Consider the following 56,492-nt stretch of genomic DNA (forward strand, 5'->3'; position numbering starts at 1 on the left):
CCCCTCTCCGCTGTTTGGGTATGTCTCCGCTCTCTCCCTCCCTCCCCCCTCTTGTTTTTTTTTTTTTTTTTTCTCCCCCCCCCCCCCCCCCCCCCCCCCCCCCCCCCCAACCCGGCCACCTGCTCAAGCGGGCGTTCCACGATGACTCCGGTCCACGTCGGCGCAGGCCTTAGTCTTGGCATCGTGACGACGGTGGAGATCGCGGCCGGCGCCCTGCGCGGGTCCGAACAGGACGGGGTCAGGACGTTCCTCGGGGTGCCCTACGCCGAGCCGCCGGTGGGGGAGCTGCGGTTCCGCGCGCCGCGCCCGGCGCGGCCCTGGGCCGGTGAGCGTGACGCGACGAAGTGGGCCGCGCGGGCGCCGCAGCCGGAGCTGACCGGGCGGGGCTTCACCGGTGACGAGGACTGCCTCCATCTGAACGTCTACGCGCCCGCGTCGCCCGGCTCGTACCCCGTGCTGGTGTGGATCCACGGCGGGGGCGGCGTGATGGGCGCGCCGCACCAGTTCGACGCTTCGGCGTACGCGCGCCGGGGCGTGGTCGTCGTGACCGTCGGCTACCGGCTCGGCGTCCTCGGCCTGCTGCACCTGCCCGGCGTCGCCGATTCGAACCTCTCCCTGCGCGACCAGGTCGCCGCGCTGGAGTGGGTGCGCGAGAACGTCAGCGCGTTCGGCGGTGACCCGGGCCGGGTGACGCTCGCCGGGCAGTCCAACGGCGGGCGCACGGTCGGGACGCTGCTCGCCGTGCCCGCCACGCGCGGGCTCGTCCATCAGGCGATCGTGCAGAGCGGCACCGGCGTCGGCTCGGTCGTGCACACCCCGGCCGAAGGCGCGGCGGTCGCTTCGGCGGTGCTGTCCGAACTGGACGTTGCCCCGGGCGACCTCGCGACCCTGCCGGTGAAGCGGATTCTCGAAGCGCAGCAACGGGTTTCGGCGGTGTCCGGCACGAAGGTCACCTACCGCGTGGTCGTCAGGGACGAGCTGCTGCCGGAACGCCCGCTCGACGGCGTCCGCGAGGTTCCGCTGCTCATCGGGACGACGGCCGACGAGGAAGACCTCTTCAGCTGGCTGCAGTCCGGTGGCGCGAAGCTCCTGGGCGTCGGCTCGACGATGCTGGACGACGCCGAGATCGAGAAGGCCGTCGCGGCCTACACCGAGCTGCTCGACTGGCCCGCAGACCAGATCCGCAACCGGGCGCTGACCGCGGGGGACTGGTGGATCCCGGCGATCCGCTTCGCCGAGAAGCAGCCGGACGCCTGGATGTACCGCCTCGACTGGCGGATCGCGCCCCGGGGCCGTGGCCTGGGCGCGCCGCACGGGCTCGACCTGCCGCTGGTGTTCGACGACATCGACAACAGGAACTGGCGGTTCCTGTTCGCCGGCCGCACCCGCCCGACCGAGCGTTTCCAAGCGCTGGCAACGGAGATGTCCGGCGCCTGGGTCCGGTTCGTCACCACCGGCGACCCCGGCTGGCCGCGCTACACCCCGGCCGACCGTGTGACGCGCCTCTTCGACGACGTCTCCACGACCGTGTCCGACCCGGACCGCGAGCAGCGCCTGCTCTGGGACTGAGCCGGGGCGGCGCGAACCGCCCCGGCCCGGTTCCTAAACGGTGATCTTGTCGACGTTCGGGCCGCCGTTGGCGGTCGTCGCGGTCGCCTTGATCTTGTTCGTCCCGGCGGTCAGCGTCACCGGGAGGGTGACCGTCTGCCAGGTGTCCCAGTTCCCCGTGCCGCCGAACGCCACGGCCGACGCCACTTTGGCGCCGTTCACCGTGATGTCCATCGGCCGGTTCACCGTGGTGCCGTTGGCGTAGCGCAGCACGACGTTCGCGCTGCCCGCCGCGGCCGCGTCGACCGAGAACTCCACCGCGCTGCCGGTGGTGTTGTCGTAGTTGACGAACCCGGTGCCGGTGAAGCCGTCGTGGTTCGACTCCGCGACGCCGCTGGTGATCGTCGCGTTCTCGGCCTGGTAGTCGGCCGGCGTGCCCGGGTCCGGGTCACCCGGGCCGGTCGTGCCGTCCGCCGGGATCGTCTTCGACCCGGTGTTCCAACCCGCGACCCGCACGGACGGCTTGGCGCCCTTGAGGTCCGCGGTCCGGTACGTCGCCGTGAGCGTGGCCGACTCGCCCGGCCAGAGGCTGACCTGGTTGTCGGTCCACCGCACCGGCAGCACCGGCGCGCCCGCCGCGCCGAGGACGTGCGCGTCGACGAAGAACGCCGGCACCTTGTTCGCCGAGCCGTTCGTCAGCGTCACCTTGGTCGTCGTGGTGCCGTCGCCGTTGGCCGTCGACGTGGCCGTCGACCCCAGCGACACCTGGGCCAGGCCGTTCAGCCCGGACAGATCGGCGTAGGACGACGTCGGCGTGTAGTACCAGTCGCTCGAGTCCCAGTTCAGCGTGTCGGCCTTGGTGGACAGCCAGTAGACGTTGCGGCTGACCTCCTTGCCCGAGCCGTCGGTCAGGACGAGCTTCGCCAGGTACGTCGTCGACAGGCCGCTCACCGAGCCGATGGTCAGCGCAGTGGTCTTCGCGCCGTCACCGCCGACCGCAACGGCTTTGGACTGGGTGAACTTCTCCGTCCCGTCGAGGTTGTACAGCTTCACGGACGCGGTGAGGTTCGACGCCGCGTCGTGGTTGTGGTTGACCACCACGACGGACTTGGTGTCGTACGAGTACTGGATGTGCAGCGGCTCGTTCGCCTTCTTGGCCCCGAAGTAGGAGCCGTTCTGGTCGAGGTAGGCGTCGAACAGCTGCCAGTGCAGCGACGTCCAGCCGCTGTTGAGCATCCAGTAGATGATCCCGGTCGACGGGTTCGAGCTGTCGCTGAAGTTGCGCGAGTGCGACTCGAACTCGGCGCGGACGTTCTCGTACTGCGCCAGCTGCGCCTTCCGGACGAAGTCGTCGAGGCTCGCCGGCTTGCCGTAGCGGCCGGTGAGCGCGTCGCCGAACAGCTTCAGGTTGGCGAACGTCGAAGACGACGACCGGTGGTACTGCGCGGTCGACGGGCTCTTCCACATCGTGTCGAGCTCGCTCGAGGACATCATCCGCTTGAGCGTGTCCATCGTCGGGATGTCCGGCCCGGCACTGGTTTCGGAGTTGAAGCCCCACGCGCCGCCGAGGTCGCTGTGCGCCTTGTCGTACCAGTAGTTCGGCGGGACGTAGTCGTACGGCCCGTTCATCTTCATGCCGGACGCGCCGAGCTGCGGCGACGACTTCGCCGACGCGGCCGGGACCACCGGGGTGGGCCAGTCCGCGGCGCTGAGCGCGTCGAGGTAGTTCTTCTCGATCGTCGCGTCGGGCGCGAAGTCACTGCCGATCAGGAAGGAGATGACACTCGGGTGGTCGCGCAGCCGCTCGGCCTCCGCGGTCATCGACGCCTTGGCGACCGGGTAGTCGGCCGCGGTCCAGGGGTCACCCTTCTCGCTGCCGTTGACCTGGCCTTCCCACTTGTCGCAGCACTCCCAGCCGGGCAGCGTCAGCACGCCCATCCTGTCGGCGAGGTCGAAGAACTCGTCCGGCTCGATGTGCCCTTCCAGGCGCACGGTGTTGAGGCCGAGGTCCTTGACGTAGGCGAGCTTGTCCGCCGCGTACTGCTCGTTCCAGCGCAGGAACAGGTCGGGGGAGTAACCGCCGCCCTTGATCAGCAGCGGGCGCCCGTTGATCTTGTACGACCGGCCACCGCTGGAGTTGTTGGTTGCCGTCACCTGGCGCACGCCGAAGCTCGAGTGCGAGGTGTCCGACGCCGTGCCGCCGACGCTCGCCGTCAGGTCGAGGTCGTAGAGCGGCTGCCCGCCCATCCCGGCGGGCCACCAGACCTGCGGGTTGTCGATCCCGATGACCGGGAACGTGACGGTCTTCTTCTCCTTGGCGGCCAGGGAAACCGGCTGGCTGATCGGCTTGCCGGCGACCGTGCCGGAGACCGTCGTGGAGACGGCGGCCGCCGAGTCGTTGCGGACGTCGGCCTTCACCGTGAGGTCGGCGTGCGTCGTCCCGGTCAGTTTCGTGACGACGTGGCCGCCGCGCAGCGCCACCGGGCCGCTGCGCCGGACGAGGACGTCCCGCACGATGCCCATGTTCTGGTCCGGCGGGGTCTGGGCCCAGTCGATCCAGCCCATCGACAGGTCCTTGTTCGGGTCGTTCGGGTAGACCTTGAACGCGATGCTGTTGGCGCCGGCCTTCACCTGCGCGGTGATGTCCAGGTCGTGACGTGTGTAGGCGCCGTTGACCTGCGTCTTGTCCGCGATCCGGGTCCCGTTGACCCAGACGTCGGCCTTGGACAGCACACCGCTGAAGTCGAGGTAGGTGCGCTGGGTGGTGTCGGTGACGGTGAGGTCGGTGCGGTACCACCACGGGACCTTGAAGTCCGCGGTCGGCACGTTCTTCATGTTCGTCGAGTAGAACGGGTCGGCGTACTTGCCGTTGGCCAGCAGCCCGGCGTAGACGGTCGAGCGCGGCCCGACCGGGTACCAGCCGGCGGTGTTGAAGCCGGGCTTCGAGACCGCCGAGTCGTCACTGACCTGGGCCGACGTCTGGATCAGGAAGCCGGGCACCGCGGTGGCCGGCGCCGCGGCGGTGACCACCGCTCTCGCCTGCTCCTGGCCGGTCGCCGCCGGGACGGTCGCCCCGACCGTGGCGACGGCGAGCACCGCCGCGCCGAGGAGGGTCCGGGTTCTTCTCTGCCGATAGCTCACTTGCGCGCCTCCTAGGCACCGCGGCGGCGAGGGAAAGGTGGCCATTGTTAGTAAAGTTCCCTAACAATTGCGGACGATAGTAGCGGTCCGGTCACCCGGAGAACAGGGGCGTTTCGGTCAGACCCGGCCCGCTCGCCACACCGCCGCGGCACGCAGGGCCAGCAGGAGCGGCAGTGAGCCGTCCTCCCAGATCCGCTGCGGAAGTGCTTCGCTCAGCGGGACACCGGCGGCCAGCGCCGCGCCGATGGTGGCGAGGTCGACGTCGAAGAGCGTCAGCCCGGCGCTGTAGAGGCGTTCCCCGCTGACCGGACGGCGCGCGGCGACCTCGGTGCTGTCGACGGCCAGTTCGGTCACCCCGAAGAACTCCGGCTTGGCGCCGCGTTCCATCCAGCGCGCGAAGCCGACGAGCTTCGTCTCGCGGATGTCCGCCGGTGCGAGCCCGCTCTCTTCGCGCAGCTCCCGGTCCATCCCGGCGCAGACCGCGGTGTGCAGGGCCCGGCGCGGGCCGCCGTCGGGCGTGCGCAGGTCCTGCGGTTCGAGCGAACCGCTGCCCGACGGCGCGAGCAGCAGCCCGCTCACGGCGTTGAGCGTCGACTGTCGGACGGTGACGAGCTTGCCGTCGGTGGTGAACGCGACGGTGGAGACGCCGACGAGGTCGGCCAGCGTGCTGCTGCCGAGCTCGCGGAGCGCGCCGTCGGTGCCGGTCAGCTCGGTCTTGCGGAGGTCGTACTCCTCGCCGGTGTCCGCGCGGGTGATGCGGAGCGTGCCGAGCTCGTTCGAGCAGACCGCGTCGAAGAACCGGGCCCGGTGCAGCCGGATCGGCGCGGGCCGCGCCCCGGTGGCCGGCAGCGGATCGCCGCGCATGCCGACGATCGGGCCGTTGAACAGCAGCCGGCCGCGCGCCCCAGCGGCAGCACGTGCGGCGCGGTCGCCTTGAGGGCGGGCGGCAGCCGGTAGGGCTCCTCGGCGACGGTGATGGTGTGCCGTCCGGTCCGGAGGTCCCGGTCGATGGCGGCGCTGACGAGCGCGGTCCCGCGGGCGGGCACGGCGAGGTACTCCGAAGGCGGATACGCCGACGGCGGCGGCAGTTCGGCCACCGGGAACGGCGCGGCGATGGTGGTGAAGGCGAACCCCGCCCACCGGCGGCGCAGCACCCGGACGTCCCGGGTGAAGGTGGCGACGCCCAGCCCGAGCGCGACGGCCGAGAGCACGATTCCGACGGCGCTCGGCAGGATGGTGACCACCCCGAGGAGCACCCCCAGCCCGGAGGCGGCGACCGGCCACTCCCGGGCGCCGAGGAAACCGAGGTAGTCGGCCTTGGCCCGGGCGCGGCGCGTCAGTTTTCCCATCGCCGCACTGTTTAGCACGACGGAGGCCGTGTGCGTGGCGGGTTTCAGGCCTCGGCCGCCGGCCAGGACGCCGAGGGGAGCCCCGGCCACGCCGACGATCGCGGTGCGCGTGGCGGGTTCAGGCCTCCGCGTCGAGGTAGACCCAGTGGCCGTCCGCCCGGCGGAAACGGCTGTTCTCCTCGAGGAAGCCGTCCCGGCCCCGGTGGCGGTAGTGCGCGCGGAACTCGACGGTGCCTTCGGTGTGCAGCAGCCCGCCCCCGGTGCGGCCGAGGATCTCCAGCCGCGTCCACTCCTGGCCGGCGTCGAGGCTCAGCCGCCGCGGGCGGGTGTCGGGGTGCCAGGTGCGCAGCAGGTAACCGGCGTCCCCGACGGCGAAGGCGCTGAACCGCGACCGCATCAGCAGTTCGGCCGTGGGAGCCGCGAGGCCGCCTTCGTGGAACCGGCCGCAACAGGCGGCGTAGGACTCGGCGAGGCCGCACGGGCAGGAGGCGGGAGGCACCGGGGCATTGTGCCACGCCTCTTGACCGTCCATTGAGGACTATCCCGCGTTGACCGGCTTCCCCGACTCCCGGGCCTCCTGCGCGCCCCGGACGGCGAGGCGGTCCGCTCGCTCGTTCTCCGGGTGGCCCGCGTGGCCCTTCACCCACAGCCACTCGACCTCGTGGCCGCCGATCGCCGCGTCGAGGCGTTGCCACAGGTCCGCGTTCTTCACCGGTTCGCGCGCCGCCGTCTGCCAGCCGTTGTTCTTCCAGCGGGGGAGCCACTGCGTGATCCCGTTGCGGACGTACGTGCTGTCGGTGAACACCCGCACCTGCGACGGCCGGGTCAGGCTCTCCAAAGCACGGATCGGCGCCGTCAGCTCCATGCGGTTGTTCGTCGTCGGGGTCGCTTCGCCGCCGTAGAGCTCGCGCTCGTGGCGGCCGTAGCGGAGCACCGCTCCCCAGCCGCCCGGTCCGGGGTTCCCGCTGCACGCGCCGTCGGTGTAGATCTCCACGTCCACGCGGAGACCCTACCGGTCGCGACCCTCGCCCCCGGCCGCCACGCCGGGTTACGGTGGAGTTCCGGAGCGGAGCGGGAGGCCTCCGATGCACGCGCACGACGACAAGGCGGACGGGGCACTCCTGGCCTACCTCGCCGGCCCCGACCGCGAGTACCTGCTCGCCCAGGGCACCCGCCGCCGGTTCCGGGCGAACGACGTCGTGCTCATGGAAGGCGACCCCTCCGACCACGTCCACGTGCTCGTGTCCGGCTGGGTGCGCGTCTCCACCATCGTCGAAGACGGCCGAGAGGTCCTCTTCGGGCTGCGCGGCCCCGGCGAGGTGCTGGGCGACCTCGCCGCGGTGACCGGCCGGCCGCGGACGGCGTCGGTCCGCGCGATCGAGCCCTGCACCGTCTTCCAGCTGACCGGCGCCCAGTTCGTGGCCGTCCTGCGCACCCGGCCCGAGATCGCCCTCGCGACGATCAAGACGGTCGCGGCGCGGCTGCGCAACGCCGAGTCGGCGCGGGTCGACTCCGCCGCCTTCGACGTCAGCCGCCGGGTCGCGGCGCTGCTGGTCCGGCTGGCCGAGGAGCACGGCCGGGCCGTGCCCGAAGGGGTCGTGGTCGAGGCGTCGCTGTCGCAGGCCGACATGGCCGCGCAGGTCGGCGCCGCCCGGCGGACCGTCGCGCGGGCGCTGCACATGCTGCGGGAGCGCGGGATCGTCGAGACCGGCCGCCGCCGGATCCTGATCCGGGAGCTGCGTGTCCTGCGCGCGTTCGCCCGTTCTGAGCCAAACGGCACACAAGAGCGGTGACAGCGGGCATCTGACTCTCGCCCTCACCCGGCGATTCTGGAGTCCGGCCGGAAAAGAAAAAGATGCCGACCGGCCGGATTTCCTTTCCCGCGGAGTGCCGCACGATTCCCGTCCCCGGTGAAACCGGGCTCCGCCTCGGCCTGGGTACTGCGATGAGGAGGTGTGTGATGGAGAGCCATTCGATCTGGGCCCTGATCTTCGGGGCCGTCTGACCCGCGGCGCAGCCCGGCCGGCCGACTCGTGGGGGGCCGGCCGGCCGGGCCGTTTCGCGAATGCGTGTCCGTGAAATGTCACCCCACGGGGGAACCGCCGCTGGTAATCTGAACCGTTCTTTCCGCACCGGGCCGGGGAGGGGGTCGGATGACGCCGGAGAACGTCTCCCCGTTCGTGCGCGAGCTGAACGAACTGCGCCGCGGCCGCGGGCTCGACGCGGCCGACCTGCACCTGCGGATCGGCACCTGCCTGAGAGCGGCGTGCGGGATCACCGGCACCGACCAGCCCGCCGACGCGCGGCAGAAGCTGGTGCTGCGGCTCACCGAGCTGTGCGGACGGCTCCCGGCCGACCTGCGGCTGGCCGCGCTCGCCGCGTTCGGCCTGCACGAAGAGGCCGCGGGGGAGTTCCTCGACCGCCGGATCTCGTGGCTGGCCAGCGTCCTCGACCGTGACCCGCGCACCGCCCGGCGCCGCATCGACCTCGCCTTCCGGCGGCTCGACGAGCTGCTCGGCGCGCCGCCGCGCGGCCGCGACCTGCACCCGCTGGCCGGCTGGTACGTCGAGTCGATGAAGGCGATGCTCCGGCTCGACCGCGACCCGCCGGACCTGCAGGAGGAACGCCGGATCGTCGCGGAGGTCGACGAGCTCGACGAGCTGGTCCTGCCGTTCAGCGTGCCGGCCGACCCGGGCAGCGACCCGGTGCCGGACATCACCGCGGACGCGCTCTTCGGCGGCGAGATCGTCGAAGCGCGCCAGGTTTCGGCGAGCCACGCGCAGTTCGTCATGCGGCTGCCGAGCCCGTTGCGGCTCGGCCAGCGCCACGAGTACGGCATCCGGTTCGCGCCGCGGCGCACGGCGCTGCGCCCGTACTACGTCCTGACTCCCTTGCGCCGCTGCGAAGAGTTCTCGATACGGGTCCGGTTCGACCGCACCGGCCCGCCCGCGCGGGTGTGGCGGCTCAACGGCGTGCCGGGCCGCGTGATCGACGACGGCGCCGACTCGGGGGACGCGCTGACGGTCAACCGCGTCGGCGAGGTCCGGCTCGAGTTCCACGAGCTGCATCAGGGGCTCAGCTACGGCCTGCAGTGGTCGTTCGACGCCGACGGGGAGTGAGCGGCCGTGCGCACCGACCCGGTGGCCGCGACCGTCGTCCGGATCGGGATCGTCGCGCCCAGCCGCGGCCGCACGGCCCGCGCGGTGCACCTCGGCGCCACTCTCGACGGGGTGCTGGACGAGGTGTTCGACCAGGTCCCCGTCCCGTACCGCACGCCGACGTGGTTCCGCCGGCCGGAAGGCGACCACACGACGCTGGTCATCCCGCCGACGGTGCCGCCGCGGTGGGTCGCGACCGAGCTGGTCGGGCTGGTGGACGACGCGCTGCGCCGCCGCAACCGCCACCTCAACGACTTCGGCAGGCTGCGGCTGCGGCTGGCCGCCGACCACGGTGACGTCGTGCTGCGGCCGCCGCACTTCGGCGGCGCGGCGGTCGCGCTCTCGACGTGGCTGTGCGACGCCGAGGAGCTGAAGGCGGCGATGACGGCGGCGCCGGAGGCCGATCAGCTGCTGATCGTCTCCGACCGCTTCCACGACACGGTGGCCGACGCGGCGGTGTTCCGGCGGGTGGTCGTGCCCACCGGCGGTGAGCGTGAGCTCGCCTGGCTGCGCACGGGTCCGGATACTGGGACGCGGAATACCGGCGAAGCCGACGGGTTGGCACCGTCGTAGCCGAGCGGAAGGGGCCTGCGATGAGCACGTTCACCGAGGACTGGCAGGACTGGAAGACCGAGCGCGAGGCGGACCTCGCGGCGCCGCACGGCTGGCTGGCGCTGGTGTCCCTGGACTGGCTGACCACCGAGCCCCGCGAGTACCCGGGCATCCCGGGCCGCTGGTGGCAGGACGCGGACGCGGCGTACGTCGACCCGGCCGGCGCTTCGCTGACCCACGACGGTTCGCCGATCACCGGGACCCGCCGCTTCGAGCTGGTCAACAGCGGTGCGGGCACGCGCGTGCTGGCCGGCGACGTCGAGATCGAGGTGGCCCGCCGGTCGGGGTACCTGATCCGCGTGCACGACCCGAAGGCCGAGGTGCTGCGCGCGTTCCACGGCGTCCCGGCGTACGAGCCGTCGCCGTCCTGGGTGCTCGAAGGACGCTTCGAGCCGTTCGACTCGCCGCGGCCCACCACGGTGGGCGCCGTGGTCGAGGGCCTGAGCCACGTCTACACGGCGCCGGGCCTGGTCCACTTCACGCGAGACGGCGCGTCGCACACGCTGACCGCGTTCAACGGCCGGAACGGCGGGCTCAGCATCCTGTTCACCGACGAGACGAGCGGCGTCACGACGTACGCGGCGAACCGGTCGCTCCCGGTCGGCGCGCCGTCCGGCGACGGCGCGGTGACCCTGGACTTCAACCGGGCGCTGAACCTGCCCTGCGCGTTCACGGACTTCGCGACGTGCCCGCTGCCGCCGGCGGGCAACCACCTGCCGTTCGCGGTCGAGGCGGGGGAGAAGATCCCGTACGAGCGCGGCTGACTCCCCCGCCCGCGCTCAGTGGGCGACGTCGATGACCACGCGGTTGGGCGCGGTGAGCGTGAAGACGTTCACCGCGGTCCGCGTCCGCACGCCGAGCCCGACCAGCAGCTGGGACTCGAAGTCCCCGATGACGGCGACGGCCATGACGTTGGCGAGGTTTCGCGTCCGGAACTTCCGCGGCCCGGTGTAGGTGAGGTTGCCGCTCTCGTCGTGCATGACGGCGGCGCCGGCGGAGACGTTGATGAAGTACTCCCCGGTCAGCCACACGATTTCCGTGCTCGGGTCGGCGATGAGCTCGTCCACGAGCTGGTAGCTGACGGCGCCGGGCGCGGGCCCGGCGGACAGGTCGAGCACGATCCGGTCGAACCCGGGGTTGTTCCCGGTCCGGATGGTGGTCAGGGCGGGCGTGGCGGGCACGGCCTGCGCGGGCCCGGCGGCGGCGAGCGTCCCGGCGAGCAGCAGCACGACGGCGAGGAGGGTGCGTCGGACGGGTCTGGACATGGTGGACCTCCTGGTGAACCGGCGGAAGTCCCAGCGCTGGGATGTGCGGGGGACGCCCGGTTCGTCCCCGGGTTGCCCGAAAGGCGGGTTTGCCGCCTCAAGCGTTATCCGGCTGCTCCGAACGGGCCGCCGGTCCCCCGGACGCGAGTTCTTCCAGCAGCAGCGGGACTTCGGCCGGCACGCTGAAGTACGACGCCTTGACGCCGTCGGGGTACCGGGCGACGAAGATCGGCGCGACCCGGGCCGGAACCACGCCGTCTCCCTGCAGTGTCGCGGTCAACCGCCGGACCGGCCGGGTGAACCCGCGCAGCATGCGGTCGTCCGCGTAGTCACCCAGTTCGTAGACCTTTTCGCGGCTGACCCGCCCGTCCTGGTCGGGTGTGGCGAGCCGGAGCGCGGCCGCCTGCACGGGAGCTTCCCGCTCGAGCAGGTCCAGAAGCGCCGACAGCGCGGGCAAGGTCCACAGCTCGGCCGGCGGCTCTTCGTCGGCGTCGGCGACCCTTCCGGCGTCGACCGGGGAAGCCTGGTCGACCTCCACCTCGAGGACGGACGCGCGGGCGAGCAGGTCGGCGGGGCGGAGCAGGAACAGCCGCCGGCCGGTCAGCTTGTGGTATTCAAGCGTCAGTTCGGGGCGCGGGCCGACGAAGTCCGACTGCTGGCGCCACCACCAGTCCTCCTTCTCGTCGCGCGTGACGAGAAGGAGGTCCTTGGCCTTTTCCTTGCCGTAGCGGGTGGCCTGGTACCAGACGAGGTAGTCGCCCGCGCCGCCCTCGGGTGTGTCGTTGTCCTGTTTGCCGGCGTCCTTGTAGCCGGGCGGTTCTTCCCCCTCGATGCGCCGGTTCGCTTCGGCGACGCACTCGAGCCATTCCTCGGCGGGCAGCGGTTCGGTGACGCGGCCGGCGAGAAGCTCCTCCAGCTGTTCCAGGATCTGGTCGCCACCGCGCTCGGCGTCCGCGTCCTGGAGAGCGCGCTGCAGCTCGTCTTTGAGGGTGCCGACGAAGTCGTCGACGCGCGAGGCGAGGTCGGCCGACTCGTCGTCGTCGACCCCGACTGCCTTGGCCCACGCGGTCAGCGCGTCCCGCATCGAGCGTCCGGACTTGGCCAGGGCATCGGTGGCCAGCTTGGTCGCACCGCGGGGGCTGCCCTGCGAGCGTTGCCGGTGCCGCCAGAACTCCCGGAGCGCCTGGTGCGGCACGACCAGGCGGTCGTCGAGGCTCTTGAGGGTGTTGATGAGGTCCTGCGAGGTCTGCGGCCGGAAGCGATAGAGGTCGAGAAGGACGTTGGCATCAACGGCGACAACCGCCTCCCGGAGGGCACCGTCGATTTCCTCCGACGACGCGATCTTGAACCCGGCGAATTCCCCGTCGTACAGCCCGCTCATGGGGCCGACTCTGCTCGACGGGGGATCGGGGGTGGAAGGGGAAGCGGTGTTGTCCACCTGGTTGGAGCAGGTGGGAGTGCGTCTTCGGCCGCGGGTTGTAACGCCGCATCGCGAAGCGCCGACTGACTCGCGAGATCGAGTGCTGCGAACAAGGGCGGTCAGCTGCTGGAATGCGCGCGGTGCGGCCTGACGGTGGGCCTGGGGTGTGCCTGTGCGAGCACCCGTCGCTCTCGTTCGCGCGCGGCAAGGCCGGCTGGCCGCGGTGATCAGGACCGGCACGGCACGACCTCGGTGTCCACCCGGTCCGGCGGCCTGCCGACCCTCGGCCGACGCCGGTGACCCATGATCGGGGCCGCCGGCACCGCAGGCAGCCCCGATCGGAGAAAGTCACCAGCCGCGGTCGCGCCACTCCTTCAGCTTCGAGCGCTCCGCACCCAACGTCGAGTCGTCCCCGTGCCCCGGGTAGAACCACGTCTCGTCCGGCAGCTCGTCGAAGATCCGCGACGACACATCGTCCAGCAACGACGCGAAGTCCTCCGGCGACGTGGTCCGCCCCACCCCACCAGGGAACAGCGAGTCCCCGGTGAACAGATGCGGATGCCCCGCCGGGTCGCGGTACAGCAGCGCGATCGACCCCGGCGTGTGCCCCCTCAAATGGATCACCGAAAGAGTGACCTGCCCCACGGCCAACGTGTCGCCGTGCTCGACCAGGAAGTCCGGCGGGACCGGCAACGGCGGGGCGTCCAGCGGATGGGCCGCCGTGTTGGACCCGTTGGCGCCGGCCACCGCGCCGAGGGCCTGCCAGTGGTCCTGGTGCTGGTGGGTCGTCACGACCGTGCGGAGGGCCGGGCGGTCGGGGCCGTGGCCGATCAGGTCCGAGATGCGCTCCGGGTCGTTCGCCGCGTCGATGAGCAGGGCCTCCTGGGACTCGCGGCACACCAGCAGGTACGTGTTGTTGTCCATCGGGCCGACGGACAGCTTGGTGATGGTCAGCGCGTCCAGGGTGCGCCGGGTGGCGTCGCCGCCCGGGTCGACGTGCCCGGTGTAGGTCTCCACGATGTTCACCGTGCACACGGTAGTCGTTTCGCTCCAACCGGTTCCACCCGCACAAGCGCGCCCGGGCGAGCCCACGTAGGCTCACCGGAGCCCCCGCCAGCCGACCTCAGGACGACCGTGCCCACCTCCCCGACGCCGCGCCGGATCAGCTGGGACCTCCTCCGCGTCGTCGCCGTCCTCGCGGTGATCCTCGGGCACGTCACCCACCAGGGCGCACTCCTGCACCCGGAACTCACGGGGTACCCCGTCCGGGTGACAGCGCAGTTCGGCGCCGCGATCCTGCTGGTGATCTCCGCCTTCTTCGTTTGCGCGAGCCTCCGGAAGGGCAATCCGCGCCGGTGGTTGTGGAACCGGGTCGCCCGCCTCGTGCCCGCCTACTTCGTCGCCGTCCTCGTGACCTACGTCGTGACGCGGTGGGCCGCCATCTCCTTCAGCGGCCTGCCCTACCCGCCGGGTGTGCTCGGGTTTCTCTTCGGCGTGCCGCAGGGGCCGCCCACGACCGCGTCGCCGTGGTACATCCCGACCGGCCTGGACCTGGTCGCCAACCTCGGCATGGTGCAGGAGTGGGGCGTGCGCTCGGCCACGTTCTACTACCTCGACGGCTCCTACTGGACGCTGCCGGTGCAGCTCATGGCCTTCGCCGGCGCGGCCCTGCTGTGGCCACGCTCGTGGCGCACCCACCGGCTGACCGTCGGCCTGCTGTGGGCCCTGATCCTCGTCCCGCTCGCGCTCCGCTTCCTCGTCTTCCCGCCCGGGACGGCGAGCCCGGTCGTCGAGACCTTCTTCTACGGCCTGGGCCTGCACCGGCTGCACGTCTTCGCCATCGGCGTCGCGCTGTGGCTCTGGTCGCGGCGGCGCCTGAAGTCCTGGCACGCCGCGCTGTTCGTCGTCGCCGCCGTCGCGGCGCAGGACCTGCAGGTCTTCCCGTTCCACGTCGCGCTGCCGCAGGACGCCCTGCGCTGGCCGTCCACGATCGGGTTCGCCGTGCTCCTGCTGCTGGTCTGCCTGGCCGCCCGCGGCCCGGACTGGCGGTTCCCCGGGCTGGCGAGGATCGCCCCGGCCGTCACCTGGCTCGCGGGCATCTCGTATGGTCTTTATCTGGTGCACCAGGAACTGGGTTACGTCCTGGCCCGCGCCCTGCTCGACGCCGGCCTGCCCGGCTGGCTGCGGCTCCCCTTGGTCCTCGGCGCCGCCGTGCTGGCGGGCTGGGCGGTCACCGCGGGGGTCGAACGGCCGGTACACCGGTGGCTCACCACCCGCCGGAAGCCGGAAGAACCGCAGGTCAGAGAAGCGGATCCAGTTTCTGTCGGTGGTGGCTCGTAGCATGGAGAGGCCGCCCGTGCAGCCTCCCACCGGGCCGGCTACCGCAGCTGGAGAATGACACTGAAGGGACCCTGGCGTGGCTGATCGCCTCGTTGTTCGCGGCGCCCGCGAGCACAACCTCCGCGGCGTGGATCTCGACCTGCCCCGCGACAGCCTGATCGTTTTCACCGGCCTGTCCGGGTCCGGGAAGTCGAGCCTCGCCTTCGACACCATCTTCGCCGAAGGGCAGCGCCGGTACGTCGAGTCGCTCTCGGCGTACGCCCGCCAGTTCCTGGGGCAGATGGACAAGCCGGACGTCGACTTCATCGAGGGCCTCTCGCCCGCGGTGTCGATCGACCAGAAGTCCACCTCGCGCAACCCGCGCTCGACCGTGGGCACCATCACCGAGGTCTACGACTACCTGCGCCTGCTCTACGCGCGCGCCGGCAAGGCGCACTGCCCGAAGTGCGGCGAGCCGATCAGCAAGCAGACCCCGCAGCAGATCGTCGACCAGGTGCTGGAGATGGACGAGGGCATCCGCTTCCAGGTGCTCGCGCCGGTCGTGCGCGGGCGCAAGGGCGAGTACGTCGACCTGTTCGAGAACCTGCAGCAGCAGGGCTACGCGCGCGTGGTCGTCGACGGGACGGTCCACGCGCTCACCGACCCGCCGAAGCTGAAGAAGCAGGAAAAGCACCAGATCGGCGTGGTCATCGACCGGCTGAGCGTGAAGTCGTCTTCGCGCCAGCGGCTCACCGACTCGGTCGAGACGGCGCTGCGGCTGGCCGACGGCCTGATCGAGCTGGAGTTCGTCGACCTGCCGGAGAACGACCCGCACCGCATCCGCGGCTTCTCCGAGAACCTGGCTTGCCCCAACGGCCACCCGCTGGCCATCGAGGACCTCGAGCCCCGCTCGTTCTCCTTCAACTCGCCCTACGGCGCCTGCCCCGAGTGCACCGGCATCGGCATCCGCAAGGAGGTCGACCCCGAGCTGGTGGTCCCGGACGACGAGCTGTCGCTGGCCGAGGGCGCGATCGCGCCGTGGGCGGGCGGGCAGAGCGCGGACTACTTCGTCCGGCTGCTCGAGTCGCTGTCGGAGACCATCGGCTTCCGGATGGACACGCCGTGGCGGAAGCTGCCCGCGCGCGCCCAGAAGGCGGTGCTGCACGGCGTCGACGAGCAGGTGCACGTCCGGTACAAGAACCGCTACGGCCGCCAGCGTTCGTACTACGCGAACTTCGAAGGCGTCATCCCGTTCCTTGAGCGGCGCCAGGAGCAGACCGAGTCCGAGTACATGCGCGAGCGGTACGAGGGCTACATGCGCGAGGTGCCGTGCCCGGCCTGCCAGGGCACCCGGCTCAAGCCGGAGATCCTCGCCGTCACGCTGGCGCACAAGTCCCGCGGCGACATGTCGATCGCCGAGGTCTGCGCGCTGTCCATCGCGGAGGCGTCGCAGTTCCTCGACGAGCTGGAACTCGGGCAGCGCGAGTCGATGATCGCCGGCGCGGTGCTCAAGGAGATCCAGGCCCGCCTGCGCTTCCTGCTCGACGTCGGCCTGACCTACCTCTCGCTCGACCGCGCGTCCGCGACGCTCTCGGGCGGCGAGGCGCAGCGCATCCGGCTCGCCACCCAGATCGGCTCCGGCCTGGTCGGCGTGCTGTACGTGCTCGACGAGCCGTCGATCGGCCTGCACCAGCGCGACAACCACCGGCTGATCGAGACGCTGACCCGGCTGCGGAACCTGGGCAACACGCTGATCGTCGTCGAGCACGACGAGGACACGATCCGTTCCAGCGACTGGGTGGTCGACATCGGCCCGGGCGCGGGCGAGCACGGCGGCCACATCGTCCACAGTGGACCGTACAAGAAGCTGCTGAAGAGCAAGGACTCGATCACCGGGCAGTACCTGTCCGGACGCCGCAAGATCGACGTCCCGGCGATCCGGCGGCCGATCGACAAGAAGCGGCAGCTGACCGTCGTGGGCGCGCGCGAGCACAACCTGCGCGGCCTGGACGTCTCGTTCCCGCTCGGCGCCCTGGTCTCGGTCACCGGCGTCTCCGGTTCGGGCAAGTCGACTCTGGTCAACGACATCCTCGCGACCGTGCTGGCGAACAAGCTCAACGGCGCCCGCCAGGTGCCCGGCCGGCACACCCGCGTGAACGGCCTCGGCCACGTCGACAAGCTGGTGCGCGTCGACCAGTCGCCGATCGGGCGGACCCCGCGGTCCAACCCGGCCACCTACACCGGCGTCTGGGACCACGTCCGCAAGCTCTTCGCGGCGACGACCGAGGCGAAGGTACGCGGTTACCAGCAGGGCCGGTTCTCGTTCAACGTCAAGGGCGGCCGCTGCGAGGCGTGCGCCGGCGACGGCACGATCAAGATCGAGATGAACTTCCTGCCGGACGTCTACGTCCCGTGCGAGGTCTGCAAGGGCGCGCGGTACAACCGGGAAACCCTGGAAGTGCACTACAAGGGCAAGACCGTCTCGGACGTGCTCGACATGCCGATCGAAGAGGCGGCGGAGTTCTTCGAGCCGATCAAGGCCATCCACCGGCACCTGCAGACGCTGGTGGACGTCGGCCTCGGGTACGTCCGGCTCGGGCAGCCCGCGCCGACGCTGTCCGGCGGTGAGGCGCAGCGCGTGAAGTTGGCCAGCGAGCTGCAGAAGCGTTCGACCGGCAAGACGGTCTACATCCTCGACGAGCCGACGACGGGCCTGCACTTCGAGGACATCAACAAGCTGATCGGCGTGATCAACGGGCTGGTCGACAAGGGCAACTCGGTGATCGTGATCGAGCACAACCTCGACGTGATCAAGACGTCCGACTGGATCATCGACATGGGCCCGGAGGGCGGCAACGGCGGTGGCACGGTGATCGCCGAGGGCACCCCCGAGCACGTCGCGAGTGTCGAAGCCAGCTACACGGGCGAGTTCCTGCGGACGGTCCTGACACCCGAATAAGCGCCTCACCGCTCCTTGCCGGTGGTCTGGTGGACCACCGGCGAGAGCGGCCCGTAGTGCAGCGTCCGGAGCCGGAACGCCGAGTTCTCCTCGCCGGGCAGCAGCGACAGCGCGCACGTCGTCACGTCCGGGTCGGTCACCTCGACCGGGTCGAAGTCCGGCGCGCCCGGCCGCCGGATCTCCAGCAGGAACCCGGCTTCGTCTCTCGAGCGGTCGGCCCAGGTGAACGTCACCGTGCCGCCGGCGGTCACCGCGTGCAGCTCGGTCGAGACCGGGCCGGTGAACGGCTGCTCCCGGTAGTAGAACGGCGTCTCCGGGATCAGGTCCGGGTGGTGGTAGCTCGTCGTGTGGGCGGGCAGGAACCGCAGCGTCGTCCACGGACCGGCGGGGTCGTTCGTGTACTCGACGCGGTGGCCGGCGCCGTCGTCCGGCCACGTCAGCACCACGTCGGTCGGCGACGTCAGCGCAGCGGTGAACGAGGGCGGCGGCGCGGCCGAGGAGCAGCCCGCGGCCAGCAGCGCGAGCAGCACGAGGGGTTTCGCGGACACGGCGGCTCCCGGGACGGCACGGGGCGGCGGTGCGGACGTGATCAGCTTAGGAACCCGCCCGCCCGGCGACAAGGCCGCACCGATCACCGGACCGCGCCAATCCGGCGGCGCGGGGGCACCGAACCGCGGGAACTGCCCTGAACCGTTTCGCGTGACCTTCCGTGTATCCGGTGTCGAGGTCCGCCGGACGGCGGTGCCGCCCTCACCGAGGAGAGAACGTCATGAACCGTATCCGGCAGGCCGTCCTCTGCGCTGCCGCGCTCGCTGTGGTCGCCCCCCTCGCGGCCTGCAGCGAAATGACCACGGACGCGCAGGGACCGGAGCACGGCCAGCCCGGGCACGTGATGCTGGCCGCCGCGACGGTGCCGGGTGTCGGCGCGGTCGTCACCGACGCCGCCGACAAGACGCTGTACCGGTTCGACAAGGACATGTCGCAGCCGCCGACGTCCACCTGCGACGGCGAGTGCGCGGCGGCCTGGCCCCCGGTGCTCGCCGGGGAGGCCCCGCCGATGCTCAAGGGCATCCAGGACACCCAGGTCGGCACGCTGGCCCGCAAGGACGGCAGCAAGCAGCTCACGCTCAACGGCTGGCCGCTGTACGAGTTCGCGGGCGACAAGGCGCCGGGGCAGGTGAACGGCCAGGGGGTCAACGGCACCTGGTTCGCCGTCGCCCCGGACGGCAGCAAGATCACCGCGGCCCAGCCCGCGGCGGGTGGCTCCGGCTACTGAAACCGACGGATTCCGGGCAGGACGAGGAAGGACGGGCAGCCGATGAACACCATGGTCGCGCTGCGCTCGACGCACGCACCGCCGGTGGAGCTGAGGGTTGCACTACTGTCCTCGACGACTCAGAACACCGTCGGGAGGACGAGGGTGGCCATAGGAGGCAGGCGGCCTAAGAAGGCCAAGGGCGAGGACTTGATTCGGCAGCTCTACGCCGAACACGGCCGGAGCCTGCTGGCCTACGCGACGAGGCTGACCGGTGATCGGGCGGCAGCCGAGGACGTGGTCCAGGAGACGCTGGTAAGAGCGTGGAAACACGCGGACGACCTGCAGAACGACGGGAAGGGCTCGGTGCGCGGCTGGTTGCTGACCGTCGCGCGCAACCTGGTCACCGACCGGGCACGCGCCCGGGCGGCGCGGCCACAGGAGGTGGCCGAACCGGCCGAAGGCGTGCCGACACCGGCGGTCGAGCGCGACCACGCCCAGGGCGTGGTCGACTCGATGACGGTGCTCGGCGCGATGGACGGCCTTTCCAACGAGCACCGAGAGGTCCTGGTGGAGATCTACTACCGGGGACGGACGGTGGCCGAAGCGGCGAGAACACTGGGCGTCGCACCGGGTACCGTGAAATCAAGGTCTTACTACGCACTGAGAGCACTGAGAGCAGCGATGATTTCGAGCGGAACGGAGGTGGCGCGATGAACTCGGTCGACGAGAGTCACACGCAGCTCGGCGCGTACGCCCTCGGCGCGCTCGACGCGAGCGAGGCGGCCGACTTCGAGCGGCGGCACCTGCAGACCTGCGCGCAGTGCCGGTTCGACCTGAACGAGCTCGTGGCGTTGCGCGAGTCGCTCGACGAGGTGCCGCCCGAGGCGTTCCTCGACGGGCCGCCCGAGGGCGGGGACCTGCTGCTGCAGAAGACCCTGCGCCGGGTGCGCGACGAAGAGGAGACGGTGGCGCCCGCCCGCTCGACGTCACGCCGGGGCCTGGCCCTGGTCGCGGCCGCGGTGCTGGTGGTGGCCGCCCTCGGCGGCGGGATCCTGGTGGGCCGGCAGACCGGTTCGACCGAGGCGCCGCTCGCGGCTCCGGCCCCCGCGCCGGACTCGCCACCGGGCACGAAGAACATCGAAGGCCGGGATCCGACGACCGGCGTGCAGCTGGCCGCGTCGGTGGCGCCGTTCCAGGGGTGGGTCAAGGTGGACGTCAACGTGAAGGGCGTCAAGGCCGGGGAGAAGTGCCTGCTCCAGGTGGTGACCAAGGACGGTCAAGCGGTGACCGCCGGCAGCTGGCAGGTTTCGGAGAAGTGGGAGAACCAGGGCTTCCGGCTCGACGGGTCCGCCCTGGTGGCGCCCGACGACGTGAAGTCGGTCGACATCGTCACGGTGGACGGCCGGAAGCTGGTCTCGGCCCAGGTGTGACCCGGGGAGTGACAGGGTGACGGGCGCGCGCTACCGGTTCCGCAGCACGTGGCTGCTGCCCGGTGCCGCGCCCGACCGGGTGTTCGGCGCGGTCACCGACCTCGCCGGCTACCCGCGGTGGTGGTCGGACGTCCGCACGGTGCGCCGGGTGGACGACGACACCGCCGAGCTGGTCTGCCGCTCGCGGCTGCCGTTCCGGCTGGTCGTCCGGATGCACCGGGACCACCAGGACGAGCGGGAGGGCCTGATGCGGGTCAGGCTCAGCGGAGACCTCGACGGGGTGCTGGCCGGCGCGGTCCGCGCGGCGGGCGCGGGCACGCTGCTGGAGATCACCCAGGAGGTCCAGGCCCGCAAGGAGCTGCTGCGACGGCTCGACGCGGTGGCCCGGCCGCTCTTCCGCGCGAACCACGCGCTGATGATGCGGCGGGGCCACCGCGGCCTCCGCACCTACCTCGCCTGACCCCGGCTAGCCGGCGACGCGGACCGCCGGCTCAGCCACTCGCCGGGGCCGGCGGGTCAGGACGAGCGCTCCCAGCGCCACCGCGGCGAGCAGGAAACCCGCGCTGACGCCGTACGCCAGCCGGAACCCCGAAGCCAGCGCCTCGCGGTGGTCCACCGTGGACAGGCTCGCCGTCCGGGACGCCGCCACCGAAGCGAGCACCGCCGTCCCCAGTGCCGCGCCGACCTGCTGGGTCGTGGTGATCAGGCCGGACGCCACCCCCGCGTCGCCGTCCGCGACGCCGGACATCGCCAGCCCCATCATCGCCGGGATGGCCACGCCCGCGCCGAGGCCCATCACCAGCAGCGCCGGCATGACGTCGGTGAAGTAGGCGCCGCCGGCCCGCGTGAGCAGGAGCAGGCCCAGAATCACCAGGCCCAGGCCGGACAGCAGCACCGTCCGCGGCCCGAACCGCGCCGAGAGCCGGGCCGCGAAGCCCAGCGACGCCACCGCGATCACCACCGGCACCGGCAGGAACGCGACGCCGGTGCGCAGCGCGTCGAGGCCGAGCACCTGCTGCAGGTACAACGCCGTGACGAACTGGAACCCCATCATCCCCGCGACCATCAGGACCATCACCAGGTTCGCGCCGGTCACCGCGCGGATCCGGAACACCCGCAGCGGCAGCAGCGGCGTGCGTGCCTTCGCCTGCCGCACCACGAACGCGCCCAGCAGGACGGCGGCCGCGGCCAGCGCGCTCCAGGTGGTGGACGAGATCGCGTACACGCCCAGCATCACCGCGGCGGTGACCAGGACCGCGCCGAGCACGTCCAGGCCCGCCCGCAGCCCGGCGCCGCGGTCCGGTTCGACGACCCGCACGGCCAGCACGAGCGCCACCACGCCGATCGGCAGGTTGACGTAGAACGTCCAGTGCCAGCTCAGCGCCTGCGTCAGCGCGCCGCCCGCGATGAGCCCGATGGACGCGCCCGCGGCCTGCGTGAAGCTGTAGACGCCGATCGCGCGAGCCCGGGCGTGGGGCTCGGGGTACATCGTGACGATCATGCCCAGCACCACGGCCGAAGCGAGCGCGCCGCCGACACCCTGCGCGAAGCGCGACACGACGAGCACCCCCGCGCCCGAGGCCAGCCCCGCGACGAGGGACGCGACGGTGAACAGGCCGAGCCCGCCGAGGAAGACCCGGCGGCGGCCGAGCAGGTCGCCGAGCCGGCCGGAGATCAGGAGCAGGCCGCCGAAGGCGACCAGGTAGGCGGTGACGACCCAGGCGAGCCCGGCGGCCGTGAAGCCGAGGTCGGCCTGGATCGCGGGCAGCGCCACCGCGACGATGCTGCTGTCGAGCACGACCATCAGCGACGCGGCGCACAGCACCGCCAACGCGAGGCCGCGGGATCGGGCGGGATGGTTCTCGGCCATGTCGGGGCCCCTCCAGTTGAGCGTTCCCCCTGGTTGTCGCCAGGGCACTTCTTGTAACAGTGCCCATCATGTGTGACTATGGGGACGCCGTGAAGGAGGCACTTTCATGTCCCAGGGGAACATCGATGTACCTGTCCAGGTCACCGAGATCGACCCGGAGAAACTCGACGTCTGCACGGTGCTCGAGGTCATCAACCGGATCAGCGGCAAGTGGGCGATCGGCATCCTCCTGGAGGCCATCCGCGGCCCGGTGCGCTTCACCGAGCTGGAACGCGCGGTCGAGGGGATCAGCCGCCGGATGCTGACGCTGACGCTGCGCAACCTCGAGCGCGACGGCCTCCTGGAGCGCACGATCTACCCGACGGTCCCGCCGCGCGTGGAGTACGAGGCCACGCCGATGGCGAAGGAGCTGTACCAGTCGCTGAGCGGCCTGCTCGGCTGGGCGGAGCGGCACCGCGAGGACATCTCCGCCGCCCGCGTCGTCTACGACGGTCACGCCGCCTGCTGAAGCGGGCATGGAAACGGGCCGCTGCGCGAGGTCGGGGAGACTCGCGCAACGGCCCGCGTGGCTCGTGCTCAGCGGGGGCGTGAGCACGAACGCTTGGGATTACTACCGGGCAGGTTCCTTCGGGACGTCGTCCAGGTCGTCGGTCCCGGCCGCGTGGCTGTGGTCGTCGAGCATCGTGGCTTCGTCGAACGGTTCCTGGCCGGCGAAGACGCGTTGTGCCTTCTCCCGGTCGAACTCCTTCACCCAGTTTCCGATGAGGACGGTCGCGACCGCGTTGCCGGCGAAGTTCGTCAGCGCGCGGGCCTCCGACATGAACCGGTCGATGCCGAGGATGAACCCGACGCCGTTGACCAGCTCCGGCCGGTGCGACTGCAGCCCGGAAGCCAGCGTCGCGATGCCCGAGCCGCTGACGCCGGCCGCGCCCTTCGACGCGATGATCATGAACACCAGCAGGCCGATCTGCGAACCGATCGAGAGCGGCTCGTCCTGCGCCGCGGCGATGAACAACGTCGCCATGGTCAGGTAGATCGCGGTGCCGTCCAGGTTGAACGAGTAGCCGGTCGGCACGGTGATGCCGACGACCGACTTGCCGACGCCGACGTGCTCCATCTTCGCGATCAGCCGCGGCAGCGCCGACTCCGACGACGAGGTCGAGAGGATCAGCAGGAACTCACGGCCGAGATAGCGCAGCAGCTGCAGGATGTTGACGCGCGCGCCGAGCCACAGCACGATCCCGAGGATCACGAACACGAACACGATGCAGGTGGCGTAGAAGCCGAGCATGATCACGGCCAGGCTCTTCAACGCGGCCCAGCCGGTCGCGCCGACCACCGCGGCGATGGCGCCGAACGCGCCGATCGGGGCGGCCCACATGATCATGGCCAGCACCCGGAAGACAAGCCGCTGGATGTGCTCGATGCCGCGCAGGATCGGGGCGCCCTTCGGGCCCAGCTTCTGCAGCGCAAACCCGACGAGCAGCGCGACCAGCAGCGCCTGCAGGACCTCGCCTTCGGTGAAGGCCGAGACGAACGTCTTCGGGATGATGCCGAGCAGGAAGTCGACCGGGCCTTCGGCGCCGGTGGCGGACTTCTGGACGCTCTTCACGTCCGCCGGGTTCAGGTGCAGCCCGGTGCCGGGGTGCAGCAGGTTGCCGACGACCAGACCGATCGCGAGGGCGAAGGTCGACATGATGATGAAGTAGAACAGCGCCATCACGCCCACCTTGCCGACCTTGGCCGCTTTCGCGACCGAGCCGACGCCGATGACGATGGTGCAGAAGATGATCGGCGTGATCATCATCTTGATCAGGTTGACGAAGCCGTCGCCGAGGGGCTTGAGGCCCTTGGCGAAGCCCGGGAAGAGGAAGCCCACTCCGATCCCGAGCGCGACCGCGACGATCACGGCCAGGTACAGGTAGTGGGTCTTGTCCCGCTTGCGCGGGGTCTCCTCGGTGGTCGGTGGGGTCGGCACCGTTGCCTCCAGCTCAGGGGTGTTCCAGGTTGCGGCACACTGTAGGCCCACGCGGGTGATCCGGCTCACTTGTGTTCATTGAGTTCGCGCGATGATCGCACCGTCCCGTTCGGACACCCGGGCGCCGGTGTGCTGGTATGAGGAGGTGTCCCCGACGTCGTCTCGCTGGAGCCTGGCGCGCCAGCTGCTCGTGCTGCAGCTGGTGGTGCTCTGCGTGCTCGCCGGCGCCGGGATCACGTTCGCCTACCTCGATGCGTCGCGCGCGGTCGACCAGAACGCCAAGGACCAGGTGCGCGCCGTCGCCTCCACGGTGGCCGACGCGCCGTCCGTGCTCGCCGCGGTGGGCGCACCGGACCCCAGCTCGACGCTGCAGCCGTTCGCCGTCGAGGTGCAGCACGACACCGGCGTCGACTTCATCACGATCATGAGCCCGGCCGGGATCCGCTACACGCACCCGAACCCGGCGCTGATCGGCCAGCACTACATCGGCAACATCGCCCAGGCGCAACGCGGGCAGGAGCTCACCGAGACCTACACCGGCTCCCTCGGCCCGTCGATCCGCACGGTGGTGCCGGTGTTCGGGCCGGGGCAGCGGGTGGTCGCGCTGGTCGCCGTCGGGATCACCGTCGCGGCGATCTCGGCCGAGCTGCGCGAACGGCTCTGGCCGCTGTTCGGCGTCGCCGGCGCGGTGCTCCTGGTCGGGGCGCTGGGCGGCTGGCTGATCAGCGCCCGGCTGCGGCGCCAGACCCGCGGGGTCGCGCCGGACGAGCTGAGCAACCTCTTCGAGTACCACGAAGCGGTCCTGCATTCGGTGCGCGAGGGCGTGCTGCTCGTCGGCCGGGACGGCCGGATCGGGCTCTGCAACGACGGTGCGCGCGCCCTCCTCGGCCTCGACGCCGACCCGGTCGGGCGTGAGCTGGCGTCACTGGGCCTGCCGGACGAGCTGGCGCGCGCGTTCACCTCGGCCGAGAACCGGGCCGAGGAGCTGCACCTGACCGACGCCCGCGTGCTGCTGGTCAGCACCACCGCCGTCCGCTCGGGCGGCCGGTCGCAGGGCACCGTCGTCGTCCTGCGCGACCACACGGAACTGCAGACGCTGACCGGGGAGCTGACCACCGCGCGCGGGCTCGCGGAGGCCCTGCGGTCGCAGGCGCACGAGGCCGCGAACCGGCTGCACACCGTCGTTTCCCTGGTGGAGATCGGAAAACCCGAGCAGGCGGTCGAGTTCGCGACGGCGGAGCTCGCGCTCGCCCAGGAGCTGACCGACCGCGTGGTCGGCGCGGTCGCCGAGCCGGTGCTCGCCGCGCTGCTGCTGGGAAAGGCGGCCGAGGCGAGCGAACGCGGGGTCGAGCTCACCGTCACGCCGGACACGGTGATCGACGACGTCTCGCTCGGCGTCGCGGCCCGCGACCTGGTGACCATCCTCGGCAACCTCATCGACAACGGCATCGACGCGGCGGTGCGCGGCGTCGGCAAACCGGCGGTCGTCGTCACCGCGCGCTCCGGTCCAGGGGAGCTGCTGCTGCGGGTGGGCGACACCGGGCCCGGCGTCCCCGACGACGCCGACGTCTTCCGCCGCGGCTGGTCGACGAAGGCCGAGGACGGCCACGGGCTCGGCCTCGCGCTCGTCGGGCAGGCGGTGCGCCGCTACGGCGGTACGGTCGACATCGAGCGGGACGGCGGCGCGGTGTTCACCGTGCGGCTCCCGCGGCGGGAGGCGGACCGGTGATCCGGGTGCTGGTGGTGGAGGACGAGCCGGTGGCCGCCGAGGCGCACCGCGTCTACGTCGAACGGCTCCCGGGGTTCTCGGTGGCGGGCGTGGTCCACTCGGGCGGAGACGCGCTGCGGTTCTGCGAACGCGAGCCGGTCGACCTGGTGCTGCTGGACTTCTACCTCCCGGACACGCACGGCCTGGCGGTGTGCCGGTCGCTGCGCGCGGCCGGGCTGCCGATCGACGTCATCGCGGTGACGTCGGCGCGCGACCTCGGGCTGGTGAAGGCCGCGGTCTCGGTGGGCGTGGTGCAGTACCTGCTCAAGCCGTTCACCTTCGCCACCCTGCGCGAAAAACTGGAGCGCTATCGCGAGTTCCGCGACGCGTCCGGCGAGGTGACGGGCCAGGCCGAGATCGACCGCGCCCTCGGCGCGCTGCGCACGACTGAGCAGCCGCCGCTGCCGAAAGGGATGAGCGTCCAGACCCTGGAGGCCATCCGCGACGCCCTGTCGGGAGCGACGGAAGGCCTGTCAGCCGGCGCGGCGGCGAGCGCGATCGGCGCGTCCCGCGTGACGGCGCGGCGGTATCTGGAGTACCTGGCGGACAACGGGATGGCCCACCGCGAGCCGCACTACGGCCAGGTCGGGCGGCCCGAGGTCTGGTACCGGCTGACTCGCGTATAACGCCCTATACGTCACGCCTCCGACTTCCGGCGGTTCCGGCCGGCAAACCAGTGCGGTAGACCGGGACCCAGCCGAGGAAGGGGAGAGCCGCCATGCGGAACTGGGCCGGGCTTGTCGCCGCGCTTCTCTTGAGCGTTGCCGTCGCCGTACCCGCGCACGCCGAGGAGCCCGCTGCCGCCGTCACCGACGTCCAGGTGAGCGGGCCGGCCGCGCAGCGGTTCAACCTCGTGGTGCTCGGGGACGGGTACACCGCCGCCGAGCAGCCGAAGTTCTTCGCCGACGTCCAGCGGCACGTGAACACCCTCTGGTCGCTCGAGCCGTTCAAGTCCTACCGCAGCTACTTCAACGTCTACGCCGTGTCGATCGCCTCGCCGGAGTCCGGTGTGGACTGTGACCCGGACCTGGCGTCACCGCGGAAGGACACCCCGCTGAACATGGGTTTCTGGGGCGGCTGCACCGCACAGAGCGTCCAGCGGCTCCTGACCGTCGACGACACCGCCGCGCAGAAGTACGCCGACCTCGTGCCCGGCACCACCCGCGCGAACCGCCAGATCCTCGCCCTCGCCAACAGCGCCACGTACGGCGGCGCGGGCGGCACCTACGCGACGGCGTCCGGCGGCAACGCGCTGTCCGCGCTGATCTCGCCCCACGAGCTGGGCCATTCGCTCGGCGGCCTCGACGACGAATACGACTACTACGCGCGCAACGTCCCCGGCGGCGCCTACGAAGGCGGCGAGCCCGACTCGATCCACCACACCCTCCTGACCGAACGGCAGATGCGCGACCAGCACGCGAAGTGGTGGCGCTGGCTGGGCGAGCCGAGCGAGTCCGGCGGCCGGATCGGCCGGTTCGAAGGCGGGCTCTACACCCAGACGGGCGTTTGGCGGCCGAGTCAGCACTCGATGATGAAGACGCTCGGGTACGCGTTCGACCAGGTCGGGCGTGAACGGATGACCCAGCGCATCGCCGGGAAGGTGCCGCTCGTCAGCGGCGGCACGCCGGCCGGGACGATCGGCGCCGACCGCGTTGTGTGGGTGCGGACCATGCACCCTGTCAGCCACCGCCTCGACGTCAGCTGGACCTTGGACGGCGTCCCGCAGCGCGGCTCCGAGGCGCTCGACCTCCGGCAGGCGCACGTCAAGCCGGGCAAGCACACGCTGACCGCGAAGGTGACCGACCCGACGCCGTTCGTCCGCGACCCGGCCGCGCGGCCGACGGCGACCCGCACCTGGACCGTCGACACCTCGGTGGTCACACCGCCGGCCGGGGGACCGGCAGTGGTGGCGTCGACGCCGACCTCGCTGCCGGTCGGCGCCGGCAACGTCGTCTACGTCGAGACCGGCGAGCCGACCGGCTCGATCCCCACGGTGTCCTGGAAGCTCGACGGCCGGCCCGCCGGTCGCGGGGCCGACTTCACCGTCGACGCGGCCCGCGGGGCGCACACGCTCACGGCCACCACGGGCGGCACCACCCTCACGTGGACGGTGGACGCGTCCGGGCCGACCACCACGGCCGAGCTGCCGCCCGCGAAGGACAACGTCTTCCACGGCTCCTTCACCATGCGGCTGACTCCGTCCGACGGGATGCCGGAGTTCCGCGTCGACGGCGACGGCTGGCACAAGTATTACGGCTGGCCGACGGACGCGACCGCGCCCTACCTGTTCACCGCGCGGGGCACGGAGATCGACGGCCTGGCCTACGGCAACCTCGGTTCCGGTGGGCTGACGGTGTCCCCGTTCGCGACCCGGACGCCGGGGTACGGCCGTCACCGGATCGAGTACCGGTCGATCGACGCGGCCGGCAACGTCGGCCCGACGAAGGCGTTCGAGGTGACGCTGCGGCCCTGATCAGCGCGGCCGGCCCGGCACCCCCGGCCGGGTCTGCCACGGGTGCGGGCCGTCGAGGGGGCGGTACTCGACGCCGAGCGCGTCGAGGCGCGGCAGGTGGTGGTCGCGCAGCCGGGGCAGGAACTCGGTGTAGTCCCGCGCCCCGCTGCTCCACGCCACCTCGGCGAACGCCGACAACCGCGGGAAGGCCATGTAGTCCACGCGCCGGACGGTGTCCAGATGCTCGCTCCACACCTGCGCCTGCACCCCGCGCAGCCGCGGCCCGGCCAGCGCCGGTTCGTAGCCGTAGACGTCTTCGAGGGTGTGGACCCAGCCGACCGGGATCGGCTCGTCCGGGTGGTCGGACTGGCGGTGGTCGAGGTAGACGTGCTGCTCCGGGCACATGACCACGTCGTGCCCGGCTTCGGCGGCCTGCTGCCCGGCCGTCTCGTTCTGCCAGGAGCCGATCACCATCGGGGGGAGGCCGCCGATGTCGAGGACCTCGTCCCAGCCCATCGGCGTGCGGCCGCGCGCCACCAGGTGCTCGGCGAGCTGCCGGACGAACTTGCGGTGCTCGTCGGTCGCGCCCGGCGTCTCGTCGCCGCCCAGGGCGATCACCGGCGACGGGAAGATCTCCAGCAGGTGGTCGAAGACCCGGCGGAAGAAGTCCAAAGTGGACTCGGTCGGGTCCAGCAGCGAAGTGCTGATGCCCCAGGCGATCCAGATCTCGTACGCCTCTTCGGTGCCCAGCTCGGGGTAGGCCGCCAGGGCCGCCCGCGCGTGGCCGGGGATGTCGATCTCCGGCACCACCGTGATGGCCCGCGACGCCGCGTACGCGACGATCTCCCGCAGGTCGTCCCCGGTGTAGAACCCGCCGTGCGGCCGGCCGTCCTGCGGGCCCCCGCTGCCGGTCATCGACGACGGCCGCCAGCCGCCCACCGACGTCAGGCGGGGGAGGCCCGGGACCTCGAACCGCCAGCCCTGGTCGTCGGTGAGGTGCAGGTTGAGCACGTTCAGCTTGTGCGCGGCCAGCAAGTCGACGAACCGCAGCACCTCGGCCTTGGTCCGGAAGTGCCGGGCGACGTCGAGCAGGCAGCCGCGCCAGCCGAAGCGCGGATGGTCCTCGACCACACCGCAGGGCACCGACAGTCCACTCCGGATGGACGCGGCGCGGAACGCGTCGGGGCCGGCGAGCTGGCGCAAGGTCTGGCGTCCGTAGACCTCTCCGGCGGGGTCGCCGCAGAACAGCACCACGCCGGACTCGGAGATCTCCAGCCGGTAGCCCTCCGCGGGCAGGTCCGCCGTTCGGACGTCCACAGTGGACGGCCACGGGCAGGTCCCCGGCGCCGGGGACACCGAAACCGGACGGGGGAGCAGGGTGTCGAAAGACATGTCAGCCCTTCACGGCGCCGGCCATGCCGGACACCAGCCGTCGTTGCACGAGGACGAAGAACACGAGAACCGGGATCGTCATCAGGGTCGAGGACGCCATCACCGCACCCCAGTCGGTGTCCTCCGGCTTGAAGAACACCAGGATCGCCTGCGGCAGCGTCTGGTTCTCGGTCTTGGAGATGATGAACGTCTTGGCGAAGAGGAAGTCGTTCCAGGCGTGGATGAACGCGAGCACGCTCACCGCGACCAGCCCGGGCGCCACCAGCGGGAACAGGATCTGCCAGGTGAACCGCATCCGGGACGCGCCGTCGAGCTTCGCGGCCTCTTCCAGCTCCACCGGCACCGCGGCGACGAACCCGCGCAGCATCCAGATCGCGAACGGCAGGCTGAACGCCAGGTGCACCAGCACCAGCGACCCCAGCTCGTTCAGCCCGAACGCCGGTGCGACCCCGCCGATCTGGCGCATCAGGAAGAACAGCGGGATGGTCAGCGCCTCCACCGGCACCATCTGGGCGACCAGGATCATCACCAGCAGCACGGTCCGGCCCTTGAACGAGAACCGCGTCAGCGCGACCGCCGAGAGGAACGACAGCAGCAGCGAAAGCACTACGACGACCAGCGCCACCACGAGGCTGTTCACGAAGAACCGCCCGAAGCCGGACACCGTCAGCACGCGGGAGAAGCTTTCGAACGACGGGTTGAACGTCCACGGTTTCGGGTTCGCCGACTGGATCTCGCCGGGCGGTTTCACCGCGGAGAGCAGCATCCAGTACAGCGGGAACGCGACGATCCCGGCGATGACCACGGTGATGATCTCGGCGACCAGCCGGCCGGGACGGCGGACGCGGCGCGCGGTCATCACAGCCATGCCGCGCTCCGGCGCTGCGACCGGACGTACAGCCCGGTGACGGACAGCAGCAACAGCGTCATGACGACTCCGATCGCCGAGCCGAGGCCGTATTCCTGCCCGGCGAATGCCTGTTGGTAGGCGTAGACGTTGAGCACGAGGTTGCGCCCGGCCACGCCGCCGCCGTTGGTCATCACGTAGATCTGGGTGAACACCTTGAAGTCCCAGATGATCGACTGGACGGTCGCGATCATCAGCAGCGGCCGCACCATCGGCAGCACGATCGATCCCGTCGTCCGCCACACCGACGCGCCGTCGAGCGACGCGGCTTCGAGCACCTCGTCGGGCACACCCTTGATCCCGGCGTACATCGTGACCAGCACGAACGGGAACGAGCACCAGATCACCTCGGCGGCGACCAGCCCGAACGCGCCGAGCGTGCCGAAGGTCCAGGAGTGGTGCTCGAACGGCAGCCCGAGGCCCGAGAGCACCTCGTTGACCAGGCCGAAGTCGGTGTCGAAGAGGAACAGCCAGACGTAGGAGCCCGCGATCGCCGGCGTCGACCACGCACCCAGCGCGGCGAGGAACAGCAGCGTCCGGGGGAGCGAGCGCACCCGGCTGGCCAGCACCGCGAGCCCGGTGCCGACGACGAGCGAGCCGGCGACGCAGGCCGCGGCGAACCCGACCGTCTTGCCCAGCACCGTCCAGAACTGCACCTGCGAGAGCAGGTCGGCGTAGTTCGCGAAGCCGAGGAACACCAGCGGCGCGTTGCCCGAAGCCTGCGGCTGGCCGTAGTCGTAGAACGAGATCAGGACCAGCTGGTAGATCGGGTAGGCCAGCATCGCGGCGAGCAGGACGCCCGCCGGGGCGAGGTAGAGCGCGGCGGCCCGGCCGTCCCCCTTCCGCCGCGGCCGCCGGGCGGGCGCCGTGACGGAAGGGGCCTCCTGGACGGTCACCACTACCCGAAGGCCTTGTCCATCGCCGCGGCCGCCTCGGTGAGCGCCGCCGACGGGTCCTTGCCGCCGGTCGCGATCTGCTGGACGGCCGTCGGCAGCACGTTCTGGCTGTCGATCTTCGACCACGCCGGCGTCGCCGGGACGAACTTGGTGCCCGACTTCAGGGTGTCGACGAACGGCTTGAGCGACGGGTCGTTCGTGGCGAGCTTCTGCTGCACCCCGGCCAGCGTCGGCAGGTTACCCATCGCGGTGTACATCTTCTCCTGGTACTTCGGGCCGCCGAGCAGCTTGATGAAGTCCAGCGCGAGGCCGCGGTGCTTGCTCGCGCCGAAGACCCCGAGCAGGTTGCCGCCGGCGAACGCGGGGGCGACGCTGCCCGCCGTCGTGCCCGGCAGCGGCACGATGGCGTACTTGCCCTTGACCGCGCCCTGTTCGACGGCCTTGCGGTTGAAGTCACCGCCGATGGTCATCCCGGCCTTGCCGCCGGCGAACGCCGTGACGCTCTGGGTGCCGGTGAGGTTCGCGCACTGCGCGGGCGGGCAGATGTCGTCCTTGAGCAGGTTCGCGTACTGCGTCACGCCGGACTTGGCCTGCTCGCCGGTCACCGCCGACTTCCACTTGCCGTCGCTCTCCTGCGCGAGCTCACCGCCGTTGGCCCAGAGGAACGGCAGCATCGCGTAGGTGTACTTGCCGCCGACGGCGATGCCGTAGAGGTCCGGCTTGGCGGCGCGGATCTTGCGCGCGTCGTCGGTCAGCTCGGCCAGCGTCGACGGCGGCTTGAGGCCGAGCTCGGTGAAGAGGTCGGTGCGGTAGTACAACGCGCGGATGCCGGTGTACCAGGGCAGGCCGTAGGTCTTGCCGCCGGACTTGGCGGTGTCCAGCACGGTCGGGATGAGGTCCTTGCCCTCGGTCCACGACGCGAGGTCGCCGGTCAGGTCGGCCAGCGCGCCGGTGGCCGCGTAGCTGGAGACGTCGGTGTTGCCGAACTCGGCGACGTCGGGTGCGTTGGCCGGGTCGTTGAAGGCGCCGGAGAACTTGTCGGCGCGCCCTTCGACCGGCACCCACTGGACGTCGACCTCGACACCCTGGTGGGCGGCCTTGAACTCGGTGATCGCCTCCTTGACCGCGGCCTCCTTCGGCGCGCGGTTGGCTTCGTCGAACAGCCAGACGCGAACGGTGCCGGTCTTTTCGTCCCCGCCGGCGCCCGCGGGCGCGGACTGGGTGGGCGCGCAGCCGGCCAGCAGGGCCAGCCCGGCGACGACGGGCAAGGTGCGGCGCAGTCTCATGAGGATCCTCCAGTGCGGCCTGGGGTCAGGCGAAGTGGACCGAGTTGACGTCGGGGACCGCCAGGCTGCCGGCGACCGCGCCGGGCAGGCCGGTGGCCGGGTCGCGCGGCAGCCAGGTGACGGTGCCGGAGCGCTGGTTCGAGACGTAGAACCAGTTCTCCGCCGGGTCGAGGGCCACGTGCCGCGGCCAGTTGCCGCCACTGGACACAGTGGACACCAGCTTCAGCGTCGCGCCGGCGACGGAGAACGTCGCCAGCGTGTTGGGCCCGCGGACGGTGGCGTAGGCGAACTTCCCGTCCTTGGACAGGGTGATCTCACCGGGGAACAGGTCGCCGGTGCTGCCCGGCGGCACGGCCGGGACGACCGAAAGCGCCTTCAGCGTGCCGGTGGCCGCGTCCCAGCTCGTCACCGTCACCTCCGGCCGCAGCTCCTGCAGCACGTAGGCGTACTTCCCGGTGCTGTCGAACGCGAGGTGCCGCGGCCCGGCGCCGGCCGGCAGCTTCAGCTGCTGGTGCAGCGCCAGCTTCCCGGTCGTGACGTCGAGGGAGTAGACGTACACCGAGTCGGCGCCGAGGTCGACCGACAGCACCCAGCGCCCGGTCGGGTCGTTGACGACCTGGTGCGCGTGAGCCTGCCCGGAGTCGGCTTTGTGCGTCACCAGGTCGGTGGCCGCGCCGAGCTTGCCGCCGGCGAGGATCGGCAGCACGACGACACTGCCCGAGCTGTAGTTCGCGGCCAGCACGTACTTCTGGCTCGAGTGCACGCTCAGGTGCGTCGGCGCGCCGCCCTGGGACGAAACCTTGTTGAGCAGCTTCGGGTTCGAGGCGTCGGTGATGTTCAGCGCCGAGACGAAGCCGTTCGGGTCGCCTTCGTTGGTGACGTAGAGAGTCTTGCCGTCGGCACTGCGGTCGAACCACGACGTGTCGGTGATGCCCGGCACCGTGCGGACCGGGCCCAGCGTGGCGCCCGACCGGCTCGAGACGTCGAGGCCGTGGCCGCTCGCCCCGCTGGTGTAACTGCCGATGTACACGGTTCCTCCGGCGATGCAGCCCTGCGCGGTGGTGGCCGCGGCGGCGACCTGCGCGCCGAGGACGGTCGCGGCACCCGCCCCCGCGGCGGCGCCGAGGAACGTGCGACGGGAAAGTCCGGTCATCATTGTCTCCCAACGGTTCGGGCGGCGGCTTCGCTCCAGTATGGTCTAGACCACGGCCATGAGCAATGCCGAAACCCCGAATCCCGAAAGGGAAAGCACGGTTTCCAGCGCCGTCCAGGACTTCAGCGTCTGCACCACGCTCAGGTTGAAGTACCGCGAAACGATCCAGAAACCACCGTCGTTGACGTGCGAGGCGATGATCGACCCGGCGGAGATCGCCATGACGAGCAGGGCCAGCTGCACCTGCGAATACCCGAGCTGCGCCACGGTCGGCGCGATGATCCCGCTCGTGGTCACGATCGCGACCGTCGCCGAACCCTGCGCGATCCGCATGCCGCAGCTGATCACGTACGCCGCGAGCAGCACCGGCAGCCCGGCGTCGTGCAGCGAGTCGGCGACGGCCTTGCCGATGCCGGTGGCCGAAAGCACCGCGCCGAAGAACGCGCCCGCGCCGACGACCAGCAGGATCATCGCGACCGGCCGCAGCGACTTCGCGGCCAGCTCGTTGAGGTCCTTGCCGGTGAACCCGCGCCGCAGCCCGAGCAGCCAGGACGCCAGCAGCACGGCGACCGTGAGCGCGACCGCCGGCGTGCCGACGAACGCGGCGACCCCCGACAGCTTGGACCCCTTCGGCAGCCAGATGCTGCCGAACGTGCCGGCGAGGATCAGCACCAGCGGCACCGCGATGATCGAGCCGACCAGCGCCAGCGACGGCACGTCCGCCTCTTCTTCGCCTTCCTCCTCGGCGACGATCATCTCCTGGGGCACGTCGACGTTGATGCGCTTGCCGATCCAGGTCGCGTACAGCACGCCGCCGACGAGGAACGCCGGGACACCGCAGGCCAGGCCCATCAGGATGATCCAGCCGAGCTCCACGTGCAGCAGGCCGGCCGCGGCCACCGGACCGGGGTGCGGGGGCAGGAAGGCGTGCGTGATCGACAGGCCCGCGATCAGCGGCATCGCGTAGAGCACCAGCGAGCGGCCGCCCTGCTTCGCCGCGACGTACACGAGCGGCGCCAGGACGAAGATGCCGATGTCGAAGAAGACCGGGATGCCGAAGATGAACCCGGCGACACCCATGGCCAGCGGCGCCCGCTTCTCCCCGAACCCCCGCAGCAGCGCGCCGGTGAGCACCTTCGCGCCGCCGGAGCGTTCCAGGATCGACCCGAGCAGCGTGCCCAGGCCGATGATCGCCGTGATGTGCCCGAGGATGCTGCCGAACCCCTTTTCCAGCAAGGAGTCCGACGACTTCTGCGCGGTGCCGACGATCGTGCCGACCGGCAGGCCCGCCGCCAGCGCCGTCAGCAGGCCCACGACGATCAGCGCGATGAACGGCTCGATCTTGAGCTTGACGATCAATAGCAGCAGGACGGCGATCGAGACGGCGGCGAGCGTCAGCAGGCCGCCGGTCGTGTGTTGCAGCCAGTGGATCATCGGGCTCTCCCGGGATTGCGCAGGGAACGGCCGGCGAGGGCGCCGGTGGGACGGCCGTCGTCGAGGGCGGCGACGCCGTTGACGAAGACGTGCGTGATGCCCGCGGCGGCCTGCCGCGGGTCGTCGAAGGTGGCCGTGTCGGCGACCGCGTCCGGGTCGAACAGCACCAGGTCCGCGGCGTAGCCGGCGCGGACGAGCCCGCGGTCGGTCAGCCGCAGCCGCCGTGCGGCCCGCCCGGTGAGGTGGGCGACGCATTCGGCGAGGTCCAGCACGCCCAGTTCGCGGACGTACCGGGCGAGGTAACGCGGGAACGTGCCCCAGGCGCGCGGGTGCGGCCGGGCGCCGACGAGCAGGCCGTCGCTGCCACCGGTGTGCGTGCGGTGGCGCATGATCGCCTGGACGTTCTCCTCGTGCCCGACGTGCATCAGGCACGACGTGCCGAGCTTTTCGTCCAGCAGCGTGTCGAAGTACAGTGCCGCCGGTTCGAGGCCGGCGGCGCGCGCCGAACCGGCGACACTGTGCCCCACCAGGTGGGCGTTGTGGTCGTGGCGGACACCGTTGATCTCGATGGCGTCCCAGTCGATCGGGACGCCGTGGGCGCCGTCCGAACCGGACTCTTCGATCTCCGCGCGGATCCGCTCGCGTTCGTCCACATCGGACAGCCGGGCGAGCGTGGCGTCGAGCCCGCCTTCGGTGGCCCAGCTGGGCAGCAGCGCGGAGAGGTAGGTCGCGCCCGGCAGGTAGGGGTAGGTGTCGAGGGAGACGTCGCAGCCGTCGTCGAGCGCGTCGTCGAGCAGCTTGAGCAGCTCGGGCGCTTTTCCTTTGTTGACCGAGAAGTTCATCGTCGCGTGCGCCAGGTGCAGCGGGCAGCCGGAGCGCCGGGAGACGTCGATCATCTCGGCGAACGCCTCCAGCGCGCCCTTGCCGTAGCTGCGGTGGTGCGGGCTGTAGAACCCGCCGCCCTCGCCGACGACGCGGCACAGCTCGACCAGCTCGCCGGTCTCGGCGTACATGCCCGGGGTGTAGGTGAGCCCGGACGACATGCCCATCGCGCCCTCGGCCAGGCCGGTCGCGACGAGCTCCTTCATGCGGTTCAGCTCGGCCTCGGTCGCCGGCCGATCGTCCCAGCCGACCGCGAGCATCCGGACCGTGCCCTGCGGCACGAGGTAGGCGGCGTTGACCGCGATGCCCCGGTCGAGCCGGTCGAGGTACTCACCGACCGAGCGCCAGTTCCAGTCGAAGCCGGCCGGGTCGTCGTTCCAGCCCGCGAGCTGCTGCCGCAGGGCTTCGAGGACGGTGTCGTCGACCGGGGCGTAGGACAGCCCGTCCTGGCCGAGCACCTCGGTCGTGACCCCCTGGGTGATCTTGGCCGGGTGGTCCGGGTTGGCCAGCAGCTGCAGGTCGGAGTGCGAGTGCATGTCGATGAACCCGGGCGCGAGCACCAGGCCGTCGGCGTCGATGTTGTGCCTCCCGGCCAGCGAACCGGCCTCGGCGACACTCGCGATCTTCTCGCCGGTGATGCCGACGTCGTGGCGCGTGAGCGCGTCGCCGGTGCCGTCGGCGACCAGCGCGCCGCGCAGGACGACGTCCATCAGAACCACGTCCGGACGAGGCCGGCGACGGTTTCGCCGTCCGCGGCCGTCACCGGGAGCAGCGGCCACTTGTCGAACACCGTGCACGGGTGCGAAAGCCCGAGGCCGATCCAGTCGCCGACCTCGACCGGTGAGCCCGGGGGCAGCGTGAGGAAGGCGTGCTGGTCGTTCATCTTCGCGACGACGTGGCCTTCGAGCGACTCGGCCGGGCCGCTGGGGGTGCGGCGCAGCTGTGGTTCGGGCATGCCCTCGTCGAAGGACGCGTCCCGCTTGCCGAGGGTCAGCAGGGCCAGCTCGTCCGACGGCTTCGACGTCACCTGCGCCCAGGCCCGCAGCGCCGGCCGGAACGACTCGACGCCGGTGATGCGCGGGTGGTCGCCGAGCGGGGAGATCTCGCGGTAGAAGCCGTCGTCGTGGGTGACGTACGCGCCGCTGCGCAGGACCGGGAGCACGTCGAGGCCGTCCGGCCACGGCTTCGTCAGCTCGTTGGCGACCTGGTCGAAGTACGCGCTGCCGCCGGCGGTGACGATGATCTGGCCTTCGAGGAGTCCCTTGTCCGCGAAGGTGATCGCGAGGTCTCGCAGACCGTCCACATAGGAGCTGATCTTCGCGAGCGCGGCTTCGTCGGTGTCGTGGGAGAGTGCGCCTTCGTACCCGCCCGTGCCACGCAGCCGCAGCACCGGGCTGGCGTGGACCGCTTCCGCCACGGCCAGCGCGGTCGCGGTGTCGCGCACTCCGGTGCGGCCGCCGTCGGCGCCCAGCTCGAGCAGGACGTCCACCGGCCGCTCGGTGCCTTCGAGCGCTTCGGTCATCAGCTCGACACCGCGCACGGAGTCGACCCAGCAGACGAACTCGAACGCCGGGTCGGCCGCGAGCTCGGCGGCCAGCCACTTCAGCCCGCTCGGGTCGAGCAGCTGGTTGGCCAGCAGGATCCGGGAGACGCCGAACGCGCGGTAGATCCGGAGGTGGCCGGCGTTCGCGCAGGTGATGCCCCACGCGCCGTGCTCGATCTGGCGCGCGAACAGCTGCGGTGCCATGGTCGTCTTGCCGTGCGGGGCGAGCACCACACCCCGGGCGGCGCACCACGCGGCCATCGTCCGCAGGTTGTGCTCGAGCGCTTCTTCGTCGAGGACGACGAAGGGGGCGAAGAAGCCGTCGGTGAAGAGGTTGAGCCGGCGGTCCGCGGCTTCGGCGAGCGTGAGGCCGGTCAGCGCGGGCGCGGCCGAGCGGAACCGCCAGTCGATCCGCTCCTCCTGGAGGGCGGCGAGCGCGGCGGCGTTGATCGAGCAGGCGGCGGGTGTGTTCATCGACGGCGACCTCTGTTGCGTATGTTGCAACGACTGTTGCGCATTTTGAGTGCCATAGGTGTAGCATCCGGGTCGGCACAGGTCAACGGGGTGCAGGACAGGGGAGACGGAAAGTGACAAGCGGGCCCGAAGTGCTCTGTGTCGGCGAGACGATGGCGCTGTTCGTGCCCGCCGAACCCGGCCCGCCGGACGAGGTGCGGCAGTGGACGCGCACGATCGGCGGCGCCGAGTCGAACGTGGCCTGCCACCTGCCGGCGCTCGGCGTGCCGAGCGGCTGGGTGAGCGCGGTCGGCGACGATCCGTTCGGCCGGGCGATGCTGCGGGAGATCGCTGCCGCCGGGGTCGACGTCGGCGCGTGTTACTTCGATCCGGCCCGCCCGACCGGGCTCTACGTCAAGGAAAGCGGCGCCGGCGGCAGTCCGGTGCGCTACTACCGGGCCGGCTCGGCGGCGTCCGGCATGGGCCCGTCGCTGCTGGACCGGCTCGACCTCGACGGCGTGCGCGTGCTGCACCTGTCCGGCATCACGCCCGCGCTCTCGGACAGCTGCCTCGCGCTGGTGCGCGCGCTGCTGGACCTGCCCCGCGGCGACCGGCTGATCTCGTTCGACGTCAACCTGCGGCCCGCGCTCTGGGCCGGGCGCGACCCGCGGCTGCTCGCCGAGCTGGCCGGGCAGGCGGACATCGTGCTGACCGGTGACGACGAAGCGCAGCAGGTGTGGGGGACCGGCGACCCGGTCGCGCTGCGGGCGCTGCTGCCCGGCCCGCGCACGCTGGTCGTCAAGCACGGCGAACGCGGGGCCACCCTGGTCGAAGGCGAACCGCTGTTCGCGCCCGCGCTGCGCGTCGACGTCGTCGAGCCGGTCGGCGCCGGGGACGCCTTCGCCGCCGGGTTCCTCGCCGCCACCCTGCGCGGCGCGTCGCCCCTGGAACGGCTGCGGCGAGGGCACCTGCAGGCGGCCGCGACCCTCCTCACCCACGACGACGTCGGGGTGCCGCTCCCGCGCACCGTCGTGGACAGCCTCTTGCACGCGGACGCCGACGAGTGGGGTTCGGCGCGGTTGACCGGCGAAGGGGTGGTGCGGACGTGAGCCAGAGCTTGGACCGTGCGCTGACCCTGCTGAGCTCGATCGCCAAGGACGCCCGCACGCTCGACGACCTCGCCGACGAGATCGGCGTGCACAAGTCGACGGTGCTGCGGCTGCTGCGCACCCTCGAGCAGCACCACTTCGTCCGCCGCGAAGGCACCCGCCACTACCGCCTCGGCAGCGCGATGTTCGACCTCGCCAACCAGGCCCTCGACTCGCTCGACGTCCGGCGCAGCTCCCAGCCCGCGCTGGCCGCGCTCAACGCGCGCACCGGACACACTGTGCACCTGGCCAGCTACGAGGACGGCGAAGTCGTCTACATCGACAAGTACGAGGGCCGCCACTCGGTGCGGATGTACTCCCGCATCGGCAAGCGCGCGCCGCTGCACTGCACGGCGGTGGGGAAGGTCCTGGTCGCGGCCATGCCCGCGGCGCGGCGCGAGGAGATCGCGCACTCGATCGACTACCCGGTGCTGACCCCGAACACGATCACCTCGGCCGAGGCCTACCTCGCCGAGCTGGAGCGGGTCTCCCAGAGCGGCTACGCCGTCGACAACGCCGAGCACGAGGACTTCATCCACTGCATCGCCGCGCCGGTGCGCGGGGCGGACGGCGAGGTGCTGGCCGCCGCGTCGATGTCGGTGCCGAAGGTGCTGCTCGACTACGAAGGCCTGCTGGCGCTGGTGCCCGAGCTGCGGGCCGCCACCACGGAAGCTTCCGTCCACAGTGGATGGACGGAGAACGGAAAGGGGCACTGATGAGCAAGACGGCAGTTTCCACCGAGAACGCGCCGAAGCCGCCGGCGAAGTTCTCGCAGGCCGTCCGCAAGGGGAACCTGCTGCAGGTCGCCGGTCAGGTCGGGTTCGACCCGGCCACGAACGAGATCGTCGGCGACGACGTCGTGGGCCAGACCCGGCAGACGTTCAAGAACATCGAAGCCGTGCTGGCTGAGGCGGGCTCGAGCCTCGCCGACGCGATCATGGTGCGGGTGTACCTGACCGACACCGCGCACTTCGCGCCGTTCAACGAGGTCTACGACGAGCTGATCGGCGACGCGCCGCACGCCGCGCGCACGACGGTGTACGTCGGCCTGCCGGGCGAGCTGCTCGTCGAGATCGACGTGCTCTGCGTGCTGGACTGAGGCTTTCCCCGGGGCCGGGCCACGGCCCCGGGGCACTCAGCCGAGGACGCTCGTATAGCCGTTCAGCGCGGGCTGCCCGCCGAGGTGGGCGTACAGGACGGTCGAGTCGCGCGGGATCTCGCCGCTGGAGACCAGGTCGATCAGCGCCGCCATCGACTTGCCCTCGTACACCGGGTCGGTGATCATCGCCTCCAGCCGGGCGCAGGTCTCGATGGCCTCGATGGTGAGCTTGTCGGGGATGCCGTAGATCCCGGCGTGGTACCGGTCGTCCAGCTCGACCTCTGGGATCGGCCCGGCGCCGATCAGCTCCGCGGTGGTGCGCGCGATCCGCGTCACCTGGGCGCGGGTCGCGTCCGGCTTGGCCGAGGCGTCGATGCCGAGGATGCGCCGCGGGCGGCCGAGCGCCGCGCCCGCCACCATGCCCGCCTGCGTGCTGCCGGTGACCGAGCAGACGACCACCGTGTCGAAGAAGACGCCGAGCTCTTCCTCCTGCTTCTCGAGCTCGACGATCCAGTTCGCGAACCCGAGCCCGCCGAGCGGGTGGTCGGAGGCGCCGGCCGGGATGGCGTACGGCTTGCCCTCGCCCGCTTCGAGCTCGGCGACGGTGTCTTCCCAGGCCTTCTTGAAGCCGATGCTGAACCCCGCGTTGACGAGCCGGACGTCCGCGCCCAGTATCCGCGAGAGCTGGATGTTGCCGGCCTTCAGGTACAGCGGGTCGTGCCAGTCGACCCAGCTTTCCTGCACCAGCACCGCCTTCAGTCCCGCGCGCGCCGCGGCCGCCGCGACCTGCCGCGTGTGGTTGGACTGCACGCCGCCGATCGAGACGAGCGTGTCCGCGCCGCTCGCCAGCGCGTCGGCCACGAGGTACTCGAGCTTGCGGGTCTTGTTGCCCCCGAACGCGAGCCCGGAGTTCATGTCCTCGCGCTTGGCCCAGATCTTCGCGCCGCCGAGGTGCTCGGTGAGCCGCTCCAGCGGGTGCACCGGCGACGGGCCGATCAGCAGCGGGTAACGCGGGAAGTCGGCGATGGTCATCGGTCCTCCAGGAGGTCGGTCCAGATGGTCGAGATCACCGAGACGGCCGTGTCGGTGTCCTGTGCTTCGAGCGCGTCGATCAGCTTCGTGTGGCGCTCGACCGAGCTCCAGGCCAGCGCCGAGCCGAACCGCGCGTGCTCCAGGCGGCGCAGCAGCGGCGTGTAGCGGTCCAAGGTCGCGATCACGGCGGCGTTGCCGGCCAGCCGGACCGGGACGGCGTGCAGCTCGTCGTCCGCCGCCTCCGCGGCCACCGTGTCGCGGGCTTCGATCGCCGCGGCGAAACGCTCGTTGGCCGCGCGCATCACGGCGATGTCGGCGGGCCGGCAGCGGGCGACGGCCTGCCGGACCGCGAACTCGTGCAGCACCCGCACGATCTGCCGGGCGTCTTCGACGTCGGGGGAGAGCACGTCCGACACCCGGGTGTAGCTCTGCGGCTTCGACTCGACGAGCCCGTCGTCCGTCAGCCGGAGAAGAGCCTGCCGGACCGGCGCCCGGGAGAGCCCGAGCTGCTCGGCGAGGTCGGCGTCCCGCAGCGGCGCGCCGGGCGGCAGCGTGCCGTCGACGATCGCGTGCCGGATGCGTTCGTACGCCTCGTCGCGCAGCAGCGGGCGGGTGACCTTTGAGAGACTCACATCTAACATGTTAGTTGACCACCGGGTCGCCCGGCCAGAAGCCGGGCGAGTGAACCATCAATAAACGGGACCGGTGTACTTTTCACCGGGGCCCTGGCCGGGCGCGTCGGGCACGGCCGAGGCCTCGCGGAACGCCTTCTGGAGCGACTGCAGGCCGTCGCGCAACGGGCCGGCGTGCAGGCCCAGGTATTCGGCGGACGCCGTGACCAGCCCGGCGAGCGCGGTGATCAGGCGGCGCGCTTCGTCGAGGTCGCGGTGCGGGGACGTCTCCGGGTCGGCGTCGGCGAGACCGAGCCGTTCGGCGCCGGCCGACAGCAGCATCACGGCCGCGCGGCTGATCACCTCCACGCTGGGGATGTCCTCCAGGTGGCGGGCTTCGGGGGAATAGGGGGGCTGTTCGGAGGGTTGATCTGACACGTCTGGTACCCTTCCACGAGCGACCAGCCCCCGAGGAATCGGGGGCGGCAAGTGGAGCCCCGCTCCCACCCGCGTCACCGTACAGGTGTCCGGGTCCGGTCTCGCCCGGACGGCAAGTCCAGGGTGAAGCGCCCGGCCTCGCAGCCGGATGCGATCGGAAACAGAGTGGGCCCCGCGCACCGAACGGTGTCGGGGCCTTCGCTATGTGGGCACCAGGTCGAAACGAGAACAGGAAACATTCCTCGGACCAAGGAGGCCCCATCAGCTCCGAGACACGCATCAACGACCGAATCCGGGTGCCGGAGGTCCGACTCGTCGGCCCCGCCGGCGAACAGGTCGGCATCGTCCGGATCGAGGATGCGCTGCGCCTGGCGCAGGAGAACGATCTCGACCTCGTCGAGGTCGCGCCGCAGGCCCGCCCGCCGGTGTGCAAGCTCATGGACTTCGGCAAGTTCAAGTACGAGAGCGCGCAGAAGGCCCGTGAGTCGCGGCGCAACCAGCAGCTGACCGTCATCAAGGAACAGAAGCTGCGCCCGAAGATCGACCAGCACGACTACGAGACCAAGAAGGGTCACGTGTCGCGCTTCCTGGCGGCGGGCAACAAGGTCAAGGTCACGATCATGTTCCGCGGTCGCGAGCAGTCCCGGCCGGAGCTCGGCTACCGGCTGCTGCAGAAGCTCGCCGAAGACGTCACGGAGCTCGGCTTCGTCGAGTCGTCGGCCAAGCAGGACGGCCGCAACATGATCATGGTGCTGGCCCCGCACAAGAACGTGAAGCCGAAGGCGAAGGCCGAGGCGGCCCCCGAGCCGACCCCCGACGCGTAGGCGCCGACCAGCACAGTCAGCGGCTCACCGGTTCTCCGGTGAGCCGCCGCACGAAAGAGGACTGAAATGCCGAAGATGAAGACCCACAGCGGGACGTCCAAGCGGATCCGCGTCACGGGCACGGGCAAGCTGCGCCGTCAGAAGGCCGGCCGTCGGCACCTGATGGAGAAGAAGTCGAACCGCCTCACCCGCCGGCTCGAGGGCACCACCGAGCTGGCGAAGACCGAGGCCGGCCGCGTCAAGCGCCTGCTCGGCATCTGATCCCGCAGAACTTGCTGTAACCACCCGGGGCGTTCCCCTTCGCCCCCCGAGATCGACAGGATGGACCCGTGGCACGCGTCAAGCGGGCGGTCAACGCCCAGAAGAAGCGTCGCGCAACTCTCGAACTGGCCAGCGGCTACCGCGGCCAGCGTTCGCGGCTGTACCGCAAGGCCAAGGAGCAGACGCTTCACTCGCTCAACTACGCCTACCGGGACCGCCGTGCCCGCAAGGGTGACTTCCGCCAGCTGTGGATCACCCGCATCAACGCGGCCGCCCGCGCGAACGGCGTGACCTACAACCGGTTCATCCAGGGCATCAAGGCCGCGGGTGTCGAGGTCGACCGCAAGATCCTCGCGGACCTCGCCGTCAACGACGCCGCCGCCTTCACCGCGCTGGCCGAGCTCGCCAAGGCCAACGTCAACACCGAAGCGAAGTCGGCCTGACCGGCAGTTTTCCCCGGCCCGGGGTGGATCCGTTCACCGAACGGACCCCCCGGGTCGTTGCTGCGCGCAAGCTGACGCGGCGCGCGGAGCGTGACAAGACCGGCCGGTTCCTGGCCGAGGGCGCGAACGCCGTCGAGGCGGCGCTCGAGTACGGCACGGTGCACGAGCTGTTCGTCACCGCCCGCGCGGCGGACCAGCACGCGGAGCTGGTGGACGCCGCCCGTGCGGCCGGCGTCGCCGTCTCACCGATCACCGACCGCGCCGCCGAGGGGCTGTCGGAAACCGTGACCCCCCAAGGCATCGTGGCCGTCTGCGCGCTGCTGGACCGGCCGCTCGAAGCGGCCGTGCCCCCCGGCGCCCGGCTCGTGGTGGTGCTCGTGGACGTCGCCGACCCCGGCAACGCGGGCACGGTGATCCGCGTCGCCGACGCGGCGGGCGCCGACGCCGTGGTCCTGGCGGGCGACACCGTCGACCCGCACAACGGCAAGTGCGTCCGCGCGGCCGCCGGCAGCCTGTTCCACCTGCCCGTCACGCGGGTCCGCGACGTCCCGGCCGCGCTGACGGCGTGTTCGGCCGCCGGCCTCCGCACCCTCGCGGCCCACGGGTACGCCGACGCCGAACTCGATCGGGTGGATCTCACCACGCCGACCGCGTGGGTGTTCGGCAACGAGGCCCACGGGCTGCCGTCCGACGTCCTCGAGCGGACCGACCTCGCGGTCCGGATCCCTCTGTACGGCAAGGCGGAGAGCCTGAACCTCGCCACCGCCGCGGCCGTCTGCGTCTACACGAGCGCGATGGCGGCGCGCCGCTGACCGGCCGCTAAGCTGCCCGGGTATCCACTGTGGTCACCTGGGGGAAATCATGGGCAGGCTCGCCCTTTCGTTCAAGCTGTTCGCCGCCTCGTTCCGGGTGCTGCGCGCCCACAAGGGCCTGACGTGGTTCCCGGTGCTCGCCGGGATCGCCGGCCTGCTGGTCGCCGCGGCGTTCCTGACGCCGGCGTTCTTCACCGTCGACCTCGCGGGCGAGCACTTCCGGCCCAGCGTCGGCACGTACGTGCTGCTGGCGGCCTTCTACCTCGTCTCGGCCTTCGTCACGATCTTCTTCAACGCCGCGCTGATCTCCCAGGCCGACGTGGCCCTGCGCGGCGACGGCGGCATCCCGGGCGTCGGCGCGGGCCTGGCCGCGGCGGGCCGGCGCTGGCCGGTGCTGCTCGGCTGGGCCGGCCTCACCGCGACGGTCAGTGTCGTGCTGCGCACGATCGAGGAGCGGCTCGGCTTCCTCGGCAGCATCATCAGCGGCTTGGTCGGCCTGGCCTGGCGCGTCACGACGTTCCTGGTGCTGCCCGTCGTCATGCTGGAGGGCTCGGGCGTGAAGGTGAGCGTCAAGCGCTCGGTCGAGCTGTTCCGCCGCGCCTGGGGCGAGAACGTCGCCGGCACCGCGGGCATCGGCCTGGTCGGCTTCCTCCTCACCATGGCCGGTTACGTCGTGCTCCTCGGGGCCGGTTTCCTGCTCGGCGGCACGGCCACCGTCTTCGTCGCGGTCGGGCTGGCGATCGTCTGGACCCTGCTGGTGGCGGTCTTCACCACGACGCTGTCCGGCATCTACCAGACGGCGCTGTACCGCTACGCCGCCGAAGGCGTGGTCCCCGGCGAATTCGCGTCCGTCGACTTCGCCGACGCGTTCCGCGAGCGCTGAGCGCGGTCCGGGGCGACCAAGGGCACGCCGACCGGATCCCATAGACTTTTCCTGCCTTTGACCTCTCGTGCCCCGCGTGTCCGGCGGAGCGCGAACGACCAGTCCCAGCGGACGCCGAGGAGTTATGTCCGGAGCCAAGGAGAAGGAAGCCCAGGGCGGCGCGGTTCTCGCCCCCGAGACGCTGCAGGAGGCGGTCAAGGCCGCCGAAGCGGCGTTCGCCGCCGCGACCGGGCTCGAGGCGCTGGCCGAGGTCAAGCCGGCTCACCTCGGCGACCACTCGCCGCTGCTGCTGGCCCGCCGGGAGATCGGCGTCCTGCCCAAGCAGGAGAAGGCCGAGGCGGGCAAGCGCGTCAACGAGGCTCGCCAGGCCGTCCAGTCGGCGTTCGACACCCGCCGCGCCGAGCTCCAGGTGGAGCGCGACGAGCGGGTGCTGCGTGAAGAGGCCGTCGACGTCACGCTGCCGTGGGACCGCGTCCCGCGGGGCGCCCGGCACCCGATCAGCACCATCTCCGAGCGCGTCGCCGACGCCTTCGTCGCCATGGGCTACGAGATCGCCGAGGGCCCGGAGCTCGAAGCCGAGTGGTTCAACTTCGACGCGCTGAACTTCGGCAAGGACCACCCGGCCCGCCAGCTGCAGGACACCTTCTACGTCGGCGAAGAGGACTCGGGCCTGGTGCTGCGCACGCACACCTCGCCGGTCCAGGCCCGCACGCTGCTGCACCGCGACCTGCCGGTGTACGTCGTGTGCCCGGGGCGGACCTACCGCACCGACGAGCTCGACTCGACGCACACCCCGGTGTTCACCCAGGTCGAAGGCCTCGCGGTGGACAAGGGCATCACGATGGCGCACCTCAAGGGCACGCTCGACGCCTTCGCCCGCGCGATGTTCGGCGAGAACTCCAAGACCCGCCTGCGCCCGCACTTCTTCCCGTTCACCGAGCCGTCGGCCGAGGTCGACGTCTGGTTCGAGGAGAAGAAGGGCGGCCCCGGCTGGGTCGAGTGGGGCGGCTGCGGCATGGTCAACCCGAACGTGCTGCGTGCCTGCGGCGTCGACCCCGAGGTGTACTCGGGCTTCGCGTTCGGCATGGGCATCGAGCGCACCCTGCAGTTCCGCAACGGGATCCCGGACATGCGCGACATGGTGGAAGGCGACGTCCGTTTCACCCTTCCCTTCGGAACGGAGGCGTAGTGCGAGTCCCAGTCAGCTGGCTGACCGAGCACCTCGACATCGGCGACGAGGTCACGCCGCAGGACCTGGCCGACGCGTTCGTCCGGATCGGCATCGAGGTCGACGACCTGAGCGAGCTCGGCCCGGTGACCGGCCCGCTGGTCGTCGGCAGGGTGGCCGAAATCGAGGAGCTGACCGAGTTCAAGAAGCCGGTCCGGTTCTGCCGCGTCGACGTCGGCGAGACGGCCGACGAGGACACCGAAGACGCCGATGACGCCGACGACGAGGACGAGGACGACGAGTCCGGCGAGTTCGACGAGGGCCCGCACGGCATCAAGACCCGCGGCATCATCTGCGGCGCGCGCAACTTCACCGAGGGTGATCTGGTGGTCGTCGCGCTGCCCGGCGCGGTGCTGCCCGGCGACTTCGCCATCGCCTCCCGCAAGACCTACGGCCGGATCAGCGACGGCATGATCTGCTCGGCGCGCGAGCTCGGCCTCGGCGAGGACCACACCGGCATCCTCGTGCTGCCGCCGGGCACCGCGAGCCCGGGTGACGACGGCCAGGCGCTGCTCGGCCTGAACGACACGGTGATCGAGCTCGCGCCGACCCCGGACCGCGGGTACGCGCTGTCGATCCGCGGCCTGGCGCGCGAGCTGTCGAACGCCCTCGACGTGCCCTTCGGCGACCCGGCGCTGCTGGAGGTCCCGGCGGCCGAGGGTGACGCGTGGCCGGTCCACGTCGAAGACCCCGAAGGCTGCCCGCGGTTCGTGCTGCGCCGGGTCACCGGCCTGGACTCGACCGCGCCGGCCCCGTGGTGGATGCGCCGGCGGCTGATGCTGGCCGGCATCCGCTCGATCTCCCTGGCCGTCGACGTCACGAACTACGTGATGCTCGAGCTGGGCCACCCGCTGCACGCGTTCGCGACCAAGGCCATCCAGGGCGACCTGGTGGTGCGCCGGGCGAAGGCGGGCGAGAAGCTGACCACGCTGGACGACGTCGAGCGCACGCTCGACCCGGACGACGTGGTCATCGCCGACGACAGCGGGGTCATCTCGCTGGCCGGCACGATGGGCGGCGCGAGCACCGAGATCACGCCGGAGAGCACCGACGTGCTGCTTGAGGCGGCGCACTGGAACCCGGCCGCGATCAGCCGCACCGCGCGGCGGCACAAGCTGTTCTCCGAGGCCGCCAAGCGGTTCGAGCGGTTCACCGACCCGCAGCTGTGCGCGGCCGCGGTCGAGCTGGCCGCCCGGCTGCTGCGCCAGTACGGCGACGCGTCGATCCGGCCCGGCCGCACCGACGAGGGGTCGGTCGAGCCGAACCCGGCGGTCGAGATGCCGATCAACCTGCCTGACAAGGTCGCGGGCGTGAGCTACCAGCGCGGTGTCACCGTGCGCCGGCTGAGCCAGATCGGCTGCAAGGTCTCGGTCAGCACGGGCGACGACGGCACCGGCCTGGTCACGGCGATCCCGCCGAGCTGGCGCGGTGACCTGCGCCAGCCCGCCGACCTCGTCGAAGAGGTGCTGCGGCTCGAGGGCTACGACAGCATCCCGTCGACGCTGCCCGCCGCCCCGGCCGGCCGCGGCCTGACCGACAGTCAGCGGCGCGTCCGCGGGGTCGCCCGCGCCCTCGCCGAGGCGGGGTACGTCGAGGTGCGGCCGTTCCCGTTCATCGACAACGCGGTGTGGGACGCCTTCGGGCTGCCGGCGGACGACGTCCGCCGCAACACGGTCGTGGTCCGCAACCCGCTGGAGGCCGACCGCAACCGGCTGGCCACCACGCTGCTGCCCGGCCTGCTGGACACGCTGCAGCGCAACGTTTCGCGCGGGATGAAGGACGTCTCGCTGTTCCACATCGGCCAGGTGGTGCTGCCCGCGCCGAACCCGCTGAAGGTGCCGGACCTCGGCGTCGAGCACCGGCCGTCGGACGAGGAGCTGGCGCTGCTGGAGGCCGCGGTGCCGATGCAGCCGCTGCACGTCGCCGTGGTGCTCGCCGGCCAGCGTCACCGCGCCGGCTGGTGGGGCCAGGGCGAGCCGGCGAACTGGGCGGACGCGGTGCAGGCCGCCCGGACGGTCGCCGAGGCCGCCGGGATCAAGCTGACGGTGCAGTCGGCCGACCTGCCGCCGTTCCACCCGGGCCGCTGCGCCCAGCTGCGGGTCGGTGACTGGCCGGTGGGCCACGCGGGTGAGCTGCACCCGAAGGTGGTCGAGGCGCTCGGCCTGCCGCCGCGGACGGTGGCGATGGAGCTGGACCTCGACGCGATCCCGCTTCCGGACTCCCGCCCGGCGCCGAGCGTGTCGGGCTACCCGCCGGTGCTCCTGGACGTCGCCCTGGTGGCGGCGGCGGACGTGCCGTCGGCGGACCTCGCGGCGGTGCTGCGCACGGGAGCGGGCGAGCTCCTGGAGGACATCACGCTGTTCGACGTCTACGACGGCGAGCAGGTCGGCGAGGGCAAGCGGTCCCTGGCGTACAAGCTCCGCTTCCGCGCCGCGGACCGGACCCTGACGGTGGACGAAGCGACAAAGGCCCGCGACGCTGCAATCGCCGCGGCCGGCGAGCACTTCAAAGCAACCCTCCGCGCCTAACCCCACCACGGCGAGGGGCCCCACGGCCCCTCGCCGCTGGCTCCACCGCCCGTGATGCCCCTCCAGTCACGCCTGATGCCCCTCCAGACACGCGTGTCGCCCCTTCAATCACGTGTGTCGACCCTCCAGTCACGCGAGTCGTCCGTCTAGACACGCGTGTCGTCCATCCAGGTACGCGTGTCGTCCCTCCCCACACACGCGTTGACCGCCGACTTTTCACCCGATGTGCTTAAGCGCCTCCCGCCGCGACAACCCCGACAGTCCCGGGTGATCGTCCACGAACGACCGCACCCAGTCCGGCGCCGTCTTCGCGTACTCGCGCAACGCCCAGCCGATTCCCTTGCGCAGGAAGAACTCCGTCTCGCCGATCGCCGGTTCGATCGTCCGGGTGAGCAGGTCGGTGTCCGTCTCCTCCTTGGCCCCGACCTGGCAGATGATCGCCGTTCGGCGGCGCCACAGATCGGCGTCCGCCGCCCAGCCCAGCATGGTCGGCGTGACCCGGGCGCGGTCGGCGCGCAGGATCGGCCCGATCCGCCGGATCGCGAGCTCGTCCACGTAATCCCACCACGCCCCGCCGACGATCATCTCCTCGTACATCGGGATCAGCTCCCGGTCCTGCCACGGCCGATACGCCCGATGCCCGGAAAGATCAATCGCCGCGTAGCGCTCTTCGCGGAATTCGGCCGACCGCCACAACTCCAGGACGGTTGCTGAATATGTCACTCGATCGGGCAGTATCCGGTCGATCAGCACCCGCTTGAGAAGCACGCTCCGCTCAGGTTTCGCCACTCCTCGGAAGGGCATGGACGACTTCATGTACGCCCGCATCGCGGGCGCCTTCACCGGGTCGGCCAGCTCGGCCAACCCGGTGCGGATGGCCTTGACCAGCTGTTCGTCTGCGCTCATCGCCCCTCCCGTCGCGCTCCGGCGACCGGAGCGTACTGCCGGCCACCGACTGTTCCGGCGTTCGCCGACACCCGCAGGTTCCGACGAAAGACGGATGGCGGAACCCGTGGCGGTCGACGAGATTGTCCAGGGTTGCCGGTAGTTTCGTCGAAATACGGCGAACTCTGTCGAATGCGGACGAAAAGGACGACTGTGAAAAGAATCGTTGCCGCCATCGCCGCCGCGGGGCTCGCGGCCGGGCTGATGGCCGCCGCGCCCGCCGCCTCGGCGGACCCCGGGGTGCAGTTCAGCCCCGCGCCGATCGCCTGGGGGCCCTGCGACTCGGCGAGCCTGAAGGCCGCCGGAGCCGAATGCGGCTTCCTCGAGGTGCCGATGGACTACGCGAAGCCGGGCGGGACGAAGGTCTCCGTCGCGGTGTCGCGGATCAAGCACAAGACCGCGCAGTCCCAGGGGATCATGCTCGTGAACCCGGGTGGCCCCGGCGGTTCCGGTCTCGGCCTCTCGGTGCTCGGCAAGTACGTGCCGAACCACGCGGGGGACAACTACGACTGGATCGGCTTCGACCCGCGGGGCGTCGGGTCCAGCAAGCCGTCGATCAGCTGCGACGGGAACTACTTCAGCTACAACCGGCCGGCGTACGTGCCGACCACGCCGAAGCTGGAGAAGATCTGGCTCGACCGCTCGAAGGGTTACGCGCAGGCGTGCCGCAAGAACGGCGCGATCCTCGACCACCTCAAGACGACCGACGTCGCGCAGGACATGGACAGCCTGCGCAAGGCGCTGGGCGAGAAGCAGATCAACTACTACGGCTTCTCCTACGGCACCTACCTCGGCCAGGTGTACAGCACGCTGTACCCGAAGAACGTCCGCCGGATGGTGCTGGACGGCAACGTCGACCCGCGGAAGGTCTGGTACCAGGCCAACCTCGACCAGGACGTCGCGTTCGACAAGAACATCAAGATCTACTTCGACTGGCTGGCGTCCTACGACAACGTCTACCACCTCGGCAAGACCGGCGCCGCCGTCGAGAAGCTCTGGTACGACACGCAGCGCAAGCTCGCCAAGAACCCGGCGGGCGGCGTCATCGGCGGTGACGAGTGGACCGACGTCTTCCTGCAGGCCGGCTACTACGTCTTCGGCTGGGTCGACATGGCCAAGGCCTTCGACGGTTACGTCCACAAGGGTGACTGGCAGACGCTGAAGGCGCTCTACGACGACTCGAACCCGCCCGGCGACGACAACGGGTTCGCCGTCTACCTCGGGGTGCAGTGCACCGACGTGCAGTGGCCGACCAACTGGAACCAGTGGCGGATCGACAACTGGATCACCCACTTCAAGGCCCCGTTCGAGACCTGGGGCAACGCCTGGTTCAACGCGCCGTGCGTGTTCTGGCCGGCGAAGGCGGGCAAGCCGGTGGACATCGACGGCCGCAAGGTGGCCGGCGCGCTGCTGATCAGCGAGGAGCTCGACGCCGCGACGCCGTACGCGGGCAGCCTCGAGGTGCGCAAGCGGTTCCCGAACTCGAGCCTGATCAGCGCGCCGGGCGGCACGACGCACGCCGGTTCGCTGTCCGGGGTGTCCTGTGTGGACGACAAGATCGCCGACTACCTGGCCACCGGCAAGCTGCCGAAGCGCCAGCCCGGCAACCACTCGGACGCGCAGTGCAGCCCGGTTCCGCCGCCGGTGCCCGACGGCGCCGCCGCGCAGAAGTCGGACAGCTCGGCGAAGGCCGCGACGGAGAAGCAGAGCACGCTGGCCCAGCTGTTGCACTTCTGAGCCGGTTCTTTTAGCCACGGTGCCCCGGTCCCGGACCGGGGCACCGTTGTGTGCGGAGAGAAACCGGCCGCGAGCAGGGCGTGGCCGAAAATTGTCGGGGGTGCGCGCTAGCTTCGTGGCATGTCGATCATCGAAGAGCGCCGGACCGAGGTCCGGGCCCAGGAGAACACCTACCGGATCGTGGTCTCGACCAGGACGGAAGACGACCGCGCCGAACCGAACACGAGGGTGATGATCACCCTGGAAGCCGGCGGCCCCGGCGGCGAAGCGGTCGCCGAGGGCAGCCTCGACCTGGACGTCGCGGTGGCGGCCACGGTCGCCGACCTGGTCACGGACGGCCTGCTGTCCGCCACCGGCGGCGGCCGGGCGCCGCGGCGAAGATCCGCGGGGCGGCCCGCCCAGCAGGGCCGCCCGTGGAACGAGGAGATGGACGCGGACCTGGAGACCCGCTGGATAGCGGGCGAGAGCGTGGCAGCGATCGCGACGCACTTCGAGCGCACCCCGGGTGGCATCCGCGCCCGGCTGCCCCGCGTGGGCTGCGACCCGGAGAACCCGGGTTGTTACCTCCCGGTGCCGCCGAGCAGGCGCACGGACCTGGACGAAGCCGAACCGAGCTGACCATCGCCGGTGGGCCGGTCCGTGCCGGGCCGGCCCACCGCCACCAGGGGAGGTGTCAAGTGCGCCTGCAAGCAGTAGTTCGGTTCTCGATTAGTGAAGTCCTTTTCCTGCAACGGGTATGCGGTCACCGCCGCCGGTCACTTCCGCGGTCTCGCTTTCGCGGTAGTGCGGGTTGGCGTCCACTCCGCTCGCTCCAGAGTTTCCGCGCCCGCCAAGGCGCAACCGGCTGGCCGCTGCCCCGCGGCCGGTCAGCAGCGCAGTCTCGCTTTCGCGGTGGTGCGGGTTGGCGTCTGCCCACCCCGCTCCCGCGTTTCCGTGCCCGCACAAGCGCAACCGACCGGCCGCTGTCCGGCAGCCGGTCACTCCCGCAGTCCCGCCCCCTCGGCAGCGCGAGCCGCGAGCACCTTCAACCGCTCCACCAGCTCCGGCGGCTCCTCCACCCGAAACCCACACCCCAGCCCCAGCAACCGGAAAGCCAGCCAGTCCAAGGTGTCCCCGCGACTCCGCCACCGGCACCGGCCGTCGCCGAGGTCGGTGAGCTCGTCGGCTGCCGCCCCGAGGCGGGGGCCCACCCGGGCCGCCGGTTCCGCCAGGACCGCCACCGCGCGGTACGTCGGGGCCAGGTCGTAGAGCCGTTCGACGACGTACGCCGCCAGGTCCGTCGCCGGTGGCTTCCGTGGCACGACACGGCCGCCGGTTGCCTGGGCGTCGCGGACCCGGTCGGCGCGGAACACCCGCCAGTCCGCCCGGTCGAGGTCGTACGCCACCAGATACCAGCGGCGGCCGGCCGCCACCAGCCGGAGGGGCTCGGCTCGGCGGCGGGTCTCGGTGCCGTCGTTCGCGCGGTAGCGGAACCGGACCGTCTCGTGGTTGGTGATCGCGCCGGCGAACGTCGTCAGCTGGGCCGGGTCGACGACCGGGCCGGCGGCCGGCACCGTGACCGTCGCCGTGCCGATCGTGCCCACCCGGCGGCGCAGCCGGGCCGGCAGCACCTGCTCCAGCTTGGCCAGCGCCCGCACCGACGCCTCCTCGATCCCGGACACGGTCTGCCCCGCGGCGGTCCGCAGCCCGACCGCGATCGCGACGGCTTCGTCGTCGTCGAGCACCAGCGGCGGCATCGCCGTGCCCGCGACCAGCCGGTACCCGCCCGCGACACCGCGGCTGGCCTCCACCGGGTAGCCCAGCTCACGCAGCCGGTCGACGTCGCGGCGGATCGTGCGCGGGCTGACGCCCAGCCGGTCGGCCAGTTCGCTGCCCGGCCACTCTCGAGGCGTCTGGAGCAGCGAAAGCAGGCCGAGCAGCCGCGCCGGGGTGTCCGTCATGGCGTCCAGCATCCCAAGGTGGCGGGTACCACTTCCCGGGAATCCTGTTTGTTTAGCCTTGCAAGGGCGTGCATAATCATGCGTATGACGGTGAACATCGCGGTGGCCGGAGCCAGCGGGTACGCGGGCGGCGAGCTCCTGCGCCTGCTCCTGGCCCATCCCGAGGTCGAAATCGGCACGCTCACGGCCGCCAGCAGCGCCGGCACCCGGCTCGGCGGCCACCAGCCCCACCTCGTCCCGCTCGCCGACCGCGTCCTCGCCGAGACGACACCGGAGACCCTCGCCGGCCACGACGTCGTGTTCCTGGCCCTGCCCCACGGGCACTCGGCCGAGATCGCGGCGCAGCTGGGCCCGGACGTCCTGGTCGTCGACCTCGGCGCTGACCACCGCCTCGCCGACGCCGGCGACTGGCGGCGCTGGTACGGCGGCGACCACGCCGGCCAGTGGCCGTACGGCCTGCCCGAGCTGCCCGGCGCCCGCGAGAAGCTCGTCGGCGCCAAGCGCGTCGCCGTGCCCGGCTGCTTCCCGACCGGCGGCTCGCTGGCCCTCGCGCCCGCCTTCTCCGCCGGCCTGATCACCCCGGACGTCACGGTCGTCGCGGTCACCGGCACCTCCGGCGCGGGCAAGAGCCTCAAGCCGAACCTGCTCGGCTCCGAGGTCATGGGCTCCGCGAGCGCGTACGGCGTCGGCGGCGCCCACCGCCACACCCCGGAGTTCGCGCAGAACCTCTCGGCCGTCGCGGGGGAGAAGGTCACCGTGTCCTTCACCCCGGTGCTCGCGCCGATGCCGCGCGGCATCCTCACCACGGCGAGCGCCCCGCTGAAGGACGACGTCGACGAGGCCGCCGCCCGCGCCGCGTATGAGAAGGCGTACGACGCCGAGCCGTTCGTCCAGCTGCTGCCCGCGGGCGCCTGGCCGACGACGTCGGCGACGCTCGGCTCGAACAACGTCCAGCTGCAGGTCACCGTCGACACCGACGCGCGCCGGCTGGTCGTCGTCGCGGCGATCGACAACCTGACCAAGGGCACCGCCGGCGGCGCCGTCCAGTCGATGAACCTGGCCCTCGGCTTCCCCGAGACCACCGGCCTTTCGACCGTAGGAGTGGCACCGTGACCGTCACCGGCCCCCAGGGCTTCCGCGCCGCCGGCGTCGCCGCCGGGATCAAGGCCTCCGGCGCGCTCGACCTCACGCTGGTCGTCAACGACGGCCCGCTGGACGTCGCGGCGGGCGTCTTCACCCGCAACGTCATCAAGGCCGCGCCCGTCCTGTGGTCGCAGGAGGTGCTCAAGCAGCAGCGCCTCAAGGCCGTCGTCCTCAACTCGGGCGGCGCCAACGCGGCCACCGGGCCGGGCGGCTTCCAGGACACCCACGCCACGGCCGAGAAGGTCGCCGAAGCCCTGGAGGCGGGCGCGATCGAGGTCGCCGTCTGCTCCACCGGGCTGATCGGCGAACGGCTGCCGATGGCCGCGGTCCTGTCCGGAGTGGACAGTGCGGTCAAGGCCCTCGACACCGGTGCCGAGGCGAGCCTGAACGCCGCCACCGGCGTGATGACCACCGACAGCAAACCCAAGCAGGCCTTCGCGAAGCACACCGCCGGCTGGAGCGTCGGCGGATTCGCCAAGGGCGCGGGCATGCTCGCGCCGAACCTCGCCACCATGCTGTCGGTGCTGACCACCGATGCCGTGGTGGACAAGGAAACCCTCGACCGCGCCCTGCGCGCGGCCACCCACGTCACCTTCGACCGGCTCGACGTCGACGGCGGCACGTCCACCAACGACACCGTCCTGGTCCTGGCCTCCGGCGCGAGCGGGGTCGAACCCACCGAGGCGGAGCTCACCGAACTGCTCACCACCGTCAGCCACGACCTGGTGCTGCAGCTGCGCGCGGACTCCGAGGGCGCGACGAAGGACGTCGACGTCACCGTGCAGGGCGCGGCGTCCGAGGCCGACGCGATCGCGGTCGCGCGCACCATCGCCGAGGACAACCTGGTCAAGACGGCGCTGTTCGGCTCCGACCCGAACTGGGGCCGGATCGCGATGGCGCTCGGCCGGGTCCCGGCCCGCATCGACCCGGATACGGTGTCGATCGCG

General features: G+C 71.4%; 52 protein-coding genes (1 of these 52 running past the window's edge). 29 read left to right on the plus strand and 23 right to left on the minus strand.

Annotated features, from left to right (window positions below):
- Positions 1–183 precede the first annotated feature (183 nt).
- Positions 184–1,569, plus strand: a complete 1,386-nt coding sequence (locus tag ACZ63E_RS08775; protein ID WP_465335441.1) for a carboxylesterase/lipase family protein — start codon at positions 184–186, stop codon at positions 1,567–1,569.
- Positions 1,570–1,602: 33 nt separating this feature from the next.
- Here ACZ63E_RS08775 and ACZ63E_RS08780 read toward each other — a convergent pair whose 3' ends face one another.
- The 4 genes from ACZ63E_RS08780 to rnhA all read right to left on the minus strand — a co-directional run bounded on the left by ACZ63E_RS08780 (position 1,603) and on the right by rnhA (position 7,038).
- The gene (locus ACZ63E_RS08780) at positions 1,603–4,689 is read right to left on the minus strand and encodes a glycosyl hydrolase 2 galactose-binding domain-containing protein (RefSeq protein WP_465335442.1); all 3,087 of its coding nucleotides are present in this window, start codon (positions 4,687–4,689) and stop codon (positions 1,603–1,605) included.
- Between the two features lie 117 nt (positions 4,690–4,806).
- Positions 4,807–5,553 carry a hypothetical protein gene (locus ACZ63E_RS08785; protein WP_465335443.1) on the minus strand — a complete coding sequence of 249 codons (747 nt, stop codon included), beginning with the start codon at positions 5,551–5,553 and terminating at the stop codon, positions 4,807–4,809.
- Positions 5,554–6,156: 603 nt separating this feature from the next.
- The gene (locus tag ACZ63E_RS08790; RefSeq protein WP_465335444.1) at positions 6,157–6,537 is read right to left on the minus strand and encodes a YchJ family protein; all 381 of its coding nucleotides are present in this window, start codon (positions 6,535–6,537) and stop codon (positions 6,157–6,159) included.
- Positions 6,538–6,576: 39 nt separating this feature from the next.
- Complete coding sequence (gene rnhA, locus ACZ63E_RS08795) at positions 6,577–7,038, minus strand: ribonuclease HI (protein WP_465335445.1); 462 nt, start codon at positions 7,036–7,038, stop codon at positions 6,577–6,579.
- An 85-nt stretch (positions 7,039–7,123) separates the two neighbouring features.
- Between rnhA and ACZ63E_RS08800 the strand changes: the two genes are divergently transcribed.
- The 4 genes from ACZ63E_RS08800 (at position 7,124) to ACZ63E_RS08815 (ending at position 10,572) form a co-directional block, all read left to right on the plus strand.
- Complete coding sequence (locus ACZ63E_RS08800; RefSeq protein ID WP_465335446.1) at positions 7,124–7,831, plus strand: Crp/Fnr family transcriptional regulator; 708 nt, start codon at positions 7,124–7,126, stop codon at positions 7,829–7,831.
- A gap of 360 nt (positions 7,832–8,191) precedes the next feature.
- The gene (locus ACZ63E_RS08805) at positions 8,192–9,157 is read left to right on the plus strand and encodes a hypothetical protein (protein ID WP_465335447.1); all 966 of its coding nucleotides are present in this window, start codon (positions 8,192–8,194) and stop codon (positions 9,155–9,157) included.
- Between the two features lie 6 nt (positions 9,158–9,163).
- Positions 9,164–9,769, plus strand: a complete 606-nt coding sequence (locus tag ACZ63E_RS08810) for a hypothetical protein (RefSeq protein WP_465335448.1) — start codon at positions 9,164–9,166, stop codon at positions 9,767–9,769.
- Between the two features lie 20 nt (positions 9,770–9,789).
- On the plus strand, positions 9,790–10,572 hold the full coding sequence (locus ACZ63E_RS08815) for a DUF1684 domain-containing protein (RefSeq protein ID WP_465335449.1): 783 nt from the start codon (positions 9,790–9,792) through the stop codon (positions 10,570–10,572).
- Positions 10,573–10,587: 15 nt separating this feature from the next.
- Here the strand turns inward: ACZ63E_RS08815 and ACZ63E_RS08820 are convergent, their stop codons facing one another.
- The 3 genes from ACZ63E_RS08820 to ACZ63E_RS08830 form a co-directional block, all read right to left on the minus strand.
- Complete coding sequence (locus ACZ63E_RS08820; RefSeq protein ID WP_465335450.1) at positions 10,588–11,073, minus strand: AMIN-like domain-containing (lipo)protein; 486 nt, start codon at positions 11,071–11,073, stop codon at positions 10,588–10,590.
- Positions 11,074–11,170: 97 nt separating this feature from the next.
- A complete protein-coding gene (locus tag ACZ63E_RS08825) occupies positions 11,171–12,454 on the minus strand; it encodes a PIN-like domain-containing protein (protein ID WP_465335451.1) in 1,284 nt (427 codons plus the stop codon).
- Positions 12,455–12,841: 387 nt separating this feature from the next.
- A complete protein-coding gene (locus ACZ63E_RS08830; RefSeq protein WP_465310155.1) occupies positions 12,842–13,519 on the minus strand; it encodes an MBL fold metallo-hydrolase in 678 nt (225 codons plus the stop codon).
- 108 nt (positions 13,520–13,627) lie between these two features.
- Here ACZ63E_RS08830 and ACZ63E_RS08835 point away from each other — a divergent pair, with 108 nt between their 5' ends.
- Both ACZ63E_RS08835 and uvrA read left to right on the plus strand, forming a co-directional pair.
- On the plus strand, positions 13,628–14,833 hold the full coding sequence (locus ACZ63E_RS08835; RefSeq protein ID WP_465335452.1) for an acyltransferase family protein: 1,206 nt from the start codon (positions 13,628–13,630) through the stop codon (positions 14,831–14,833).
- Positions 14,834–14,909: 76 nt separating this feature from the next.
- A complete protein-coding gene (uvrA, locus tag ACZ63E_RS08840) occupies positions 14,910–17,771 on the plus strand; it encodes an excinuclease ABC subunit UvrA (protein WP_465335453.1) in 2,862 nt (953 codons plus the stop codon).
- 5 nt (positions 17,772–17,776) lie between these two features.
- Here uvrA and ACZ63E_RS08845 read toward each other — a convergent pair whose 3' ends face one another.
- Complete coding sequence (locus tag ACZ63E_RS08845) at positions 17,777–18,319, minus strand: fibronectin type III domain-containing protein (protein ID WP_465335454.1); 543 nt, start codon at positions 18,317–18,319, stop codon at positions 17,777–17,779.
- A 221-nt stretch (positions 18,320–18,540) separates the two neighbouring features.
- Between ACZ63E_RS08845 and ACZ63E_RS08850 the strand changes: the two genes are divergently transcribed.
- From ACZ63E_RS08850 to ACZ63E_RS08865, 4 genes are all read left to right on the plus strand, one after another.
- The gene (locus ACZ63E_RS08850) at positions 18,541–19,047 is read left to right on the plus strand and encodes a COG4315 family predicted lipoprotein (RefSeq protein WP_465335455.1); all 507 of its coding nucleotides are present in this window, start codon (positions 18,541–18,543) and stop codon (positions 19,045–19,047) included.
- Positions 19,048–19,191: 144 nt separating this feature from the next.
- Complete coding sequence (locus tag ACZ63E_RS08855) at positions 19,192–19,743, plus strand: sigma-70 family RNA polymerase sigma factor (protein ID WP_026469270.1); 552 nt, start codon at positions 19,192–19,194, stop codon at positions 19,741–19,743.
- Positions 19,740–20,459, plus strand: a complete 720-nt coding sequence (locus ACZ63E_RS08860) for an anti-sigma factor (RefSeq protein ID WP_465335456.1) — start codon at positions 19,740–19,742, stop codon at positions 20,457–20,459. Before ACZ63E_RS08855 ends, ACZ63E_RS08860 begins: the two co-directional genes overlap by 4 nt.
- Positions 20,460–20,475: 16 nt before the next feature.
- Complete coding sequence (locus ACZ63E_RS08865) at positions 20,476–20,919, plus strand: SRPBCC family protein (RefSeq protein ID WP_465335457.1); 444 nt, start codon at positions 20,476–20,478, stop codon at positions 20,917–20,919.
- 6 nt (positions 20,920–20,925) lie between these two features.
- Here the strand turns inward: ACZ63E_RS08865 and ACZ63E_RS08870 are convergent, their stop codons facing one another.
- The gene (locus ACZ63E_RS08870; protein WP_465335458.1) at positions 20,926–22,329 is read right to left on the minus strand and encodes an MFS transporter; all 1,404 of its coding nucleotides are present in this window, start codon (positions 22,327–22,329) and stop codon (positions 20,926–20,928) included.
- A 106-nt stretch (positions 22,330–22,435) separates the two neighbouring features.
- Here ACZ63E_RS08870 and ACZ63E_RS08875 point away from each other — a divergent pair, with 106 nt between their 5' ends.
- A complete protein-coding gene (locus ACZ63E_RS08875; protein ID WP_465335459.1) occupies positions 22,436–22,837 on the plus strand; it encodes a winged helix-turn-helix transcriptional regulator in 402 nt (133 codons plus the stop codon).
- Between the two features lie 102 nt (positions 22,838–22,939).
- On the opposite strand, the gene ACZ63E_RS08880 is transcribed toward ACZ63E_RS08875, so the two are convergent.
- The gene (locus ACZ63E_RS08880; RefSeq protein ID WP_465335460.1) at positions 22,940–24,307 is read right to left on the minus strand and encodes a cation:dicarboxylate symporter family transporter; all 1,368 of its coding nucleotides are present in this window, start codon (positions 24,305–24,307) and stop codon (positions 22,940–22,942) included.
- A 91-nt stretch (positions 24,308–24,398) separates the two neighbouring features.
- On the opposite strand from ACZ63E_RS08880, the gene ACZ63E_RS08885 reads away from it, so the two are divergent.
- The 3 genes from ACZ63E_RS08885 to ACZ63E_RS08895 all read left to right on the plus strand — a co-directional run bounded on the left by ACZ63E_RS08885 (position 24,399) and on the right by ACZ63E_RS08895 (position 28,548).
- Entirely contained in the window at positions 24,399–26,036 is a 1,638-nt protein-coding gene (locus tag ACZ63E_RS08885; RefSeq protein WP_465335461.1) for an ATP-binding protein, read from the plus strand.
- Complete coding sequence (locus ACZ63E_RS08890; protein ID WP_465310166.1) at positions 26,033–26,701, plus strand: response regulator; 669 nt, start codon at positions 26,033–26,035, stop codon at positions 26,699–26,701. Before ACZ63E_RS08885 ends, ACZ63E_RS08890 begins: the two co-directional genes overlap by 4 nt.
- A gap of 92 nt (positions 26,702–26,793) precedes the next feature.
- Entirely contained in the window at positions 26,794–28,548 is a 1,755-nt protein-coding gene (locus tag ACZ63E_RS08895) for a M64 family metallopeptidase (protein ID WP_465335462.1), read from the plus strand.
- Here the strand turns inward: ACZ63E_RS08895 and ACZ63E_RS08900 are convergent, their stop codons facing one another.
- From ACZ63E_RS08900 to ACZ63E_RS08935, 8 genes are read right to left on the minus strand one after another with little or no spacing between them, the layout of a single operon-like run.
- Positions 28,549–29,919, minus strand: a complete 1,371-nt coding sequence (locus ACZ63E_RS08900) for a beta-N-acetylhexosaminidase (RefSeq protein ID WP_465335463.1) — start codon at positions 29,917–29,919, stop codon at positions 28,549–28,551. It lies immediately after the preceding gene.
- A gap of 1 nt (position 29,920) precedes the next feature.
- Positions 29,921–30,787, minus strand: coding sequence for a carbohydrate ABC transporter permease (locus ACZ63E_RS08905; RefSeq protein WP_465335464.1), 867 nt, complete (start codon positions 30,785–30,787; stop codon positions 29,921–29,923).
- Entirely contained in the window at positions 30,778–31,725 is a 948-nt protein-coding gene (locus ACZ63E_RS08910) for a carbohydrate ABC transporter permease (RefSeq protein ID WP_465335465.1), read from the minus strand. Before ACZ63E_RS08910 ends, ACZ63E_RS08905 begins: the two co-directional genes overlap by 10 nt.
- Entirely contained in the window at positions 31,725–33,008 is a 1,284-nt protein-coding gene (locus ACZ63E_RS08915; protein ID WP_465335466.1) for an extracellular solute-binding protein, read from the minus strand. The genes ACZ63E_RS08910 and ACZ63E_RS08915 overlap by 1 nt, the downstream gene beginning before the upstream one ends.
- 25 nt (positions 33,009–33,033) lie before the next feature.
- Positions 33,034–34,161: a lactonase family protein gene (locus ACZ63E_RS08920; protein ID WP_465335467.1), complete on the minus strand. Its 1,128-nt coding sequence runs from the start codon at positions 34,159–34,161 to the stop codon at positions 33,034–33,036.
- A 45-nt stretch (positions 34,162–34,206) separates the two neighbouring features.
- The gene (locus tag ACZ63E_RS08925; protein ID WP_465335468.1) at positions 34,207–35,595 is read right to left on the minus strand and encodes a GntP family permease; all 1,389 of its coding nucleotides are present in this window, start codon (positions 35,593–35,595) and stop codon (positions 34,207–34,209) included.
- Positions 35,592–37,187 (minus strand): N-acyl-D-amino-acid deacylase family protein, encoded by a 1,596-nt coding sequence (locus ACZ63E_RS08930; RefSeq protein ID WP_465335469.1) that lies wholly within the window; start codon positions 37,185–37,187, stop codon positions 35,592–35,594. The genes ACZ63E_RS08925 and ACZ63E_RS08930 overlap by 4 nt, the downstream gene beginning before the upstream one ends.
- Positions 37,187–38,494, minus strand: coding sequence for an amino acid deaminase (locus tag ACZ63E_RS08935; RefSeq protein ID WP_465335470.1), 1,308 nt, complete (start codon positions 38,492–38,494; stop codon positions 37,187–37,189). The genes ACZ63E_RS08930 and ACZ63E_RS08935 overlap by 1 nt, the downstream gene beginning before the upstream one ends.
- Positions 38,495–38,607: 113 nt before the next feature.
- On the opposite strand from ACZ63E_RS08935, the gene ACZ63E_RS08940 reads away from it, so the two are divergent.
- Genes ACZ63E_RS08940 through ACZ63E_RS08950 form a run of 3 tightly spaced genes read left to right on the plus strand, consistent with a single transcriptional unit; the run spans position 38,608 to position 40,720 of the window.
- Positions 38,608–39,582, plus strand: a complete 975-nt coding sequence (locus ACZ63E_RS08940) for a sugar kinase (protein WP_465335471.1) — start codon at positions 38,608–38,610, stop codon at positions 39,580–39,582.
- The gene (locus tag ACZ63E_RS08945; RefSeq protein WP_465335472.1) at positions 39,579–40,337 is read left to right on the plus strand and encodes an IclR family transcriptional regulator; all 759 of its coding nucleotides are present in this window, start codon (positions 39,579–39,581) and stop codon (positions 40,335–40,337) included. The genes ACZ63E_RS08940 and ACZ63E_RS08945 overlap by 4 nt, the downstream gene beginning before the upstream one ends.
- Positions 40,337–40,720 (plus strand): RidA family protein, encoded by a 384-nt coding sequence (locus tag ACZ63E_RS08950; protein ID WP_465335473.1) that lies wholly within the window; start codon positions 40,337–40,339, stop codon positions 40,718–40,720. The genes ACZ63E_RS08945 and ACZ63E_RS08950 overlap by 1 nt, the downstream gene beginning before the upstream one ends.
- A 36-nt stretch (positions 40,721–40,756) precedes the next feature.
- Here ACZ63E_RS08950 and ACZ63E_RS08955 read toward each other — a convergent pair whose 3' ends face one another.
- Genes ACZ63E_RS08955 through ACZ63E_RS08965 form a run of 3 tightly spaced genes read right to left on the minus strand, consistent with a single transcriptional unit; the run spans position 40,757 to position 42,801 of the window.
- On the minus strand, positions 40,757–41,752 hold the full coding sequence (locus ACZ63E_RS08955) for a 1-aminocyclopropane-1-carboxylate deaminase (protein ID WP_465335474.1): 996 nt from the start codon (positions 41,750–41,752) through the stop codon (positions 40,757–40,759).
- Positions 41,749–42,384 carry a GntR family transcriptional regulator gene (locus ACZ63E_RS08960; protein WP_465310179.1) on the minus strand — a complete coding sequence of 212 codons (636 nt, stop codon included), beginning with the start codon at positions 42,382–42,384 and terminating at the stop codon, positions 41,749–41,751. The genes ACZ63E_RS08955 and ACZ63E_RS08960 overlap by 4 nt, the downstream gene beginning before the upstream one ends.
- Before the next feature lie 57 nt (positions 42,385–42,441).
- Positions 42,442–42,801, minus strand: a complete 360-nt coding sequence (locus tag ACZ63E_RS08965) for a DUF1844 domain-containing protein (RefSeq protein ID WP_323337907.1) — start codon at positions 42,799–42,801, stop codon at positions 42,442–42,444.
- Positions 42,802–43,004: 203 nt separating this feature from the next.
- On the opposite strand from ACZ63E_RS08965, the gene infC reads away from it, so the two are divergent.
- The 7 genes from infC to pheT all read left to right on the plus strand — a co-directional run bounded on the left by infC (position 43,005) and on the right by pheT (position 49,780).
- Positions 43,005–43,625 carry a translation initiation factor IF-3 gene (gene infC / locus ACZ63E_RS08970; protein WP_086856944.1) on the plus strand — a complete coding sequence of 207 codons (621 nt, stop codon included), beginning with the start codon at positions 43,005–43,007 and terminating at the stop codon, positions 43,623–43,625.
- Positions 43,626–43,691: 66 nt separating this feature from the next.
- On the plus strand, positions 43,692–43,886 hold the full coding sequence (gene rpmI, locus ACZ63E_RS08975) for a 50S ribosomal protein L35 (protein WP_086672342.1): 195 nt from the start codon (positions 43,692–43,694) through the stop codon (positions 43,884–43,886).
- A gap of 68 nt (positions 43,887–43,954) precedes the next feature.
- Complete coding sequence (rplT, locus tag ACZ63E_RS08980; protein ID WP_086672344.1) at positions 43,955–44,329, plus strand: 50S ribosomal protein L20; 375 nt, start codon at positions 43,955–43,957, stop codon at positions 44,327–44,329.
- A 23-nt stretch (positions 44,330–44,352) separates the two neighbouring features.
- Positions 44,353–45,141, plus strand: coding sequence for a TrmH family RNA methyltransferase (locus ACZ63E_RS08985; protein WP_465335475.1), 789 nt, complete (start codon positions 44,353–44,355; stop codon positions 45,139–45,141).
- A gap of 49 nt (positions 45,142–45,190) precedes the next feature.
- Positions 45,191–46,024: a DUF6159 family protein gene (locus tag ACZ63E_RS08990; protein WP_465335476.1), complete on the plus strand. Its 834-nt coding sequence runs from the start codon at positions 45,191–45,193 to the stop codon at positions 46,022–46,024.
- Positions 46,025–46,148: 124 nt separating this feature from the next.
- Positions 46,149–47,213 carry a phenylalanine--tRNA ligase subunit alpha gene (gene pheS / locus ACZ63E_RS08995; protein ID WP_465335477.1) on the plus strand — a complete coding sequence of 355 codons (1,065 nt, stop codon included), beginning with the start codon at positions 46,149–46,151 and terminating at the stop codon, positions 47,211–47,213.
- A complete protein-coding gene (gene pheT, locus ACZ63E_RS09000) occupies positions 47,213–49,780 on the plus strand; it encodes a phenylalanine--tRNA ligase subunit beta (RefSeq protein WP_465335478.1) in 2,568 nt (855 codons plus the stop codon). Before pheS ends, pheT begins: the two co-directional genes overlap by 1 nt.
- A 216-nt stretch (positions 49,781–49,996) precedes the next feature.
- On the opposite strand, the gene ACZ63E_RS09005 is transcribed toward pheT, so the two are convergent.
- Positions 49,997–50,686 carry a DNA alkylation repair protein gene (locus tag ACZ63E_RS09005; protein ID WP_465335479.1) on the minus strand — a complete coding sequence of 230 codons (690 nt, stop codon included), beginning with the start codon at positions 50,684–50,686 and terminating at the stop codon, positions 49,997–49,999.
- Positions 50,687–50,878: 192 nt separating this feature from the next.
- On the opposite strand from ACZ63E_RS09005, the gene ACZ63E_RS09010 reads away from it, so the two are divergent.
- Together ACZ63E_RS09010 and ACZ63E_RS09015 are read left to right on the plus strand one after the other, a co-directional pair.
- The gene (locus tag ACZ63E_RS09010) at positions 50,879–52,462 is read left to right on the plus strand and encodes an alpha/beta hydrolase (protein ID WP_465335480.1); all 1,584 of its coding nucleotides are present in this window, start codon (positions 50,879–50,881) and stop codon (positions 52,460–52,462) included.
- Between the two features lie 120 nt (positions 52,463–52,582).
- Positions 52,583–53,080 (plus strand): helix-turn-helix domain containing protein, encoded by a 498-nt coding sequence (locus tag ACZ63E_RS09015; protein ID WP_465335481.1) that lies wholly within the window; start codon positions 52,583–52,585, stop codon positions 53,078–53,080.
- A gap of 359 nt (positions 53,081–53,439) precedes the next feature.
- Here ACZ63E_RS09015 and ACZ63E_RS09020 read toward each other — a convergent pair whose 3' ends face one another.
- Positions 53,440–54,402, minus strand: coding sequence for a helix-turn-helix transcriptional regulator (locus ACZ63E_RS09020; RefSeq protein ID WP_465335482.1), 963 nt, complete (start codon positions 54,400–54,402; stop codon positions 53,440–53,442).
- Between the two features lie 84 nt (positions 54,403–54,486).
- On the opposite strand from ACZ63E_RS09020, the gene argC reads away from it, so the two are divergent.
- On the plus strand, positions 54,487–55,515 hold the full coding sequence (gene argC, locus ACZ63E_RS09025) for an N-acetyl-gamma-glutamyl-phosphate reductase (protein ID WP_465335483.1): 1,029 nt from the start codon (positions 54,487–54,489) through the stop codon (positions 55,513–55,515).
- Positions 55,512–56,492, plus strand: the 5' portion of a protein-coding gene (gene argJ / locus ACZ63E_RS09030; protein WP_465335484.1) for a bifunctional glutamate N-acetyltransferase/amino-acid acetyltransferase ArgJ. Its footprint extends 180 nt past the window's final position; only the first 981 of its 1,161 coding nucleotides appear in the window; its start codon is at positions 55,512–55,514; the stop codon falls past the right edge of the window. Before argC ends, argJ begins: the two co-directional genes overlap by 4 nt.

The sequence above is a fragment of the Amycolatopsis sp. NPDC104819 genome, from assembly GCF_055583145.1.

Excerpts from the sequence above, each read along its gene's own strand:
- ACZ63E_RS08785 (WP_465335443.1), bottom strand. The coding sequence starts at position 5,553 with ATGCGCGGCGATCCGCTGCCGGCCACCGGGGCGCGGCCCGCGCCGATC.
- ACZ63E_RS08800 (WP_465335446.1), top strand. The coding sequence starts at position 7,124 with ATGCACGCGCACGACGACAAGGCGGACGGGGCACTCCTGGCCTACCTC.
- ACZ63E_RS08805 (WP_465335447.1), top strand. The coding sequence starts at position 8,192 with ATGACGCCGGAGAACGTCTCCCCGTTCGTGCGCGAGCTGAACGAACTG.
- ACZ63E_RS08815 (WP_465335449.1), top strand. The coding sequence starts at position 9,790 with ATGAGCACGTTCACCGAGGACTGGCAGGACTGGAAGACCGAGCGCGAG.
- ACZ63E_RS08820 (WP_465335450.1), bottom strand. The coding sequence starts at position 11,073 with ATGTCCAGACCCGTCCGACGCACCCTCCTCGCCGTCGTGCTGCTGCTC.
- ACZ63E_RS08825 (WP_465335451.1), bottom strand. The coding sequence starts at position 12,454 with ATGAGCGGGCTGTACGACGGGGAATTCGCCGGGTTCAAGATCGCGTCG.
- ACZ63E_RS08850 (WP_465335455.1), top strand. The coding sequence starts at position 18,541 with ATGAACCGTATCCGGCAGGCCGTCCTCTGCGCTGCCGCGCTCGCTGTG.
- ACZ63E_RS08860 (WP_465335456.1), top strand. The coding sequence starts at position 19,740 with ATGAACTCGGTCGACGAGAGTCACACGCAGCTCGGCGCGTACGCCCTC.
- ACZ63E_RS08870 (WP_465335458.1), bottom strand. The coding sequence starts at position 22,329 with ATGGCCGAGAACCATCCCGCCCGATCCCGCGGCCTCGCGTTGGCGGTG.
- ACZ63E_RS08875 (WP_465335459.1), top strand. The coding sequence starts at position 22,436 with ATGTCCCAGGGGAACATCGATGTACCTGTCCAGGTCACCGAGATCGAC.
- ACZ63E_RS08885 (WP_465335461.1), top strand. The coding sequence starts at position 24,399 with ATGATCGCACCGTCCCGTTCGGACACCCGGGCGCCGGTGTGCTGGTAT.
- ACZ63E_RS08895 (WP_465335462.1), top strand. The coding sequence starts at position 26,794 with ATGCGGAACTGGGCCGGGCTTGTCGCCGCGCTTCTCTTGAGCGTTGCC.
- ACZ63E_RS08900 (WP_465335463.1), bottom strand. The coding sequence starts at position 29,919 with ATGTCTTTCGACACCCTGCTCCCCCGTCCGGTTTCGGTGTCCCCGGCG.
- ACZ63E_RS08905 (WP_465335464.1), bottom strand. The coding sequence starts at position 30,787 with ATGGCTGTGATGACCGCGCGCCGCGTCCGCCGTCCCGGCCGGCTGGTC.
- ACZ63E_RS08915 (WP_465335466.1), bottom strand. The coding sequence starts at position 33,008 with ATGAGACTGCGCCGCACCTTGCCCGTCGTCGCCGGGCTGGCCCTGCTG.
- ACZ63E_RS08920 (WP_465335467.1), bottom strand. The coding sequence starts at position 34,161 with ATGACCGGACTTTCCCGTCGCACGTTCCTCGGCGCCGCCGCGGGGGCG.
- ACZ63E_RS08925 (WP_465335468.1), bottom strand. The coding sequence starts at position 35,595 with ATGATCCACTGGCTGCAACACACGACCGGCGGCCTGCTGACGCTCGCC.
- ACZ63E_RS08930 (WP_465335469.1), bottom strand. The coding sequence starts at position 37,187 with ATGGACGTCGTCCTGCGCGGCGCGCTGGTCGCCGACGGCACCGGCGAC.
- ACZ63E_RS08935 (WP_465335470.1), bottom strand. The coding sequence starts at position 38,494 with ATGAACACACCCGCCGCCTGCTCGATCAACGCCGCCGCGCTCGCCGCC.
- ACZ63E_RS08950 (WP_465335473.1), top strand. The coding sequence starts at position 40,337 with ATGAGCAAGACGGCAGTTTCCACCGAGAACGCGCCGAAGCCGCCGGCG.
- ACZ63E_RS08955 (WP_465335474.1), bottom strand. The coding sequence starts at position 41,752 with ATGACCATCGCCGACTTCCCGCGTTACCCGCTGCTGATCGGCCCGTCG.
- infC (WP_086856944.1), top strand. The coding sequence starts at position 43,005 with ATGTGGGCACCAGGTCGAAACGAGAACAGGAAACATTCCTCGGACCAA.
- rpmI (WP_086672342.1), top strand. The coding sequence starts at position 43,692 with ATGCCGAAGATGAAGACCCACAGCGGGACGTCCAAGCGGATCCGCGTC.
- ACZ63E_RS08990 (WP_465335476.1), top strand. The coding sequence starts at position 45,191 with ATGGGCAGGCTCGCCCTTTCGTTCAAGCTGTTCGCCGCCTCGTTCCGG.
- pheS (WP_465335477.1), top strand. The coding sequence starts at position 46,149 with ATGTCCGGAGCCAAGGAGAAGGAAGCCCAGGGCGGCGCGGTTCTCGCC.
- ACZ63E_RS09005 (WP_465335479.1), bottom strand. The coding sequence starts at position 50,686 with ATGAGCGCAGACGAACAGCTGGTCAAGGCCATCCGCACCGGGTTGGCC.
- ACZ63E_RS09015 (WP_465335481.1), top strand. The coding sequence starts at position 52,583 with ATGTCGATCATCGAAGAGCGCCGGACCGAGGTCCGGGCCCAGGAGAAC.
- ACZ63E_RS09020 (WP_465335482.1), bottom strand. The coding sequence starts at position 54,402 with ATGACGGACACCCCGGCGCGGCTGCTCGGCCTGCTTTCGCTGCTCCAG.
- argC (WP_465335483.1), top strand. The coding sequence starts at position 54,487 with ATGACGGTGAACATCGCGGTGGCCGGAGCCAGCGGGTACGCGGGCGGC.